Source organism: Duganella sp. BJB1802, assembly GCF_013369445.1.
In the GTDB taxonomy this organism is placed as follows: Bacteria; Pseudomonadota; Gammaproteobacteria; order Burkholderiales; family Burkholderiaceae_D; genus Rugamonas; species Rugamonas vulcania_A.
The window spans coordinates 166,429-224,099 of the sequence record NZ_JABWEF010000005.1 but is presented as its reverse complement, the minus strand read 5'-3'; the positions used below and the strand labels follow the sequence as shown (position 1 = coordinate 224,099).

The 57,671-nt window shown below is 65.8% G+C and carries 45 protein-coding genes, 2 tRNA genes and 1 pseudogene (2 of these 48 only partly in view); 17 read left to right on the top strand and 31 right to left on the bottom strand.

All coding sequences use genetic code 11. From position 1 onward, the window contains the following. Window positions 1-458: the 5' portion of an SIMPL domain-containing protein gene (locus tag HUX88_RS10615; protein ID WP_117009764.1), read on the bottom strand. It extends 271 nt beyond the left edge of the window; the window shows 458 of its 729 coding nt (coding positions 1-458); the start codon lies at window positions 456-458; its stop codon lies beyond the left edge, outside the window. A gap of 116 nt (window positions 459-574) precedes the next feature. Here HUX88_RS10615 and HUX88_RS10610 point away from each other — a divergent pair, with 116 nt between their 5' ends. Then, on the top strand, window positions 575-724 hold the full coding sequence (locus tag HUX88_RS10610) for a hypothetical protein (RefSeq protein ID WP_176361748.1): 150 nt from the start codon (window positions 575-577) through the stop codon (window positions 722-724). Window position 725: 1 nt separating this feature from the next. Here the strand turns inward: HUX88_RS10610 and HUX88_RS10605 are convergent, their stop codons facing one another. Continuing rightward, a complete protein-coding gene (locus HUX88_RS10605; RefSeq protein WP_176361747.1) occupies window positions 726-1,241 on the bottom strand; it encodes a hypothetical protein in 516 nt (171 codons plus the stop codon). Between the two features lie 115 nt (window positions 1,242-1,356). On the opposite strand from HUX88_RS10605, the gene HUX88_RS10600 reads away from it, so the two are divergent. Beyond that, window positions 1,357-1,869: a UPF0149 family protein gene (locus tag HUX88_RS10600; RefSeq protein ID WP_176361746.1), complete on the top strand. Its 513-nt coding sequence runs from the start codon at window positions 1,357-1,359 to the stop codon at window positions 1,867-1,869. Here HUX88_RS10600 and HUX88_RS10595 read toward each other — a convergent pair. From HUX88_RS10595 to HUX88_RS10585, 3 genes are all read right to left on the bottom strand, one after another. Continuing rightward, window positions 1,866-2,195, bottom strand: coding sequence for a hypothetical protein (locus tag HUX88_RS10595; RefSeq protein WP_217916285.1), 330 nt, complete (start codon window positions 2,193-2,195; stop codon window positions 1,866-1,868). The genes HUX88_RS10600 and HUX88_RS10595 overlap by 4 nt on opposite strands. Window positions 2,196-2,241: 46 nt before the next feature. Further along, on the bottom strand, window positions 2,242-2,508 hold the full coding sequence (locus tag HUX88_RS10590) for a PAAR domain-containing protein (RefSeq protein WP_117009760.1): 267 nt from the start codon (window positions 2,506-2,508) through the stop codon (window positions 2,242-2,244). Between the two features lie 196 nt (window positions 2,509-2,704). Further along, window positions 2,705-4,186 (bottom strand): PLP-dependent aminotransferase family protein, encoded by a 1,482-nt coding sequence (locus HUX88_RS10585; protein ID WP_176361745.1) that lies wholly within the window; start codon window positions 4,184-4,186, stop codon window positions 2,705-2,707. Between the two features lie 231 nt (window positions 4,187-4,417). On the opposite strand from HUX88_RS10585, the gene HUX88_RS10580 reads away from it, so the two are divergent. The 5 genes from HUX88_RS10580 to HUX88_RS10560 all read left to right on the top strand — a co-directional run bounded on the left by HUX88_RS10580 (window position 4,418) and on the right by HUX88_RS10560 (window position 12,706). Then, window positions 4,418-6,721, top strand: coding sequence for a TonB-dependent siderophore receptor (locus tag HUX88_RS10580; RefSeq protein ID WP_176361744.1), 2,304 nt, complete (start codon window positions 4,418-4,420; stop codon window positions 6,719-6,721). Between the two features lie 18 nt (window positions 6,722-6,739). Next, complete coding sequence (locus HUX88_RS10575; RefSeq protein ID WP_176361743.1) at window positions 6,740-8,458, top strand: ABC transporter ATP-binding protein/permease; 1,719 nt, start codon at window positions 6,740-6,742, stop codon at window positions 8,456-8,458. A gap of 138 nt (window positions 8,459-8,596) precedes the next feature. Then, window positions 8,597-8,926 carry a thioredoxin gene (gene trxA, locus HUX88_RS10570; RefSeq protein ID WP_176361742.1) on the top strand — a complete coding sequence of 110 codons (330 nt, stop codon included), beginning with the start codon at window positions 8,597-8,599 and terminating at the stop codon, window positions 8,924-8,926. Then, window positions 8,927-9,805: a hypothetical protein gene (locus HUX88_RS10565; protein WP_176361741.1), complete on the top strand. Its 879-nt coding sequence runs from the start codon at window positions 8,927-8,929 to the stop codon at window positions 9,803-9,805. A gap of 3 nt (window positions 9,806-9,808) precedes the next feature. After that, on the top strand, window positions 9,809-12,706 hold the full coding sequence (locus HUX88_RS10560) for an insulinase family protein (protein WP_176361740.1): 2,898 nt from the start codon (window positions 9,809-9,811) through the stop codon (window positions 12,704-12,706). A gap of 55 nt (window positions 12,707-12,761) precedes the next feature. Here the strand turns inward: HUX88_RS10560 and HUX88_RS10555 are convergent, their stop codons facing one another. The 7 genes from HUX88_RS10555 to HUX88_RS10525 all read right to left on the bottom strand — a co-directional run bounded on the left by HUX88_RS10555 (window position 12,762) and on the right by HUX88_RS10525 (window position 25,778). After that, entirely contained in the window at window positions 12,762-14,597 is a 1,836-nt protein-coding gene (locus HUX88_RS10555; RefSeq protein WP_176361739.1) for an aminopeptidase P family protein, read from the bottom strand. 120 nt (window positions 14,598-14,717) lie between these two features. Continuing rightward, on the bottom strand, window positions 14,718-15,677 hold the full coding sequence (trxB, locus tag HUX88_RS10550; RefSeq protein WP_176361738.1) for a thioredoxin-disulfide reductase: 960 nt from the start codon (window positions 15,675-15,677) through the stop codon (window positions 14,718-14,720). Between the two features lie 30 nt (window positions 15,678-15,707). Continuing rightward, window positions 15,708-17,201 (bottom strand): leucyl aminopeptidase, encoded by a 1,494-nt coding sequence (locus tag HUX88_RS10545; RefSeq protein WP_176361737.1) that lies wholly within the window; start codon window positions 17,199-17,201, stop codon window positions 15,708-15,710. Window positions 17,202-17,301: 100 nt separating this feature from the next. Beyond that, window positions 17,302-18,255 (bottom strand): MBL fold metallo-hydrolase, encoded by a 954-nt coding sequence (locus HUX88_RS10540; RefSeq protein WP_176361736.1) that lies wholly within the window; start codon window positions 18,253-18,255, stop codon window positions 17,302-17,304. Between the two features lie 87 nt (window positions 18,256-18,342). Further along, a complete protein-coding gene (locus HUX88_RS10535) occupies window positions 18,343-21,339 on the bottom strand; it encodes an insulinase family protein (protein WP_229219281.1) in 2,997 nt (998 codons plus the stop codon). Window positions 21,340-21,409: 70 nt separating this feature from the next. Further along, a complete protein-coding gene (locus tag HUX88_RS10530) occupies window positions 21,410-23,266 on the bottom strand; it encodes an ABC transporter ATP-binding protein/permease (protein ID WP_176361734.1) in 1,857 nt (618 codons plus the stop codon). A 133-nt stretch (window positions 23,267-23,399) separates the two neighbouring features. Next, entirely contained in the window at window positions 23,400-25,778 is a 2,379-nt protein-coding gene (locus HUX88_RS10525) for a TonB-dependent siderophore receptor (protein WP_176361733.1), read from the bottom strand. 192 nt (window positions 25,779-25,970) lie between these two features. On the opposite strand from HUX88_RS10525, the gene HUX88_RS10520 reads away from it, so the two are divergent. Continuing rightward, window positions 25,971-27,419 carry a PLP-dependent aminotransferase family protein gene (locus tag HUX88_RS10520; protein ID WP_176361732.1) on the top strand — a complete coding sequence of 483 codons (1,449 nt, stop codon included), beginning with the start codon at window positions 25,971-25,973 and terminating at the stop codon, window positions 27,417-27,419. Window positions 27,420-27,553: 134 nt separating this feature from the next. On the opposite strand, the pseudogene HUX88_RS10515 reads toward HUX88_RS10520, so the two are convergent. From HUX88_RS10515 to HUX88_RS10490, 6 genes and pseudogenes are all read right to left on the bottom strand, one after another. Further along, a pseudogene (locus HUX88_RS10515) lies at window positions 27,554-28,822 on the bottom strand (thioredoxin family protein); the annotation flags it as partial. Window positions 28,823-29,474: 652 nt separating this feature from the next. After that, window positions 29,475-29,564 (bottom strand) — tRNA-Ser (locus HUX88_RS10510). A 31-nt stretch (window positions 29,565-29,595) separates the two neighbouring features. After that, window positions 29,596-29,685: transfer RNA gene (locus HUX88_RS10505), tRNA-Ser, on the bottom strand. 66 nt (window positions 29,686-29,751) lie between these two features. Further along, on the bottom strand, window positions 29,752-31,041 hold the full coding sequence (gene serS, locus HUX88_RS10500; RefSeq protein WP_117009759.1) for a serine--tRNA ligase: 1,290 nt from the start codon (window positions 31,039-31,041) through the stop codon (window positions 29,752-29,754). A gap of 90 nt (window positions 31,042-31,131) precedes the next feature. Continuing rightward, window positions 31,132-31,317 carry a hypothetical protein gene (locus tag HUX88_RS10495; protein WP_176361730.1) on the bottom strand — a complete coding sequence of 62 codons (186 nt, stop codon included), beginning with the start codon at window positions 31,315-31,317 and terminating at the stop codon, window positions 31,132-31,134. A gap of 131 nt (window positions 31,318-31,448) precedes the next feature. Further along, a complete protein-coding gene (locus HUX88_RS10490; protein WP_176361729.1) occupies window positions 31,449-32,873 on the bottom strand; it encodes a PLP-dependent aminotransferase family protein in 1,425 nt (474 codons plus the stop codon). 176 nt (window positions 32,874-33,049) lie between these two features. Between HUX88_RS10490 and HUX88_RS10485 the strand changes: the two genes are divergently transcribed. Both HUX88_RS10485 and HUX88_RS10480 read left to right on the top strand, forming a co-directional pair. Next, window positions 33,050-33,385: a DUF2917 domain-containing protein gene (locus HUX88_RS10485; protein WP_176361728.1), complete on the top strand. Its 336-nt coding sequence runs from the start codon at window positions 33,050-33,052 to the stop codon at window positions 33,383-33,385. A 67-nt stretch (window positions 33,386-33,452) separates the two neighbouring features. Next, window positions 33,453-33,872, top strand: coding sequence for a hypothetical protein (locus HUX88_RS10480; protein WP_176361727.1), 420 nt, complete (start codon window positions 33,453-33,455; stop codon window positions 33,870-33,872). A gap of 4 nt (window positions 33,873-33,876) precedes the next feature. Here HUX88_RS10480 and HUX88_RS10475 read toward each other — a convergent pair whose 3' ends face one another. The 6 genes from HUX88_RS10475 to HUX88_RS10450 all read right to left on the bottom strand — a co-directional run bounded on the left by HUX88_RS10475 (window position 33,877) and on the right by HUX88_RS10450 (window position 42,298). After that, complete coding sequence (locus HUX88_RS10475; protein ID WP_117009754.1) at window positions 33,877-34,707, bottom strand: alpha/beta fold hydrolase; 831 nt, start codon at window positions 34,705-34,707, stop codon at window positions 33,877-33,879. A gap of 61 nt (window positions 34,708-34,768) precedes the next feature. Then, window positions 34,769-36,349 (bottom strand): diguanylate cyclase domain-containing protein, encoded by a 1,581-nt coding sequence (locus HUX88_RS10470; protein WP_373886774.1) that lies wholly within the window; start codon window positions 36,347-36,349, stop codon window positions 34,769-34,771. A gap of 196 nt (window positions 36,350-36,545) precedes the next feature. Continuing rightward, window positions 36,546-37,844, bottom strand: a complete 1,299-nt coding sequence (locus HUX88_RS10465) for an NRAMP family divalent metal transporter (RefSeq protein WP_176361725.1) — start codon at window positions 37,842-37,844, stop codon at window positions 36,546-36,548. A 76-nt stretch (window positions 37,845-37,920) separates the two neighbouring features. Beyond that, on the bottom strand, window positions 37,921-39,225 hold the full coding sequence (locus HUX88_RS10460) for a replication-associated recombination protein A (protein ID WP_176361724.1): 1,305 nt from the start codon (window positions 39,223-39,225) through the stop codon (window positions 37,921-37,923). A 64-nt stretch (window positions 39,226-39,289) separates the two neighbouring features. Beyond that, window positions 39,290-39,925 (bottom strand): outer membrane lipoprotein chaperone LolA, encoded by a 636-nt coding sequence (gene lolA / locus HUX88_RS10455; protein WP_176361723.1) that lies wholly within the window; start codon window positions 39,923-39,925, stop codon window positions 39,290-39,292. A 15-nt stretch (window positions 39,926-39,940) separates the two neighbouring features. After that, window positions 39,941-42,298: a DNA translocase FtsK gene (locus tag HUX88_RS10450; protein ID WP_117009749.1), complete on the bottom strand. Its 2,358-nt coding sequence runs from the start codon at window positions 42,296-42,298 to the stop codon at window positions 39,941-39,943. A 247-nt stretch (window positions 42,299-42,545) separates the two neighbouring features. On the opposite strand from HUX88_RS10450, the gene trxB (HUX88_RS10445) reads away from it, so the two are divergent. Continuing rightward, window positions 42,546-43,499, top strand: coding sequence for a thioredoxin-disulfide reductase (gene trxB, locus HUX88_RS10445; RefSeq protein WP_117009748.1), 954 nt, complete (start codon window positions 42,546-42,548; stop codon window positions 43,497-43,499). Between the two features lie 3 nt (window positions 43,500-43,502). Next, complete coding sequence (locus tag HUX88_RS10440; protein ID WP_176361722.1) at window positions 43,503-44,171, top strand: Smr/MutS family protein; 669 nt, start codon at window positions 43,503-43,505, stop codon at window positions 44,169-44,171. A 4-nt stretch (window positions 44,172-44,175) separates the two neighbouring features. On the opposite strand, the gene HUX88_RS10435 is transcribed toward HUX88_RS10440, so the two are convergent. Further along, on the bottom strand, window positions 44,176-45,069 hold the full coding sequence (locus HUX88_RS10435) for a LysR substrate-binding domain-containing protein (protein ID WP_176361721.1): 894 nt from the start codon (window positions 45,067-45,069) through the stop codon (window positions 44,176-44,178). 111 nt (window positions 45,070-45,180) lie between these two features. Between HUX88_RS10435 and HUX88_RS10430 the strand changes: the two genes are divergently transcribed. From HUX88_RS10430 to HUX88_RS10420, 3 genes are read left to right on the top strand one after another with little or no spacing between them, the layout of a single operon-like run. Further along, window positions 45,181-45,873 (top strand): FMN-dependent NADH-azoreductase, encoded by a 693-nt coding sequence (locus HUX88_RS10430; protein WP_176361720.1) that lies wholly within the window; start codon window positions 45,181-45,183, stop codon window positions 45,871-45,873. A 57-nt stretch (window positions 45,874-45,930) separates the two neighbouring features. Then, window positions 45,931-46,569, top strand: a complete 639-nt coding sequence (locus HUX88_RS10425) for a trimeric intracellular cation channel family protein (protein WP_117009744.1) — start codon at window positions 45,931-45,933, stop codon at window positions 46,567-46,569. Between the two features lie 24 nt (window positions 46,570-46,593). Beyond that, window positions 46,594-47,043 (top strand): GNAT family N-acetyltransferase, encoded by a 450-nt coding sequence (locus HUX88_RS10420; RefSeq protein ID WP_176361719.1) that lies wholly within the window; start codon window positions 46,594-46,596, stop codon window positions 47,041-47,043. 44 nt (window positions 47,044-47,087) lie between these two features. Here HUX88_RS10420 and HUX88_RS10415 read toward each other — a convergent pair whose 3' ends face one another. The 5 genes from HUX88_RS10415 to HUX88_RS10395 all read right to left on the bottom strand — a co-directional run bounded on the left by HUX88_RS10415 (window position 47,088) and on the right by HUX88_RS10395 (window position 55,135). Beyond that, window positions 47,088-48,503 (bottom strand): sulfatase, encoded by a 1,416-nt coding sequence (locus tag HUX88_RS10415; RefSeq protein ID WP_229219280.1) that lies wholly within the window; start codon window positions 48,501-48,503, stop codon window positions 47,088-47,090. Between the two features lie 13 nt (window positions 48,504-48,516). Then, the gene (locus HUX88_RS10410; RefSeq protein WP_176361718.1) at window positions 48,517-50,955 is read right to left on the bottom strand and encodes a TonB-dependent receptor; all 2,439 of its coding nucleotides are present in this window, start codon (window positions 50,953-50,955) and stop codon (window positions 48,517-48,519) included. Between the two features lie 126 nt (window positions 50,956-51,081). Beyond that, window positions 51,082-52,491, bottom strand: a complete 1,410-nt coding sequence (locus HUX88_RS10405; RefSeq protein ID WP_176361717.1) for an aryl-sulfate sulfotransferase — start codon at window positions 52,489-52,491, stop codon at window positions 51,082-51,084. Window positions 52,492-52,628: 137 nt separating this feature from the next. Next, on the bottom strand, window positions 52,629-52,967 hold the full coding sequence (locus HUX88_RS10400; RefSeq protein WP_020705920.1) for a P-II family nitrogen regulator: 339 nt from the start codon (window positions 52,965-52,967) through the stop codon (window positions 52,629-52,631). A 104-nt stretch (window positions 52,968-53,071) separates the two neighbouring features. Further along, a complete protein-coding gene (locus HUX88_RS10395) occupies window positions 53,072-55,135 on the bottom strand; it encodes an NAD(+) synthase (protein ID WP_176361716.1) in 2,064 nt (687 codons plus the stop codon). Window positions 55,136-55,262: 127 nt separating this feature from the next. Between HUX88_RS10395 and HUX88_RS10390 the strand changes: the two genes are divergently transcribed. After that, window positions 55,263-56,390: a GNAT family N-acetyltransferase gene (locus tag HUX88_RS10390; RefSeq protein ID WP_176361715.1), complete on the top strand. Its 1,128-nt coding sequence runs from the start codon at window positions 55,263-55,265 to the stop codon at window positions 56,388-56,390. Between the two features lie 2 nt (window positions 56,391-56,392). Here HUX88_RS10390 and HUX88_RS10385 read toward each other — a convergent pair whose 3' ends face one another. Then, complete coding sequence (locus HUX88_RS10385; protein WP_176361714.1) at window positions 56,393-57,025, bottom strand: HdeD family acid-resistance protein; 633 nt, start codon at window positions 57,023-57,025, stop codon at window positions 56,393-56,395. A gap of 244 nt (window positions 57,026-57,269) precedes the next feature. On the opposite strand from HUX88_RS10385, the gene HUX88_RS10380 reads away from it, so the two are divergent. Then, a protein-coding gene (locus HUX88_RS10380; protein ID WP_176361713.1) for a Crp/Fnr family transcriptional regulator crosses the window boundary here: on the top strand, window positions 57,270-57,671 show its 5' portion. Its footprint extends 189 nt past the window's final position; 402 of the gene's 591 nt are visible here — the first part of the coding sequence; its start codon is at window positions 57,270-57,272; its stop codon lies beyond the right edge, outside the window.

The following is a 57,671-nucleotide window of genomic DNA, read 5'->3' as shown; positions in this document are numbered from 1 at the left end:
AGGCGGTCGCTCTTGCCGAAGCCCGTGCTCATGTGGTCGATGTTCGGCTTGCCCAGCAGGCCCGTCATGATGGCGCGCCACTTGGTCAGGTCTCGCACGACGATGTGCACGGCGCTGCGGATCTCGTATTCCGGCGCGGCGTTCGGATCGGGATTGGCGGACTTGCGCATTTCCTTGCGCATGTCGCGGAAGGACGCCTCGGCTTCGGTATCCTTGCCGGGATCGCCGCCCTGCTCGGCCAGCAAGGCCTGCACCTCCGCCACGCGCGCCTGCACCACGGCCACGGCGGCGTTGGTGTCGGCGTCGAAGGCGCTGATGTCGAAGTCGATCTCGCCCATGTCGGGCATCACCCGCAGGAAGCCTTCGCCGCCGACGTGGATGAAGGGGTAGTCCGGCAGATTGGAGGCCTGCACGGCCATCGGCAACAGGGCTGCGGCAAGAGCGAGTTTCTTCAGCATCGGACTTCCTTGTGGAGTGAAAGCTGGAGTATCCAATACTTTTTACTATTTAACAACTTGCAAAAGCCGCCGCCGTGCCCATGTGCGACTTCAACAACAATCATTCGGGGAAGAAGATGCTGTTTCCAAGACATCCACGGTCGGTGCACGACAACCGCCCGGTCGCCGTGCTGGTGGTCAGGCAGGAAAAGTCGGGCGCCGTCGACAAGCATGTGCTGGTTGTCCAGACGCCCAAAATCCAGCCGGCGCCACCGAAGGCGAAATAGCTTACTTGCCCTTGTTGATCTCGCCGATCAGCAGGAAGGCTTCATGGTGGATGGCCTGCTCGGCGGCCTTGAACTCCTGGTTGGCCTTGACGAAGGCGGGCTTCTTCAACTCGACCTTTTCCTTGGCGGTCGGGGTCGGGTCGGCGGGATACAGGCGCGGCGGGCCGTTGTAGGTCTGGGTCAGCACCTTCTGGCCGTAGCTGGACTGGTAGTACTGGGTCATCTCGACCGCCGTCTCGGTGCTGATCAGGCGCGCCACCGGCAGCGCCAGGCGGCTGTAGACGGTCTCGTTGGGCAGCTTGTCGAGCTTGGCCATCATCAGCTCGCGCTGGGCCGGACTGGGGTACTTGCTCATGCCGGCGGTGGTACGCACCATCTTCTCGGCCTGCATCGACGCCAGCAGGTCGTGCGCGGCCTTGACCTGGGCCGCGTCCGGCGCGGCGGCGGGGGCCGATGCCTGGGCCCACATGGCGCTCATCAGCAAACTGGCTGCGGCCAGTGTTTTAATCGGGTTCATGGTTGCTCCTTGAATGTTGGTATTGTGTGGCACGCATCATATTGCCAAACTCGCAAACATCGCCACATGATTGGTGCGTAGAATGTCGGCTCACACAGTCAACGAGGCCTCCCCCATGCAGCACACCCCACTGAACGACGACGAATACGATGCGCTGGACGCCCTGCAGGACGTGTCCTGGCTGGAAGGCTTCCTGACCGCCGTGGTCATCGGCCCGGGCTCGCCGGCGCCGGAAAGCTGGCTGCCCGCGGCCCTGAAGAATCCGGCCGCCGAGCCGCTGCTGCTGCGCCACTACCACTACATGCGCACGTGGATGAGCAAGGATCCGTCCAGCTTCGAGCCGATTTACGAATGCGGCGGCAGCTGGGGGCCGGAACAATGGTGCGAGGGATTCGTGGCCGGCATGCAGGCCGACGCTGCGGCGTGGGCGCCGCTGCGGGCGGCCCATCCGGAGTGGCTGGCGCCGTTCCAGCGCGAAGGCGACGCATGGGCCGACGCGGTGACGCCATCGGTCATCCAGATCAACGCCCACTGGCATCCGCCCAAAGGCCCGAAAGTCGGCCGCAACGATCCCTGCCCTTGCGGCAGCGGCAAGAAGTACAAGAAGTGCTGCGGCGACGCGGCCTAGACGTGCAGTTCGATGAACTCGCGCCAGTCGTCCGAGGCTAGCGCGAGCCATTGTTCGCGTTCGTCCGGCGTGGCGCTATTCCAGTACGGCATCCAGAGCCAGTTCCACCAATAGTCCAGGCTGCCCTGCAGGCTGCCGGTTCCGCCGGCATCGATGTCGGGAAAGGCCAGCCATGGCGCGGGTGGACGCAAACGCATGGCGTCCAGCGCCTGGATCACAGCCACGGAATCGGTCGCCAGTTCGACGACATGGCCGCCAAATTCCCGGCGTTCGCTATAACGTGTAAAACTGTTTATATCGTTCGCATGTGCGGCCAGCAGGCTCAACACGCGTGGCGCGTCGGCCTCCGTTACCGCGAACAGGCGCCGCCGCTCAGCCAATGGTGTCGGTCTGCTGAGAGGCGATGAGGACGGCGCCGCAGGAAGTCTTCATCCCCTCCACCGCGGTGCTGATGCCCATGATGGTGTGCGTGACCGCGCCTTCGACGATGGTGTGCGTGCCCCGGCATTTGGGGCAACTCACCTTGTGGCCCACGCCGGCCACCGGCTTGCCCATGACGATCACGTCCTGATGACCTTCCAGTACCGTGCCGTGGTGCGACGTCTTGTCGCCCAGTCTGATGATCGCTTTCCCGCCCATATAGCCTCGCATTGGTTCAATGCGGCGATCATAGCATTGCCATTTTCGCCACGTCGCACGACAGCGAAAACGGGCACGGGAAAAACCTCCCCGCGGTATCCTTTTTCCTCCACCGTTATTCATGGCGGAGAGGGTGGGATACATCTCAGCGCCAGAAAGTCGCGTGGACGGCGCCGATAGCCGGTCCCATGGCGCGCTAAGCCTTTGTGGCCCGCTCCTCGATCAAGCGCCGCAGCGCTGGCAACGCCGGCGTATCCAGCGTCCGGCTGACGTTGAAGCGCATATTCGAAGCGGCGGTCGGCGCCGACGAAAAGAGGTCGCCGGGCGCCAGCAGGTGCCCCTGCTTGAACAGCTCGTCGCTCAGCGAAACGGCATTCAGTCCATACGGCAAACTCGCCCACACATACATCCCCGCGTGGGGCTCACGCTCGACGCCGCAACCCAGCCCCCTCAATGCCTCAATGACCGGCTGGCGATATTCGTCGAGCCGGCCCCGCAATTGCGCGCAATGGTGGCGGTAGCTGCCCTGCGACAGCAACTGGTACACGATGCGCTCGCTCACCGAAGTGCCGGCGATTTCGCTGACGGTCCGATAAACCATCAACCACTCGATAAATTTCGGAGCGGCGCACAGGTAGCCGACGCGCAGCCCTGGCGAAATCGTCTTCGAAAAACTGCCGATGTAGACCACGCGCTGCAACTGGTCCAGGCTGGCAAGCCGGGTTGCGGGCGAGGACGCGCCCGGTGACAGCAAGTCGCTGTAAGTATCGTCCTCGACAATGGTCAAGTCGAATTCTTCGGCCAGCCGCAGGATCTGGAAGGCCTTGTGCGGCGAAATGTGGCTTGAGGTAGGATTGTGCAGCACCGAACTGCAGAAGAAGAAGCGTGGGCGGTGCCTGACGCAGTGCTCTCGCAGGACCTCGAGGTTGGGACCGTCGGCCTCGCGCGGCACGGTCAAGAGCGCAAGCCCGCACGCCATCAGACGGTCCCGCAGCAGGAACGAGGTCGGATCCTCGATGAGCACGGGCTCACCGGACTCACGCAGCTTGGCCAGCACAATCAAGTGAATCGCCTGCGTGGCTCCGGCCGTAATCATAATGCGTGCCGCCGGCGCATCGATATGGACGTCACGCAGCTTGGCCTGCAGCTGCTGGCGCAGTGGCAAATAGCCCATCGCGTCGCCATAGCCGCTTAAGCTGCGCACGCTGCCCCGGGCAACCGCCCGCATGGCCTTGGACAACCCGGTCTCGTCCAGCCAGTCCGGCGGAAGCAGGCCGAGTCCCGGAGTACTGGCAAGGTTGCCCACCGGCTGCACCAGCAGGAAGCGCCACCATTCAGGCAGGAACTGCGAGGCCGCGGCATCGATCCCGGTCCATGTCGCCCGCCCATGCTGCCTGACGAAGAATCCTGAACCAGCGCGCGATTCCAGATGCCCGTGGGCGACCAGCTTGTCGTAGGCGCGCGCCACGGTATCCCGGCTCACCTCGCACTCGTCGGCCAGCTGGCGCACGGAATGCACACGCTTGCCCGCCGCAAGCCGGCCAGCCTGGATCTCGACGACGATCCGGTTGAAGATCCGGTCCACCAGCGATAGCCGCTCGGCGCCGACGGATGGTTTCGCAAGCGTTTCTTTGCTAAATGTGAGCGCAGGGCGATGAACCGGACGTCCTCGTGGCATGAATGCTCCTGAAAATGTGATCTGGAATTCCAACCTGCCCGACCTTTCAGTACGAAAAGGAGGAAATGGCGCTTAACTGTACTGTTGTTACACTAGTATGACAGAAACTAATAAATTATATTACGTATCACCATTTTCCAAAAACAAAGGGTGTCCACCATGCATCGCAACGGTTCACGTTTCGCCCCCCGCAAGCTGATTCTTCCCGCCGCACTCGCCAGTCTTTTTGCGTTGAACGCACTGCCCGGCGCCTGGGCGCAGCAAATCCCTGCCGCCACGGGGGCGGCCGCGATGCACGATTACGACCTGAAACCCGGTCCGCTGGCGCGGACGCTGGACGAGATCGCCAGGATCAGCGGCCGCCCGATTGTGTTCGACGGCGCCGATCTGGCCGGCGCCAGCGCAGTGAACGGCAAGCTCGACGCCGAAGCGGCCATCCGCCAGGCCCTGGCCGGCACCAAGCACGAGTTGATCGTGGATGGCATGGGCACCTTGGTCGTCACCCGGTCGACCAGGGTCGAGATCGTCGCCAAACGCGACCAGGCCGAGACGGAATTCAAGGCGGACCGCTCAGACACCTCGACGCGCAGCGGCACCAGCCTGCACCTGGTGCCGGGCTCGGTGACGCTCATCACCAGCAAGGTGCTCGAATCGCAGCAGGCAACCGACCTGACCGAGGCGCTGCGCAACGTCAGCGGCATGTCCTTCAATAAAACGCCGCAAAGCACCACCACTTTCGGCATCCGCGGTTTTTCCGCAAGTTCGGATTCAAATGGCATTACCGACAACAGCGCGACCTCGCGCAGCGTGTTCGCGGTCGAACGCGTCGAAGTGCTGAAAGGTCCGCAAGCCATCCTGTCCGGCGGCGACTCCCTGGGCGGCGCCGTGAACGTCGTAGTCAAGAAGCCGCAGGCGGAAACCATTCGCGACCTCACCCTGCAATACGGCTCCTTCGACGACAAGACTGTCGCTGGCGACTTGTCGGGCGCGATCAGCGAGGACAAGCGCTTCACCTACCGCACGGTTGCCAGCGTCCAGGACGCCCGCCGCAACGAAGTGGGCATGAACGGCAAGAACGCCAAGTCGTTCATGCAGGCCCTGCGCTGGAAGGACAACGCCACCGACTTCATCATCAGCGCCGAGTACAACAACGACAAGGTCCCGCTGGAGCGCTACACCTTGGCCCGCCGCGACGGAGTAATCCTGCCGACACCCCAGCGGCTGCTGGCCAATCCCTCGGATGGGGTCGACACCAGGGTCCGCCGCTTTGGTTATCAACTGGAGCGGAAAATCGGCGACAACATCGTCCTGATCAGCCGCGTGCAGGACACGCATCAGGACCTGGACCTGCGCATCCCTTCCCCCAGCGGCTTGCTGTATGCGAAAGGCGCCGCGCCGGACTCGCCGCGGCCGGACATCGAGCTCTACGGTGAGCGCATGATGCGGACCGAGGATACGCTGAGCGGCGACCACTACCTGCGATTCAACGTGCCAACTGGCGAACTGCGCCACAAGCTCTCCGTCGGCTTCAATCACACCAATTTCGACCAGACCCAAACACAGTACGGGTCCGATGCCCTGACCATACAGCTATATCCGCTGACACCGCCGCCCGAGATTCCAAGCGTGCGCGACCGCACAACCGGAAAGTCTTCCGGCTTCGTCAATGGCCAGCGCCAGCGCGCCATCTACGTGCAGGACTTGATTTCCTACGAAAAGTGGAATCTGCTGCTCAACCTGCGGCGCAACCGCTACGCCACCCCCGAGGGCACGACGACCTATTACGCCACGCCCGACAACTTCCTCTACCACGATCCGGAATCGACCACCTATCACACCACCCCCGGCGTCGGCCTCGTCTACCAATTGAACGACCAGACTTCCCTGTACGGCAGCTTTGCGCAAGGCTTCCAGCCGAGCACGGCCCTCGCCTGCGGCGGCGGCGGCTTTGTGCCCCCGAACCTCACCACGAACCGCGAGGTCGGCGCCAAGTTCGACCTGCTCGACAGCCGCTTCACACTCACCACCAGCGCTTTCTCCCTGCAACAGTCGAACAGGCTGCAGTATGACCTGATCAACGATTGCTACAACGTGCGCAAGGCGCAACGCACCGAAGGTGTGGAAGTCGACGCCCAGGGCCGTTTGCTGCCGGGACTGGAAGCCATCTTCAACTATACATACACCAAGATCAAAGACACCGGCGATGCGACGACGCTGTTCCCCGGCCAGCCCAAGCACAAGGCCAATCTGTGGGCCGTCTACAAGTTCCAGCGCGCAGACCTCAAGGGTCTCGGCGTCGGCGTGGGCGTGTCGGCGAACAGCAGCAGCCTGGGCTCCCCCTACCTGCCGTTCATGGTGCCGGGCGGCGCCCAGGTCGACGCCAGCCTGTATTACACGAGCGGTCGCTGGAACGCGACGCTGGGTGTCAAGAACGTGCTTGACCGCACCCTCTACGGCACCACGAGCGCCGAAACCTTCGTTCCCGTACTGCCTGGACGCGTGTACGCGCTGACGGTCAAGCGCAGCTTCCAATAACCTGAGGTAAGTCGAACAATGCTCAAGACACCGCAAGAACCGGCCAGGCCGCGCCTGCTTCCCTTCGTATTCAGCTACTGGCGCCAGGTCGGGAGCTGGAAGGTGTACGCCATGCTCGCCATTATGCTGGCCAATATATTCGGCGGTGCATCGCTGTACTTATGGGTCAACCGGTTGACAGGCGATGTGACCGATTCCCTGCTGACCATGAAGTGGGAAAAAATCTGGCCCGTACTGGCCGCGAGCGTCGTCGCCGGCGTGTGCATCGGGCTGGTGAGTGTGATGAGCACCTCCGTGCAGAACTTCCTCGAACTCAGGTGGCGAACCTGGATGACCGAAAATCTCCAGCGCGAGTGGCTGGCTGCGCATGCCTTCTACGACATCGAGCGTGAAGGTGCGCTGAGCAACGCCGACCAACGGATCGCCGAAGACGTCAAACTGTTCACCACCGAGTCGCTGAACCTGTTCTTCAGCTTCCTGGGCGTGATTGTCAGCATGGTGACCTACACCTTCCTGCTGTGGGAATTGTCGGGCGTGGTGCGCTTCGCGATCGGCGGCGTGGACTTCGCCATCCATGGCATGCTCGTGTTCATCGCCTATGCCTACAACATCGGCAGCCTTGCCCTGATGCACTGGGTCGGGAAGCGGCTCGTCGGCCTCAACATGGAAAAGCAGACCGTCGAAGCGGACTTCCGCTTCGGCGCCATGCAGATCCGGGAAAACGCGGAGCAGATCGCGTTTTACGGCGGCGCGGCCAACGAGGATCGGCGCCTGCGCGGGCTGTTCGTCCGGGTGCGCCACAACACGGCCGCCCTGATCATCCGGCGCGCCAAGGTGATGCTGACCTCGTTCACCTACAGTCATTTGTTCACTGCCCTGCCGACCATCGCCGCCCTGCCCCTGTACCTGAGCGGCCAGATCACGCTGGGCGGCGTGACCCGCGTCGCCGGCGCCTACAGCATGCTCAGCGGCTCACTGAACTTCTTCAGCCAGGCCTACCAGTCGTTCACCGACTGGATCGCCCTCGCCAACCGCTTGCGCGATCTGGAGTGGGCGATCCACAAGGCGCGGCTGCGCCAGAGCGGCTTTGCCGTCGCACAGCGGCCGGCGGCGGCGCTCGAGACCGGACCGCTGGCTCTCCTCGACCCGCTGCAGCGCCCCCTGGCACGGATCCAGCCCCTGCGCATCGCGCCGGGCCAGCGCTGGCTTGTGCGCGGTCCGTCGGGAGTCGGCAAGAGCACATTGCTGCGCGTGCTCGCCGGACTATGGCCCTACGGCGCCGGCGAGGTGGCGCTGCCGCAAGGGGCGAAGATCATGTTCGTCCCCCAGCGCAGCTACCTGCCGACCGGCCCGTTCAAGGACGCGCTGTGCTACCCGCATGCGCCGGACGACTTCGACGACGGGCACTGCCGCCAAGTGCTCGCGATATGCGGACTCGACCAGCGGATCACGAACATCGCCGCCTACGACAATTGGCGCCAGCAGCTCTCCGGGGGCGAACAACAGCGCGTCGCCTTCGCCCGCGTTCTCTTGCATGCCCCGGACTTCGTGTTTCTCGACGAGGCGACCAGCGCGCTCGATCCGGAACTGGAGACGCGCCTGTATACGGCGCTGGTCCAGTCCCTGCCGAACGCGGCGATCATCAGCGTGGCGCACCGGCCGGAACTGGCCCGCTTCCACGACCACGTGCTCGAGATCGGCGCCGCGGCCCCGCTTGCGACCGGCAAGATCGCATAGGCGAGCGCCCCGCCAAACTGTACTGAAACTGTATGCAATACCGTCAGAACAAAACCGCCAATTCCTTCAGGACACAACGGCGGGCACGACTGATACCCTGATTGCCCTGACCTTTTTCAATTTTACATAGGAAACAACATGACATCGTCCATCCTCAACGCGACCGACGCCTCCTTCGAGACCGAGGTCCTCAAGGCCCCGGGCCTGGTACTGGTCGACTTCTGGGCCGACTGGTGCGGCCCATGCAAGGCGCTGGCGCCGATCCTGGCCGACCTCGCCGACGAATATCCGGAAGTGCGCATCGTCAAGGTGAACGCCGACGAAAACCGCCAGGTGATGGAACAGCACGCGGTGCGCGGCTTGCCGACCCTGCTGCTGTTCTCGGAAGGCAAAGAATGCGGACGCCTGCTCGGCACCCAGTCCAAAACCCGCCTGGCGGCCCTGATCGATGAAAAGCTGGAGGCCTGAATGACGCTGCACGCCTATCAATCCATGCCGGCAATCCGCGACAGCGCCATCGAACGCCTGCGCCGCCATGCCGCCAGCGAAGAACTCGCGCCCGGTCCGCTCGCGTGGGACGGCAGCAAGGGCAGCCTGGTCGGATGCATTCTGGAAAGCGAAGACCTGGCTGGCTGGGAAAGCGAACTCGGCCTGCCTCAGTGGCTCGCCACGGCGGCGGACGGCATCGCCGCTCAGCAGGAGTCCATCGACGCCGCGCTGGCGTTCGGCGTCGCGGTGCTGGACGCCATCCGCCCCGGTGCGGACGTGTCCACAGCAGCCAGCGGCGTCATCCTGGATGCGCTCGGTGACGCCGGCGGCTTCGTCGCCGCACTGGCGGACGTGCCGGCCGAACTGCGGCAAGCCCTGGCCGAGGTCGAAGGCTTGCACCGACGGGTGCAAGCGGGCGAGCGCCCGGCCCCGGCCGAATGGCGTGCCGCGCGGCGCACCGCGACGGCGCTGACCGATGCCCAGCCGTCGGAACTGCTGCAGGCGCTGTCCACATGCGCCGAAACCGCCGCCTGGGATCCGGCGACCTCGAAGGCAGTCGTGTTCGACACGCTGCGCGTCTACAGCCGCGCAGCGATCCAAAAGGCCGACGCCGAATCCGGCTACACCAAGGAAGACGATGACCGGATCCGTGTCCACCTCGAACTCATGTGGAATACCTATCTGGCCGACCAGCCGGAATTGCAGGAGCAGGGAATAACCGTCTTTTCGCTGCTCGAAGAGCATCATCCCGAGATAGCGGCTACGCTACGCAACAAGAATCGGATGGACCAGGCCGCCTACGTGGCCGCCAACCGCCGCGCGGCCGAAGTGCTGGTCGCACAACTCAAGCGGGTGTGACCCATGATCGCCTTTGAAAAAATTCGCAGCCACGCCATTCCCGCCCTGCATACGACGGTCGAGGAATACCTCGAGCCCTCGTCGGGCGCGCGCCACATTCACCTGGTCACGGAGCGCGCCGACCTGACCTTCCTGGTCGCGTTCCCGACGGTCCCCGAGTCCAGCGACGGCCGCGCCCACATCCTCGAGCACCTGGCTTTGTGCGGTTCGCGGCGCTATCCGGTGCGCGCCCCCTTCTTTTCGATGCTGCGCCGCTCGACCGCCAGCTTCATGAACGCGATGACCTATGCCGACCGCACGGTGTATCCCTTCGCCAGCACCGACCGCAATGACTTCTTCAACCTGCTCGACGTCTACCTGGACGCCACCTTCTTCCCCAAGCTCGACTATCTGAGTTTCCGACAGGAGGGCTGGCGCTACACCTTGGAGGACGGCAAGCTGAACTACCAGGGCGTCGTCTTCAACGAGATGAAGGGCGCCTTCACCGATCCGATGCGGGCGCTGCACGGCGGCCTCACCGAGCATTTGCTCGAGGGCACCACCTACGCGGTGGAGTCGGGCGGCGATCCCCTCGCGATTCCGGAACTGAGCCACGAAATGCTCAAGCAATTCCATGCCAGCCACTACCACCCGTCGCAGGCGGTATTCATGTCGTCGGGTCCGATCGCGGCGGCCGAGGTCCAGCAGCGCATCGCCGAGCGCGTGCTGGCCGAACTGCCGGGCAAGGCGCCGCGCCGCCTGCCGCAACTGGCCAGCGTGACGGCGCCGCGCACGGCGACCATTGCCATCCCCGCCCGGGGCGGCGGCGCGGCAGACCATGGCGTGCAACTGTCCTGGGTGCTCGGCGAAGCGGCCGACCCGCTTGCCTACCACCACGCCGAGCTGCTCCAAGCCGGGCTCCTGGGTGACGCATCGGCGCCGCTGCGCCAGGCCATGGAGTCGGCCGGCTATGGGCGCCCCGCCGCAATCAACGGCTTCGATGCCGGCGCGCGACAGATCCTGTTCCACCTCGGCATGGAGGGCCTGACCGAAGCGCAAACGGCAAGCGCGCGCAGCCTGCTGTGGCGCACGCTGGAGCGGGTCGCCGAGACGGGCGTCCCCGCCGCCACCCTGCAGGCCTCCCTGCGCGACAGCACCTTCGATCAGCGCGATACCTCCGGCGGGCGCATGCCGAACGTGCTGTCGCGGATGCTGAACGCGTTGCCCGTGGTGATGCGCGGCGGCGATGCGATCGCCGCCTTCGACAACGCCGGCGTGCTCGAGCGCCTGCGCAGCGACGTCGCCGATCCGGACTTCTTCCCGCGCATGGTGCGCAACAAGCTGCTCGACAATCCGGCGCGGCTGGACGCCCGGGTGCGACCGGATGCCGCGTACTTCGCCGACCGCGCCGCCATTGAGCGCGGCAGGCTCGACGCGATCCAGGCGACGCTCTCGCCCGCCGACCTGGATCGCATCGCGGCCGAAGGCGACGCGCTCGATGCACTGCAGCGCGCGCCGGTCGACTCGTCCGTGTTGCCGCGCATCCGGCCCGCCGACGTCAGCCCGCAACCACTCGCGCTGCCGGCGGTGGTCGGGAACGGCGCCGGCAAGTACGTCTTCAGCATTCCATCGAACGGCATTTCCTACGCCCGCGTCCAGTTCGACGCGAGCGCCCTGGCCGAGGAAGACTGGCCCTGGCTCTCGCTCTACGCCAGCCTGCGCGAAGACCTCGGTGTCGCCGGCATGGATTTCGAGCAGGCCGGCGCCTGGCGCGGCGCCCAGGTGTCGCGCTATGCCATTGGCGCGAACGCCGCACAGGGCGCCGACGGCGCCTTGCATGTCTCGGTGAATTTCTTCGCCGGCGCGCTGCGCGAGGAACATGTGCAGATCGCCGCCGTACTTGACGCCTGGATCTACCGCCCGCGCTTCGACGAGGAAGCGCGGATCCGCTTCCTGATCGACCAGATGGCGCACCAGCGCCTGGACAGCCTGGCCCAGGACGGCGACCGCTACGCGCGCATCATCGCGAGCGCGCCGCTGTCGCCGCTGCGTGCGTATGAACATGCGACCGATGGCGCGGCCTTCGTGCCCTTCCTTGCCGGACTCCAGGCACTGCTGGCGACGCCGCGGGGCTTGCAGCAGATCAGCGAGCGCCTGGCGCGCCTGCACGAACGGGTGACGAATTGCCCGCGCACGATCCTGTTGGCCGGCTCCGGGGACGATGGACAGGCACTGAGCGAACTGTTCCCGGCGCACACGGCGCAGGCGGATGCGGCGGCGGCACCGCCGCCGGCCATCCAGCAAGCGCCGGCCAACGTGGCGTTGTACGCGTCCAGCCAGATCAACCATTGCCACATCGCCTGGGCCACGCCCGACCTGCGCCATCGCGACGCGCCGGCGCTGGCCGTCGCAGCCCAGCTGCTGTCGCACCAGCTGCTGCACCAGGCGCTGCGCGAACGCGGCGGCGCCTACGGTGGCTACGCCGGCTATGTGGAGAGCGCCGGCACGTTTACGATGAGTTCCTACCGCGACCCGCGCCTGGCCGGAACCTATGCCGACTTCGCGACCGCGCTCGAGCGCGTGATGGACACGGCGTTCTCCAGCGAACAGCTGGAGGAAGCCATCATCTGCGTGATCCAGAAGCTGGACCATCCGGCGTCGCCGTTCGAGACGGTGACCGCGGCCTGGACCCTGCACCAGCGCGGCATCGATCTTGCCGCACGCCGGCAGTTCCGCACCGGCGTGCTGGCCTGCAAACTCGAGGAGGTCAGGGCCGCGGTCGACCGCTGGCTGCGCGCCGAAACGCCGAGCCGCGCGGCATCGGCCGGCAACATCGAGCAGGACCTGGCCGGGCTGCAGGTGCTGGACTTGATGGCCTTCGGCAAGGGTGAAACGGCACTCGCATCCGCAACGCCAGCCTGACCTCGCCTCGCCACCGCATCCCACGGCCTCTTCGGAGGCCGTTTTTTTGAGGACGCTAGACCGCCTCGGTCCGGGCGAGCAGCCAAGCCAGCGCTTCGCCGGCGAGCAGCGGCAGCAGCTTGCGCCGCACCGTGTCGTGGTAGGCGTTGAGCCAGGCCCGTTCGTCGTCCCTGAGCATCGACACGTCGAGGCAGCGGGTATCGATCGGGCACAAGGTCAGCGTCTCGAAACGCAGGTAGTGGCCGAATTCGCCGCTGTCGCCAGGCTGGTTCAGCACCAGGTTCTCGATCCGCACGCCCCAGCGTCCGGGACGATATATGCCCGGCTCGACCGAGGTGACCATGCCCGGCTCCATGGCGGTGGCCGGTTCCGGCGCGGACGAACACGAGATAGACTGCGGCCCCTCGTGGACGTTGAGGAAATAGCCGACGCCATGGCCGGTGCCATGCGCATAGTCGATGCCGGCCGCCCAGATCGGCGCGCGGGCGATCGCATCGAGCATCGGAGATTTCACCCCGAGCGGAAACTGCGCCGAGGACAGGGCGATGAGCGCCCTGAGCACCAGCGTGCAGTCGCGCCGCTGCTCGGCGCCGACCGATCCGATCGGCACCATGCGCGTGACGTCCGTGGTGCCACCGAGGTACTGGCCACCTGAATCGATCAGCAGCAATCCATCCCCCACGATCTGCCGATGGTGCGCGGCCGTGGCGCGGTAGTGCATGATGGCGCCATTGCTGTTGAAACCGGCGATGGTGCCAAAGCTGGGGCTCACAAACCCCGGGCGCTGCGCCCGCGCCGCTTGCAACCGGGCCTCGAGATCGAGCTCTGTCAGCGGCGCCGCGCCACCTGCGGCACCATAGCCGGGCGCGGTCACCGCTTGTTCCAGCCACGCAAAAAAATCGCACAGCGCCGCGCCATCCTCGAGCATCGTCATGCGGATGTGGTCCGCTTCCGCCGCGGTCTTGATCGCCTTGTCCAGCGTGGTGGGATTGACTCCCTCCACCACGCCAACGTCGTTGCCGATGGCCTGCCGGATGCCGAGCGTGACCTTGCGCGGATCGAGCAACACGACGGTCGACGCCGCCGGCAGCGCGGCCAGCGCCCCCTGCAGCGCCGCGTACGGCGCGAGGTCCACGCCGTCCTCAGCCAGGATGTCGCGCAGCGCCGGCGGCACCTTGCCGTCCGCCACGAACAGGATGGCGTGTTGCGGTCCGACGAGCGCGTGGGCCACGAACACCGGATTGAACTCGACGTCCGCACCGCGCAGGTTGAACAGGTAGGCGATGTCGTCCAGCGCCGAAATCAGGTGCAGGTTGGCGCCGGCCCGGCCGATGGCCGCGCGCAACCGCTTCAGCTTTTCGCGGCGACCGGTGGTGGCGTAGGGCGCCGCATGCGCCACGACAGGCAAGGTAGGCAATGCAGGCCGGTCTTCCCATACCGTTGCCAGCGGATCGAGGTGTGCCGCCAGCGCGATGCCGCGCGCGGCCAGCGCCTGCCGCAGCGGCATGGCAAGGGACAAGCCCAGCACATCGCCGTCGACGGCCACGCTCTGCCCGGCAGACAAGTTTTGCGCCAGCCAGGCGATGTACACCGGCCCCGCACCCGGCAGGATTTTCATGACTTCAACGCCGGTGCCGGCCAGCTCGGCCTCGGCCTGTTGCCAGTATCGGCCGTCGGTCCACACGCCGGCAAAATCGGCGGTGACCACCAGCGTTCCCGCCGATCCCGTGAACCCCGAGAGCCACCGGCGCCCCTGCCAGCGGTCCGGCAGATACTCGGACAGATGCGGATCGGAGGATGGCACCAGCACCGCATCGACGCCGCTGGCCACCATGTGCCGCCGCAAACGGGTCAATCGCGAGGCGACGACGCCGGAAGAAAAAGTACTCATGAGCGGCCTGAAAAAAAATTGAAGGCGACGGACAAGCAAGCGATGCCGTCAAGCCGTTGTGGCCGCGCCGGCCGCCGGGCAACGGCCAGCGCCGCCGATCTGCCTCCCTGTTCCATTGGCCTACCCCTGCGCTTCCAGGTAGCGCTGCGCATCGAGCGCCGCCATGCAGCCGCTGCCGGCGCTGGTGATGGCCTGGCGATAGACGTGATCCTGCACGTCGCCGGCGGCGAACACGCCCGGCACGCTGGTGGCCGTCGCCATGCCCTCGCTGCCGGCGGTGGTCTTCAGGTAGCCGTTGTGCATGGCCAATTGGCCTTCGAAGATGCCGGTGTTGGGTTTGTGACCGATGGCGATGAAGACACCGTGTAGCGCGATGCGCTGCTCGGCGCCGTCCCGCGCCGACTTGATCGCGATGCCCGTTACGCCGGAGGCATCGCCCAGCACCTCCGCCATCGTATGGTTGTATTTCAGCACCACCTTGCCCTCCGCCACTTTCGCCAGCAAGCGGTCGATCAGGATCGGCTCGGCCCGGAACTTGTCGCGGCGATGGATCAGGGTGACCTTGCTGGCGATGTTGGACAAGTACAGCGCCTCTTCCACGGCCGTGTTGCCGCCGCCGACCACGGCCACCTCCCTGCCGCGATAGAAAAATCCGTCGCAGGTGGCGCAGGCGGAGACCCCCATGCCCATATAGGCCTGCTCCGACGGCAAGCCCAGATACTGGGCCGAGGCGCCGGTGGCGATGATCAGCGTGTCGCACGTGTACTGCGTGTTGTCGCCGAGCAGGCGAATCGGTTTCTCGTTCAGGAAGCTCGTGTGGATATGGTCGAACACGATCTGCGTATTGAAGCGCTCGGCGTGCTCCATTAGCCGCCCCATCAGGTCCGGGCCTTGCACGCCCAGGGGATCGCCGGGCCAGTTCTCCACATCGGTGGTGGTCATCAGTTGCCCGCCCCGGTCGGAGCCGGTGACCAGCACCGGATGGAGGTTGGCGCGCGCGGCATAGACGGCGGCGCTATAGCCGGCCGGGCCCGAGCCCAGGATCAGCACGCGTGCATGTTTGGAATGAGATGGCGACATAGTGGTCCTTGGTGAGTGAGCGGAGGCTGTTCAGGAGCGGTTGAGCAGGAATTGCACCAGCAACGGCACGGGGCGGCCGGTCGCCCCCTTGTCGGCGCCGGTCTTCCAGGCGGTGCCGGCGGTGTCGAGGTGCGCCCAGACGTAGTTTTTCGTAAAATTTTCCAGGAAGGCGGCCGCGACGCTTGCGCCGCCACCGGGCGAGCCGATATTGGCAAGATCGGCAAAATTCGATTTCAGCTGCTCCGCATACGCGGCCTCGACCGGCAAACGCCACACGCCGTCGCTTGCCTGACGCCCCGCATCGAGCAACTCCTGCGCCAGCTCGTCATGTTCCGCATCGGCGCGCGTGAACAGCCCGCTGTTGTGATGGCCGAGGGCCACGACACACGCGCCGGTCAGCGTGGCGATATCGACCACGGCCGCCGGTTTGTACCGTTCCACATAGGTGAGCGCGTCGCACAGGATAAGACGTCCTTCGGCGTCGCTATTGAGGACCTCGATCGTGAGCCCGCTCATCGACGTGACGATGTCCCCGGGCTTGGTGGCACGGCCCGACGGCATGTTCTCGCAACAGGCGATTACTCCGATAACATTTTGTTTCGGCCGCAGCTCGCCCAGCGCTCGAAATACGCCAAGCACGGCGGCGGCGCCGCCCATGTCATATTTCATTTCGTCCATTCCGGCGGCTGGCTTGAGCGAAATGCCGCCGCTGTCGAAGGTGACGCCTTTCCCCACCAGAACCACCGGTGCATCTTTGAGCCTGCCCGCCATGTGCTTGAGAACGATGAACTTGGGCGGTTCGTCGCTGCCGTTGGCGACCGCCAGGAAACAGTTCATATTCAAGTCGGCCAGCTGTCCGCGCTCCAGCACCTCCACCTCGAAGCCATGCGCCTTGCCCAGGCGCTGCGCGACCTGGGCGAGGTAGGCAGGGGTGCACAGGTTCGGCGCCCGATCGGCCAGCGTACGCGCCAATTCGACGCCGTCCGCCACGGCACTGGCTTGTGTCAACGCCGCCCGGTTGGCCTTGACGTTCGGCGCCAGAATGGCGATTTCCTGCACCCCGGCCGGCGACGGATCACGCTTGCTCTTGTGCGTGTCGCGCCGATAGCGCAACCGCCGCGCCAGCTCCACCGTCCGCGCCACCGCCCACGCCGCGGTGCGCCCCTTGACCTGATCGCACGGCAAGGCCACCACCCCATCGGCGCAACCAAGGGTGCCGAACGCCGCCAGGGTCGCGGCCAGCGCCAGGTCGAAGCCGGCCTCGGTGACCTCGCCCACCGGCCCCAGTCCGACCAGCAACACCCTGTGCGCACCGACACCGGCCACACCACGCAGCAGCAACGTGCTGCCGGCTTTGCCGCCGATGTCGCCCGATGCGAGCGCCGCGCTGATTCCGCCGCCGGCATCGAGCACCGACGCCGCCTGCGACAACGTTTTATCCTCGTACACGCCGACGGCGATACAGCCGGACTTCGCTGTCAACAGCGATGGGATGCTCTCGAATGATTTGATGCTAAATTCCAAAATCTACTCCAGGGTTAGTGTGGTCCGGGCGGTCGCCCCGGAAAGGGGGATCGCGCGGACGAGTTGATGAAGTTCACTGGGTTGCGAGGATGGTTCACGCTCACAGCGTGTCGACCGGCACCTTCAGGTAGCGCGTGCCATTGGCCTCCGGTTCCGGCAGGCGGCCGCCCCGCATATTGACCTGCACCGCCGGCAGCATCAGCGCAGGCATGGACAGGGTCGCGTCGCGCGCCGTGCGCATCGCGACGAAGCTCGCTTCGCTGATCCCGCCGCCGACGTGGATATTGAGGTAACGCTGCTGACGGACGGTGGATTCGAACGCCACGGCTCGTTTGCCCGGCTGATAGTCATGGCCCGTATACATGCGGGTGGACGGCGGCAGCGCCAGCAGGCGCCGGATCGAGCGGTACAGTTGTCGCGCATCGCCGCCCGGAAAATCGCACCGGGCCGTCCCGAAATCCGGCATGAACAAGGTATCGCCGACAAACACCGCGGCGTCCCCCCCTTGCCCGTCGCTCACCAGGTAACTGACACACGCCGGCGTATGCCCGGGCGTGTGAATCACGGTGACCTCCAGGGCACCGACCGCGAAGGTCTCGCCGTCGCAAAACACACGGTCGAATTGGCTGCCGTCGGCGCGGAAGTCGGCGCCGGCATGAAACAGCGCGCCGAACACCCTCTGAACCGTTGTGATACGGGCCCCCACCCCGGTGCTTCCACCCAGCATGGCCTGCAGGTATGGCGCCGCCGACAGGTGGTCGGCATGCAGGTGGGTCTCCAGTATCCAGTCGACCTGGGCGCCGAGCTCGCGCACACGGTCAAGCAGCTTGTCCGCGCTCGCATGGCTGATGCGCCCCGACGATGCGTCATAGTCGAGCACCGTGTCGATCAGCGCGCAGCGGCCGGTGGCCGGGTTCAGCACGATGTAGCTGACGGTGCAGGTACCGGGATCGAAGCAACCTTCCACGTGGAGGTTGCTTCGGCCATAGACAGGAAGGGGCGGCGCGCTGAAATCGCGCGGCGCGTCGGGAGCGGGCTTTTTGTCGGAATGCATCGTCAGAGTCAAGAAATAGTGTGGAAATGCGCAATGGCGCGCAGGCCGGTCCGACCTGCGCCTGTCAACCTCGCGGACGGACCCGGCCTATGGCTGCTGCGCCAATCCCATCAAATCGACGAGATCGAGACCGGCCAGGTCCTGCGCGGCGTTGCCGACGAACGCGGCACGGCTTGCGGTCCCGGGCGGCAGCCAGGTCTGCACCGCGCGGCGAATGTCGCTCAATGTGCAGCCCAGTACGCCGGAGCGGAATTGCTGGCGCAGCGCCGTATCGATGCCGCGCTGCTGCAATCGCCATGCGTGCAGCGCGCTCGCATACGGCGACAACGGCTTGTCGCTCGCCTTGATCACACTGATGATGGCCTCCTCGAGCTGCTCCTCGTCAAACGGCAAGTGGACCACCGCTTCCAGCGCGGCGGCAAAGTCGGCGTAGGTGTCGGCCAGCCGGGGATCGCGATAGGAACTCAGGGAGAACACGCCGACCTCGCTGCCGTACCGCGCATAGCCACCGTACGCGCCGCCTTTTTCGCGCAGCGATTGATGCAGCAGGTTCGCGCCGATCAGCTCGGCCGCCACCGCCAGCGCGGCGCCGTCCGGGTGCCCTGTACCCGGCACCCGCCAGGCCATCACGCAATGGTTGACCTGGCCCACGGCGTGCAAGGCCAGGTTCGCCGCGGGCGTGCCGGGGACGCTCACGCTGCCGATACCGCCCTGAGCGCCAGCGCCGCCGGCGGCCAGCAGACCCGCCAGATCGATGGCGTCGGCGCCGGCGCCGGCACACAGCCGGGTTGGCGCCGAGGCGGTGATCGCGGCGTGCAGTGCCGCCAGCCGCGCAGCCACCTGCGCCAGCCCCTGCTCTGTCCGGACCAGCACTTTCAGCGCGCCGTAGAACGCCAGGGCCGGCGCGCCGTCCAGCACGTTCTGGAAGTGGCGCAGCGCCGACAGCGGCGCGCTGGCGGCCAGCATCGCGTACTCGCTGCCGGCATTGGCGAGTCCGTTCAGCTTGTTCTGCACCAGGCGCTCGATCAGGAACGCCAGTCGCGCCGTCTCGTCGAAGCGCGCGCCGGAAATGCTGGCCGACAGCACGTCGGCGATGGCCGCGTGTTCTTCCCGCAGCGCGCTCGCGAAGAAGCACATGCCGAGGGCCAGGCTGCCGTCCGGCCGCTGGGTCGCATCGAGATCGACGCCAAAAGCCGGCACCAGCGCCTGGCGCCAGGCGCCGGCGGCGGCGTATCCGCGCGCGCCCCCGCCGAGCTCGGGCAGCAGGTCGGCATACAGGCGCAGCCATTGCCAATCCTCCATCCCGAGGCCAGACACGTCGTATCGCACCCTGGCGTAGCTGATGCCATTGCCGGCCACGTCGAAGCATGCGGCACCCTGCCGCGGCGGGGCGACGGCCGGCAGCGGGGGCGCCGTGGGACTGACATCGGCCGGACGAATGCGCGGCAGCGCCGTCTTGTCGGTTGGTACCGCCTGATAGGCTGCGAGCGCGGCGTTGTCGCGCACGATGCGGTCGCGGTCCGCGTCCGACAAGGCCGCCTGCCGCGCCGCCAGGCGCGCCTGTTCCGCCGCCGAACGCGCCACGAAATACTGCGCGTCCGGCACCACCGTCGTCGTCAGCCTGGTCGGATTGTCCAGCAACGACCGCACCAGCCCCTTGAAGAAGCCCGGGTCCTGGATCCGCTCCTCCAACGCCGCGAGCGCCGGCTCGTTGTCGAACGCGCCCACGATATCGCCGCCGTACAGCGCCAAGGGAAGGGCCTGCAACATGCGCCGCAGCGCGAACGGGGTGGCGCCGCTTTCGGTGTTGCGCTGCTGGTAGCGCATGATGCGCAGTGCGGAACGCAGCGCGCCCAACGATACGCCGTCGGCGGCGACCCGTTCGAGCGTGCTCCAGATCAGGCCGTACGCGGCGCCGAGCTGCGCCTCGGTGAGTCCTTCCATGCCGACATGGAACACCATCTGCCGCATATTGGTATCCGGCCCCATCATGCGCGATGGGCGGCCGAAGCCGGCCGACTCGAGCGCCGCGCGCAGCGGCGCCGCCGCGTCGCCCAGCAGGCCGAACCACAGAAGCTGGGCGTCGTAGTAGGCCGTCGGATCGGCCATTTCACCAATCAACCAGGCGATTTGCATTCCGTGCTCGTCGGCGCGTCCCCGTTGCGATGGAATACGCAACTGCTGCTCGCGGGGACCGGTCCACGCCGGCGCCAGCGCCGGTTGGCGACGTCCCGCAGCGCCAGGGCGGCGGGTCAGCACCGCGCTGGCGATACGTTGCTGGATGTCCACCGCGGCGATCGGCCCGGCGCTCATGAACAACGCCTGCGACGGATGGTAGTGGCTGGCGTGGAATTCACGCAGCATGTCGTGGCTCAGGTCCGGGATGGCCAGCGGATCGCCACCCGATTCCACCTCGTAGGTGGTGCCGCGGAACAGCGGCGCAACAATCCCCTGGTGCAGAGCGTGCATCGGATCCGCGATGGCTCCCTTCATTTCATTCAAGACCACGCCCTGATAGGCAAGCTTGTCGCCTTCGAACACGTGGCGCCATCCCTCCTGCAGAAAATCGAGGTAGTCGAGCTTGGGGAAGAAGCTTGCGTCGAGGTAGACATCGAGCAGGTTGAAGAAGTCCTGGCGATCGGTCGTGGCAAACGGATAGGCTGTGCGGTCCGCATACGTCATGGCATTCATGAAGGTCGCCGTGGAACGACGCAGCATCGCAAAGAATGGCGCCCGCACCGGGAACCGTTCGGAACCACTGAGCGCCATGTGCTCGAGGATATGGGCGCGGCCGTCGCTGGCGTCCGGAACGGTGGGGAACGCCACCAGGAATGCCATCTCGGCGGCATCGGTTCCGATGTGGATGTGCCTGGCTCCCGACTCCGGGTGCACGTATTGATCGATCGTGGCCTGCAAGGCGGCGACGGGATGGCTGCTGGTATGGATGAACATGGGCCTCAAAGGTCGTGATTGGTTGAAGGTGGAAGCGGCACGACGCGCCGCCGGCGAGGTGCGCGCAGGCTGTCCGTCCAACGCGGCGGCACCGACGGCATGGCGGTCCGCTTCACGGCGATGCATGCTCATGAGGGACCTGCGCTCGAAGCACAAGTGCGAAGTGAACGACCTCGACACTATACGGCGGGATGCCCCATCGTCATCGGTACGGTTGCAAGCAAATCCCGCCACGCGTCATGAACGGCATCCCGGTACAGTTGCAGCCGGAGGACGCGGCCCCCCCCCCCCACGCCCGCCCCGGCGGGGGGCGGGTCCACGACCCCCCCCCCCCCCCGCGGCCCGGCCCGGCCCCCCCCCCGGCCCGCCCCCCCCCGGGGAGCAGGTCCAGAACACGGCCGTGAAAGCGTTCCAACGTCGCCTTGTGGGCCACGCTCACTACACCGCAGCGGGGCATCTCCGCGAGCAACGCCTGGTACAGCATGGCCTCGGTGGCTTCGTCGAGCGCGCTGGTGGCTTCGTCGAGGAACACGAAGTCCGGCCGATGCAACAAGACGCGGGCAAACGCCAGGCGCTGCTGTTCGCCGCCGGACAGCGTCTGCTGCCACGTATCGCTTTCCGTGAGCGACTGGGTACGCTGCCCGAGCCCGCACAACAGCAGCACGCGCCGGCACGCCTCGTCGCCGAACTGCTCGGGCTCGCTCGGGAAACACAGGGCCGCCTTCATGCTCCCGGCGGGAATGTAGCTGCGCTGCGGCAGGAACATCAAGGCGGCCCCGGCGGGTATCGCCACCTCGCCCGCGCCATGCGGCCACAGTCCGGCCAACACCCGCAACAGCGTGCTCTTGCCCGTCCCGGACGGCCCGCGCACGAGCCAGCGCTCGCCGGGAGCAAAGCGCAGCGGCGCCACATCCGCCATCACGCCGTCCATTGGCGTCCGCAGCTGCAGCGGGCCGCTCGACACGTCCGGCTGGTTCGCCCGCTGGATGGTGAAGCCGCTGGCCCGGTTCTGCGCCTTGTCGACGGCCCACGCCAGGTCACGCAGACGATTCGCCAGCGCCAGCAGCGTGGTGAAGTCGTCGTACACCTGCGTGAAGTAGTTGAGGTTGTTGGTCACGCCATGGAAACCGCCAACGATGCGGGTAACGCTGCCGAAGGTGATCTCGCCGGCGAGGTAGCGCGGCAGCGCCCCCACCGTCGGCAGCGCGTTGAGCAGCACGCCGTAGAGATTGATGCTCAGCCTGAGCTTGAAGCTGCGCAGAATGATGGCGCGCGTATTTTCGCGTATCGCCTCGAACCGCCACATGAGCCGCTGCCGCTCGCGCTGGCCGCCGCCGTAAAATGCGATCTGCTCCGCATTTTCCCGCAGTTGCATGGCGCCATAACGGAAATCGGCTTCGACGCCCTGCCGTCTATTGTTCAGTCCAATCAACGCCTTGCCGACCCAATGGGCCAGCAGGAAGCTCACCAGCGAGTACAAAAACGCCAGGTACACCATGTAGCCAGGGATGGAGACGTGCGTGCCGCCGATCGCAAACGACAAGGCGCCGGACAAGGTCCACAGCAGGACCGAATAGGTAATGGTGCTCACGACCACGTTGACCAGGTTGAGCGCCATGGTCAACACGGCGTGCACGAACAGCTTCACGTCCTCGGCGATGCGCTGGTCCGCATTGCTCAGGACGCCATCGCGCTCGATGTCGTAAAACACGTGCCGCGCGCTCCATTGCCCCAGCAGGCGGGCGGTCATCCACGTGCGCCACCGCAGTTCAAGCAAGCCCTGCAGCGCCTCCCTGCCAAAGGAGTTGACGGCCGCCAGCGTACCGGCGGCGGCGCTCATCACCAGGGCGGCCCACAAGGCATCCCAATCGCGACCGACGAGCGCATCCGTGACTTCGCCGAGCAGGCGGTTGGCCCACAACGACAGGTAGGCCGAATAGAACGTGCCGCCCAGCAGGATGGCCAGCGGCAACCAGGCTCGCCAGCGCGGCGCGGCAAACCAGAACGGCGTGATCAATTGAAAAATGGTGGGACGTCCCGGCGCGTCGACCTTGGTCATAACTATCCTGTCTGCTAGTTGCTGTTGCACTGTCTAAAATCTGCCAGCGGGGCTTGCCGTACGCTGGAGAACACAAATAGAACGCAGCCCGGCCCCGCAAGGCATGGGCCCCGGGTCCGACGCGCGCCGCGCGCTATTCGAAACTGCGGCGCACGGTCAACATATAGGCGCGCCCCTCAAACAACGGGATATAGGAGTTGGCCGTCGACACGCCATACAACACACGGTCCGCCAGATTCTTCACGCCGAGCGTGACGTCCCATTTGCCGCGGCGGTAGAACAGGCTGGCATCGATCTGCGCCTGGCCCGGGAGCATGAATTGGCTGGAGGCCGAACTGGACCCGATGGTGTGGGCGGTCGCGCTGATGCCCAAGCCAAAGCCGAAACCTTTGAGCGCGGCATTCTGGAAGTCATACGTCGACCAGGCGCTCATTTTATGCTTCGGCAAGCCGGGGAACAGCCGGCCGGTCATGCCCGTGTCCCGGTAGGTGTTGTAAGTGTAGTTCATCACGGCGTTCCAGCCGGCCGCCAGTTGGCCCTGCATGTCGAGCTCGGCACCCCGGGTCTGCTGCGCGTCGCGCAACGCATAGCAGCGCGACACGCTCTGATACTGCAACAGGTTCGTCTGGTTGAGTTCGAACACGCTGGTGGTGAGCGAGAGCTTGTCTTCGAGGAAGCCAAACTTGGCGCCGGCCTCCTTGTTGCGCGTGCTCGTCGGCGGCGCCACGCCGCCACCGCACAGGTTCGAATTCTGCAGCGCGAAGCCCTGCGCCATGCTCGCGTACACCGATGCGTTCCGCGACACGTCGTAGACCAGGCCGACCCCCGGCGTCGTTTTGCTTTGCGCGTTGGGCGCGTACGCCACGTCGTAGTGGCTGGACGGGATCGCGGTGCGCCCGCCGTTGACGACCTTCGTGTGGCGCGCATTCAGTTGCAAGTTCCAGTCGCCCCACTTCATCAAATCCTGCAGATAGAACGCCTTCTGCGTTTGGTCGGTGCTGTAAATCCCCTGCACCACCGTCGCCGCGGCAACGGCGTCGGCAAACGCGTAGCCACTGGGCGGATACAGGCGCACCACGACGGGAGTGCCGCTGCGCTGCGTCTGCACCGAATCGGTGTCGGTATGCGCGTATCCAACCGCCAGCCGATGCTCCACCTCGCCGGTGTCGAAATTGGCATTGAAAAAGTGGTCGCCCGCGGTGGTGCGGCTGACGGTATCGCTGGCGCCCGGACCGAATGGACTGGTGCCCAACTCGGCGGCGTTGACGCCAGTCCCCGCATACATCAAGCCGTATGGCGTGTACAGATGCAGCAGGGTCTTGCCCAGCGACCGCTGCACGCGGCTTTCGAAAGTGAGCCACGGAGCGAACCGGTGCTGGAACTGGTAGAACAGCTTTTTATTGGTCGAATCAAAGCCGTCGTTCGGGTTGCTCAACAACATGTCCGGGCGGGCGATAATCGCGCCACGCCGTGTGGCGAAGGTGTACGCCGGGACCGGCAGATCCTGCTTGCCATACGACAGGCCAGCCGTCACATCGGTGGCGGCGTCTTTCCAGCGCAACTCTGGCATCAGAAATTGGTCGCGGCGACCGTCGTATCCCACCGTGGTACCCGACGCCCGCGCATCCGAGCCAATCAGCCGGAACGTGAGGCGTTTGTCGGCCGTCAGCGCGCCCGACAGGTCGGCCGCCAGGGTGACGTCGTCGTGGCTGCCATATTGGACGGTCAGGTCACGGACAGTCGTGGCTTGGGGTTTTTTCATGACCACGTTGACACCGCCCCCGAGCGATCCGGCGCCGGCCAGAATCGCTTGGGGGCCCTTCAACACCTCCAGCCGCTCGACCCCGTATACATTGGTTTGCGTCGAGCCCCGGTCCGCGACGCCATTGGTGGTGGTGCTGGTCTCCGTGAAGCCGCGCACGGAAAATGTCGGCAACCCTTGTGGCGACTGGCTAAACGCCACGCCGCTGACGTTGCGCAGGGCATCTTGCAGCGACGTGACCTGTTGGGTCTCAAGCACCTTGGCGGTGATGATGGTGACCGACTGCGGCACTTCACGCAGCGTGGCGCCGCTGCGTGTGGTGGTTTTCGAATAATCGGCCTGGAACGAGGTCTCGGCCTGGTCGCGCTGCGCAATCACCAGCACGGTCTGGGGAGGTGCGCCGGCCGCGACGATCAGCGCACCGTCGGCGCTGCCGGCCACCGTCAGGCCGCTGCCGGCCAGCGCCGCGTTGACGGCCTCCAATTCGGTCAACTGTCCGGACACCGGCGCGGAAATCAAACGGGCGGCGTCCGCGTCGGAAAACAACACCGCGCGCCCGCCAATGGCCGCGATCTGTTGTAGCGCGGCCCCCAACGGACCCGCTGGCAACGCGTAGGACTGGGTAGGCGCCGACGGCGTGCCGGAAGCGGGTTGAGCCAAGGCTGCCACCGGCAGGGACAGCGCCAGGCTGCTTAGCATGACACACAGTCGCAGCTTGCGCGGGAGGGGGCGGATGGTGGCACGACGCATATGTTTTAGCCTTTATGAGTGAACAACAGTGAGCGGGTATGCTGTAATATAGTTGAAACAATTCACGCCGGAACGGGACAGTTGGCAAGCTGATTACCGGCCGCACTGATCGGATGAGCAGGACGGTTGACTGCCCCCCCTCCACCACACATTATTCTCATGACTCAAAGTCGCAGCCGCACCCCGTCCCCGATGACGTTGACAGAGAGCGACCTGCAAGCGCTTGGCAAGCAAGGCAAGGCGTCGCTGGTCGACCAGATATTCATGTTGGTATTGCGTCAAGTCCAAGCGCGCGATGTGGCGCCAGGCAGTCGAATGCCCTCGGTCCGGGAATTGTCGGATAGTTGCAACATCAGCCGCGACACGGTCAGCCGCGCATACGATAAGCTGGTCGCGCGCGGGCACCTGGAGTCGCGCCCGGGCTCCGGGTTTTACGTGAAGACCGCCGGCAAACCGCAACGACCAGTCCCGGCCGCGACGAGCGCGAGCGAAAAAAACAAGCTGATCAGGTCGTCGTGGCGGCACCGCATATTACAGACGAACAAACCGTACATCAGCCAGACCGGGAGCGGTTTGTTACCCGACGCGTGGCTCGGTGAAGCCGAGTTGAGCGCGACCTTGCGCGCGCTCGGTCGCGGAAACCAGCGTGGCCTGATGGGTTATGGCGACCCGCAGGGATATCTGCCGCTGCGACAGCAACTGCAACTGACGCTGCGTGAACTGAGCATCGAAGCGTCGCCGTCCAATATCGTCCTGACCAACGGCGCTACCGAAGCGCTGCACTTGGTCGTGATGTCGTACCTTCGCACGCCGGGCCATTTTGCAATGACCGAAGACCCTGGTCCGTTTCTGCTATCTGAGCGGCTGCTGGCATCCGGCCTCAATCTCGCACCGGTACCACGCGAGCACGACGGGCCCAATATCGAGGCCATGCGGGCCATGTGCGAACGACACCGCCCAAGCATACTGTTCTGCTCGTCGGTGTTGCACAATCCGACCTCGAGCATGATGTCGGCGCACAAGGCATTTCAGATTCTGCGGTTGGCGGACGAATTCGACTTCACCATTGTCGAGGATGACACCTATTCCGACCTAATGCCGACCACGGTGCCGAGCCAGGTGACGCGCATGGCCACCATGGACCAACTACGCCGGGTCATCTACATCGGCAGCTTCGGCAAGACGCTCGCGGCGGGACTGCGGGTGGGCTATCTGGTGGCCAGCGCGGACCGGATCGAATGGCTGCTGGCGCACAAAATCGCCAGCAATATCACCACGGCCACCCTGAGCGAACGGGTGGTGTACCGACTGTTGTCCCAGGGTGGCTACCGACATCATTGCGCCCAGCTGCGCAATCGCCTTGATGAGCTGCGCCTGCCGCTTGTGGAGCAGCTACAAAAGTATGGTTTCGAAATCGATCCGGTACCCCAAGGGGGCATGTTTGTTTGCGCGCACTTGCCCGGCCAGGCGAACGCTACCGAGGTGGCCGACCGCATGCTCGAACTGGGCCATTTGATGGCGCCGGGGATGTTGTTCTCGTACGAGGACCGCTGGAGATCATCCATACGTTTCAATGTCGGCAACAGCCTCAATAGTCCGGCATTTCCGGCGCTAATGAAACTGCTCGGCCGGCGCGGGTGAGTGCCCGCGCCGCGCGCCTGTCCGGGCCACAGCGTGTGCTGCGCTCCCGGCGTTGGTGAGCTTGGCCCGCGACGAATGGGGCCGCGGCAGGGAAATCAATCTACGCCGGCCGTTTCGCCAAATCAAACAGATGCTCAGGCAAGGCGGCGGGTAGTCAGGATCTCGATCAACCGATCGAGGAAACGTCGATTGACCGGCTCGCACAGTTCAGAAAACCGCGCCATGGATTCGTCGCGCTTGGCGTCGGCGGCGGCATCGTTATACGGGTTCTCGCGAAGCGCCCGTGCGAGACTTTCAGGTTCCGGGTTGCCGTCCACCAATGTGACGTTGTCCTGGACCCAGCGCATTTTCAGCAACGGCAGCGCAATCTCGTGGCGACTCCACCCCTGAGCGAATTCGAGCAGGCGCGCGCGGCTGAAAGTGGCACGCGCCGTGATGATGTGCATCCAGCGACTGTCGCCGGGCGGCGGCGGCGGCGACAACAGGGCCAGCATGGTCGCCACGTCGTCGTCAAGCTGCAAGGTCGGGTCCTTGTCGCTGGTCAGCGCTTCGGCTGTCGAACGCAACAAGGACCACGACTCGTCGCCGCCAGGGTCGCCGGCGAGCCAGCGCCCGCTGGCAGCCAACCAGTCGCGCCGCAGCTGATCCAGCCCCGGCGCGACCAGCAGGTCCGACCACGGCTGCTCCGGCGCCTCCAGCCAGGCGCGGACAAAGCGCAACGGCACGCCGGCCAGGTCGCTGCTCGGGCCGATGGCGGCGAACAGGCGCTCGGCATCGGCACGATTGCGAATATCGAGGAAGTCCATCACGCAGGACATGCCGAACGAGAGATTGGTCAGGCGTGTGAACACTTCGGCATCGGCACTCTCAACCAGGGCGGCCGAAAACGTGCCAGCGCCATCCACCCAATACGGACGGAACGCATAGCGCACTTGATTGCCATCGAGGTGATCGCCGAGGCGGGCCAGCAAGAAGGCGCGCAGCCCGGCATCGCCGTAAAACGCCTGCAGGCGCGGCGACACCGCTTCGGGCGCCGCAGTGGCTTCGGCGGCGGCACCAGTGGCGAGCTGCACCCCCTCCCCGGCCAGCCAGGCACGCATGTCGGCCATCGACTTCGCGCCGATCACGCGCTCCCGCGCGGCGCCCTGCTTCAACAGCAAGGTAGCAGGGATGCCGCGCACGCCGAAGCGCGCCGCCACCTCCGGATACTTGTCGATATTGATCTTGTATAGGGGCAGCGCGCTGCCGCCGGCCTGCGCCAGCTGTTCGATCACGGGCGCGAACACGCCACAGGGCTGGCACCACGGCGCCGTGAAATACGCTATCGCCGCAGGGGTCGCGGCGTCATCCAGGGCGGCAAGCAGGTCTTGCGCACTCATATCCGCGTTCGCGTTCTTCATACCGCCTCCGCTGGGACGTCAACGATGAAAGTGGTGCAATGGAGATTCGTCATGGAGTGCTTTCAGTCCGCTGCGGGACATGGTGAATAGTGGTTCGCAGTATAGGTGCGGCCAGGCCCCATCGGTCGGTACGGTTTTCAGTAATGGCCACCATGCGTCCTGCATCGATCAGCAATACGGTTTCCCATGGAAGCCGTGGACTTGAGACGTTTTGACGGAACACGCAGGTCAACTGTCCTGCATGCTGCCGTAGACGGCGGGCGGCAGATTGCCCAATGCCGAATTGACGCGCGTGCAGTTGTGGTAGTTGGTGATGTCCACCTTGGCCTCGCCGCAATTCGCATGAGATAACCTGACATGAAGGCGCGACCAGGGAGTCGCGGCCCGGTACGCGTTCACGACGTCGGTGCGACTTGAGTATCCGCTTGGCTTGTTGTGCCGTGTCTTCGATGTGTCGCGCAGCGGCTTCTACGCGGTGCCTGAACGCGCGCCGTCGCAGCGGGCGCTGGACGACGATGCCTGAAACGGACGTGCCCGCAATTGACAGGGCAATCCGGCCAGCAAACGAACACTCGCGTGTGTATGGGCAGAAAATGGACAAGCTGCTCGGAAAAACAAAAAGCCCTTGAAAATCAAGGGCTTTTTGAAAAAACGTTGGCGGAGAGGGTGGGATTCGAACCCACGGTAGGGTCGCCCCTACGCTTGATTTCGAGTCAAGTACATTCGACCACTCTGCCACCTCTCCTGGTGGTACATTTTCCTACAGCAGCGTTGTGTGGCGGAGAGGGTGGGATTCGAACCCACGGTAGGGTCGCCCCTACGCTTGATTTCGAGTCAAGTACATTCGACCACTCTGCCACCTCTCCGTTTTCCCACCTGCTGCTGCGAGAAGGCAAGATTATAGCAGGCCGTTGGGAAAAGGGAAGGAGTATTTACGCCTTCAGGTGAGTTAATCCACCCATGTACGGACGCAGCACCGCCGGGATCTCCACCGAGCCGTCCGCCTGCTGGTAGTTTTCCAGCACGGCGACCAGCGTGCGGCCCACCGCCAGGCCCGATCCGTTGAGCGTGTGCAGCAGTTCCGGCTTGCCCTGGGCGTTGCGGAAGCGCGCCTGCATGCGGCGCGCCTGGAAGGCTTCGCAGTTCGACAGCGACGAGATTTCACGGTAGGTGTTCTGCGCCGGCAGCCATACTTCCAGGTCGTAGGTCTTGGTGGCGCCGAAGCCCATGTCGCCGGTGCACAGCGACATCACGCGGTACGGCAGGCCCAGGCGCTGCAGGATGGTTTCGGCATGGCCGACCATTTCGTCCAGCACGGCGTACGAGGTGTCCGGATGCACCACCTGCACCATCTCGACCTTGTCGAACTGGTGCTGGCGGATCATGCCGCGCGTGTCGCGGCCGTAGCTGCCCGCTTCCGAGCGGAAGCACGGCGTGTGCGCGGTCATCTTCAACGGCAGCGTGTCGGCCGCCACGATCTCGTCGCGCACGATGTTGGTCAGCGTGACTTCCGAGGTCGGGATCAGGTAGAAGTTCTCGCCCTCGCCTTCCACGCCGCCCTTCTTCACCGAGAACAGGTCGGCTTCGAACTTCGGCAGCTGGCCGGTGCCGCGCAGCGAATCGGCGTTGACCATGTACGGGGTGTAGCACTCGGTGTAGCCGTGCTCGTCGGTGTGGGTGTTCAGCATGAACTGCGCCAGCGCGCGGTGCAGGCGGGCGATGCCGCCTTTCATGACCGAGAAGCGCGAGCCGGTCAGCTTGGTCGCCACGTCGAAATCCAGGCCCAGCGGGGAGCCGACATCGACGTGATCCTTGACTTCGAATTCAAACGTGCGCGGCGTGCCGACCTTGCGCACTTCGACGTTGCCGCTTTCATCCGTGCCGACCGGGACCGATTCGTGCGGCAGGTTGGGGATCGCCTGCATGAAATCGCTCAGCTTGGCCTGCACCGCCGACAGCGCCGTTTCGTTCGCCTTGAGCTCGTCGCCCAGGCCGGCCACTTCCGCCATCAGGGCGGTGGTGTCCTCGCCCTTGCCCTTCATCATGCCGATCAGCTTGGACTGCGAGTTGCGCTTGCCCTGCAGCTCTTCGGTGCGCGTCTGGATCGCTTTGCGTTCGGCTTCGAGGGCGTTGAACCCGTCCACGTCGAGCTGGAACTTGCGGGTCGCCAGGCGCGCGGCGACGTTGGCGATGTCTTTACGGAGAAGTTGGATGTCAATCATGGGAACAAGTGCCGTTGTATCGAAAACGTCAATTGTACCAAGAGGATGCCACTTCCCTGCGAGTTTTGAGCAGCCCGCCGGCTGCGGCGATTACAGCACGGCTTTTTCGGCGGCGGTCAGGCGCTTGGCGGTCACGGTCACCACCTGCATCTTGGCGCTGGAAACGGCCACTTTGGCGGCCGGGGCCGCCGGTGCGGCGGCGGTGGCGAAGCTGGTGGCGGCGGCCAACACGGTGGCGGCAACGAAGATGATTTCCATGTTTTTAGCGATGTTCATGATGTGCTCCTTCAGGTAGTTGGTTCGGTATGGTTGTACTGTACCTAAAGGCCGTATGCGCCGCCATCGGGATGCGACGAAGCGCTGGAAACGGCCCCTGAAGTGCAAAAAACAGGTGGAAAATGAAAGATTCAGCCGGCGTGGCGGTGCACCAGCTCGCCCAGCGTGGCGATGGCGGCCTCGGTGCGCGGCCCCCAGGGGTTGCCGCAGTTGAGGCGCAGATAGTTGCGGTACTTGCCGGACGCGGAGAACAGCTGCCCCGGCATGAAGGCCACGCCCTGGCCGATGGCGTCCGCGTGCAGGGCCAGCGCGTCGACCTGCTCAGGCAGGCTGACCCACACCACGAAACCGCCCTGCGGCTCGGACACCGTGCATTGCTGCGGGAACGCCCCGCAGATCGCGTCCGACATGCGGGCGATGCGCTGCGACAGCGCGCGCCGCATCTTGCGCAACTGCTGCTCGTAGGCGCTGCCGGCCAGGAAGTCGGCCAGCACGGCCTGGAAGAAGTGGCTGGTGGCGCCGCTGGAGACCATCTTCAACACCGCGATGTCCTGGGCGTAGCGCCCCGCCACCACGTAGCCGACCCGCGAGCCGGGGCTGACGGCCTTGGAGAACGAGGCGCACAGCATCACATGGCCACTGCTGTCGTAGGCCTTGACCGGCCACGGCCGCTGCGGCGTGAAGCACAGGTCGCCGTAGACGTCGTCCTCGATCAGCGGGATATCGTGGCGCGTCAGCAGCTGCGCCAGGCGCTGCTTGTTCGCGTCCGGCATGATGCAGCCGAGCGGATTGTTGGCGTTCGGGATCAGCAGCACCGCCTGCACCAGGCCGGCGTTCATGGCCAGCTCCAGCGCGTCGATCGACGGCCCGGTGGCCGGATGGGTGGGGATCTCCAGCGCCTTCATGCCCAGCGACTCGATCAGTTGCAGCAGCACGAAATAGGTGGCCGATTCGATCGCGATGGTGTCGCCGGGCTTGGCCACGGCGCGCAGGCACAGGCTGATCGCCTCGGTGCAGGAACCGGTGACGACGATTTCGTTCAAGTCCAGGCGGCCCCACTCCAGCGCGCGGCGGGCGATCTGGCGGGCGAACTCCGGATGATTGGTCTCGTAGCAGCTCACCGTGCTCAGCAGGCTTGAATCGCGCCGGGCCACCGCCGCCACGGTCTTCTGCATGCGCTTCATCGGCAGCAGCTCGTGCAGCGGCCAGGCCGAGCCCATCTGCACCAGCCCGCTGGCCTCGTTGGCCTTCAGCACCCGCATCAGCAGGTTGTTGATGCCGACGTAGGCCGGCTCCGGCAACTGCCCGGCGTCGGCCATCGCCGCCATCGTGCGCGCGCGGTGGCGCACGTAATAGCCCGCCTGCGGCTTGGCGTCGACCAGACCGCGGTCCTCCATCAGCCGCAGCGCCTGCATCACGGTGCTGACGGACAGGCGCTTCTGCTGCGCCAGGTGGCGGATCGACGGCAGCCGGTCGCCCGGCGCGAACACGCGGCTGGCGATCAGCCCGCCCAGTTCGTTGGCCAGGTGCTCGTACAGATTGAGTTGATTGGACATCCGTGTATTGTGGCCCCGCCCCACCCGCCCGCGACAGGTACAGCCGGCGCAAATTTCGACCAGCACAGTTTAGTGCAGGCGGCCGTGTGACGGTCACAATTTCGATTTGCTGCATCTGTCATGGCCGCGCGCCGCTGGCTATGCTGGTGGCACGATAGACCACCGCAGGAGCCGCCATGAAACCGGAACTACTCGCACTGACACAGGGACAGGCCGAATACCGCCTGTCGGAAAACCATCCGCTGCGCATCGCCGGCGCGGCCGGCCGCCAGATCGAATGCCTGGCCGGCACCGCCTGGATCACCGTCTACGGCGAACGGACCGACTTCATGCTGCGCCAGGGCCGACGCTTCGAGGTGCCCAACAACGGCCTGATGCTGATCGACGCGCTCGGCTGCGGCACGGTGCGCGTGCGCGTGCCGGCCAACGCCGAAGTGCCCGGCGGCTGGCTCGGCTTCCAGCGCAGATTCGCCGGCGCGCTGCACGATGTAGGATTTCTCCTACGCAACTAATCGTGCGCCACGTACTTGTCGGACTATGTACGATACGTCAACAATATTGACACCGAGGAGTACGATTTTGAACACACCATTCCTGAAAACCATCGCCGCCGGCGCCACCCTGCTGCTGGCCGCCGGCTGCTCGACCATGGGCGGCCAGGGTCCGGCCGCGGACGAGGCGCCGCCGCCGGCCAACCCGGCCTTCGCCACCGAAATGGCCAAGTTCAACGCCCAGTTCCCGAATCCCAAGGCCAGCAAGTATGAGGACGTGTCGATCAACTTCAACAACACGAACAAGCTGGACGAGCGCGGCAACTGCCACGACAAGTCCAGGTATCCGGTGGTGATCGTGCTGACGCTGGACGCCAACGGCCGCGTCACCCGCAGCACCACCGACGTGGAGAACAGCAAGGCCGCCTGCTTCCGCGAGGCCTACGCCTCGGCCCAGCTGCCGCCACCGCCGTTCGCGCCCTACCTGAAGCCGATCAAGCTGCGTTGACGGTTCAGGCCGCCGCGTCCTGCGCGGGGGCCTCGTCGTTGTCGGCCGGCTTCTCCAGCCAGGCCATCACCACCTGGTTGAAGCGCTCGGGCTGGCGCAGCATGGGCCAGTGGTCGGTGTTGAAGCCCACCACCTTGCAGCCCTCCTTCGTCTCCAGCTTGTCGGCCCACTCGTCCGAATGGAACATGAAGGGCTTGCGCGCGCCGTAGATGAACAGCATCGGCACCTTGGGCACGAACGGCACCAGCGAACGGTAGGAACCGGCCTCGCCGGCCGCCAGGATGTAGTACGGGAAGTTCATCTTGACGCTGATGTATTCCATCGGCGACGGCGCGTGCAGCTTGCGCGCCATGTAGCGCGTCATCATGTTGCCGATCGGCCCGCCGATCGCCCAGGCCAGCGCCAGCGTGCCCTGGTAGCCCTTGACCATCATCTTCTGCGACAGCGTGCGCGAGCGCTCGACCGCCTTCGACTGGGCGTCGCCGATGTCGACGCCGATGATCGCCGACACCGCCTGCTTGTTGCGCATGTAGTACTCGTAGCCGAACACGCAGCCCCAGTCGTGCAGCATCAGGATCACCTTCTGCTTCTGGTTCACGCTGTTGACGATGTAGGAGATCAGGCGGATGGTGGCGTCGAGCGAATAGGCGCGGCGCGGCTTGGCGATGTCGAAGCCCGGCAGGGTGAAGCGCACGCAGCGGTAACGCTGCTTGAGTTCGGCGACCTGGGCGTCCCACACGCGGTAGGTGTCCGGCCAGCCGTGGATCATCACGATGGTCTCGGTGCCCTCCCCTTCGATATGGACTTCGATGCCATCGACCTTGGTTACCTGCATTTCTTTCCTCTGCGCCGCCCCGTCAATCCTTCATCTTACAACATTTGAGACCGCACCCAGGCTAGGTCTTGATCCGCGCCCGCAACACGCGCTCGGCGCCGACAAGGTTCACCGCGAAGCCGTTGCGCCCGGCGGCCTTGACGCCATACAGCGCCTGGTCCGCCGCCCGCATGACCTCGTCGACCGAGACGTTCGAGCTGGTGGTCAGCGCGATGCCGATGCTGGCCGTCACCTTCAGGCGCGCGGTCCCGCCCAGGAAGGGCGGCTGCATGGCGTCGAGGATCTTGCGCCCCAGCAGATCGATTTCCGTGTTGGAGTCCAGCTGCTCGAACACGATCACGAACTCGTCGCCGGCCAGGCGGGCCACCGTGTCCGTGGTGCGCACCGCGGCCGTCAGCCGCCGGGCGAATTCCACCAGCACCTCGTCGCCGGCGGCGTGGCCCAGCGTGTCGTTGATGTCCTTGAAATGGTCGATGTCCAGGAAGGCCAGCCCCACCTGCTGGCCGGCGCGCGCCGCGCGGGCCAGCGCCTTGGGCAGGAAGTCGTCGAACATGCGCCGGTTGTGAATGCCGGTCAGGACGTCGGTGGTGGCGATGCGGTGCAGCTCGGCCTCGGCCCGCTCGCGCCGCTGCGACAAGGCGTAGAAGGCCCGGCTCAGATGGCCGAACTCGTCGCCCCGGTCCACGTCGAACACCGCGATGCCGGCGCGGCCGGCGCTGATGTCCTCCACGTGGTCATGCAGGCGCTTCAGCGGCCGCAGCAGTTTCTTGGTGATGCCCCAGCCGAATATGCCCGCCAGGCCGGTCAGCATGGCCGCGCCCAGGAACGCCCGCCAGCGCACGCTGCGCATCGGCGCGAACGCGCTTTCCATCGGATACGACAGGGCGATGTTCCAGGCGGCCTCGCGCAGGTGCTTGTGCACCAGCAGCACCGGCACGTCGTTGTCGAGGAGGCCGTCCTGCCAGCCCTCGCCCCCTTGCAGCGCCGCCTCCAGCACGCTGCCGGGCTCGGGATCGGTCTTCTCCAGCAGGCGGCTGCGGTCGGGGTGGTGGATGATCACGCCGTCGTCGGTGATGATGAACAGGTAGCCATCGGAACTGGAGCGCAGCGAGTCGATCTGCGCGGAAAACGAAGGCCGCAGCAAATCGATGGCGCCCAGCAGGATGCAGACGATCCTGCCGTCGGCGTCGCGCAGGGGCTGGGTCAGCACCACCACCGGGCGCCCGGACAGCACGCTCTTGAACGGCGCCGACACCACGCCCTCCCTCAGCCGCATGGTCTCCTGGAAGTACTTGCGGTCGGCGATATTGATGCGCTTGGCGTTGCGGTCGCGCAAGCTGGCGATCAGCGCGCCCGAGGCGTCGAAGGCGGAGACGTTGAAGAATTCCTCGCGCAGGGTCTCATGGGTTTCCAGCTCTTCCTGGACTTGAGCCAGCGTCAGTTGATGGGCCTGGAACTGCTCGGCCAGCAAGCGCAGTAGTTGGCGCTTGTCCTGCAGATCGCTGTCGATCAACGCGGCCGCGCTGTTCAGCAGCGACAGCTCCTGGCGCGCGATCACCTGGCGCAGCTCGGACTCGGCGATCAGCAGCGAGATGCCGCCGCTGCCGATGCCGGCGATCAGCACCAGCGCGATCACGAGCACGCTGATCTTGAATTTAAAACTTAAGAAGAATCCAAAAGAAGGCCGCATGAGCACCCCTGTATAGCAAGTCCGTCAGGACACTGCGGGTCGAATGGACTAGCCATTTGTGGACGCGGGGGTTCGGCGGCGCTAGATGTTACAAGTATATTACGCCGGTTTACGATTCGCTCAGTTCCGTTGCCATTCAACAACGTAATTATTGTTTCATTGTCCAGAACATGGCCAGCACCGCCAGCGCCATGGCCCCGGTGGCGCCCCAGCCCAGCACGCGCAGGCGGCGGCCGATCACGAAGCGGCCCATGATGGACGAACGGCCGGCCATCAGCATCATCACGGCCATGATGGGCAGGGAGATCACGCCGTTGATCACGGCGCTCCAGTACAGCGCCTTGATCGGGTCGATGGGCGTGAAGCCCAGCCCGATGCCGACGATGGTGGCCACGGCGATGATGCCGTAGAAGCCCTTGGCCTGCGAGGGCGTCTTCTCCAGCCCCTTCGCCCATTGGAAGGCGCCCGCCACCGCGTACGCCGCCGAGCCGGCCAGCACCGGCACCGCCAGCATGCCGGTGCCGATGATGCCGGCGCTGAACAGGGCGAAGGCGAAGTCGCCCGCCAGCGGACGCAGGGCTGTGGCCGCCTGGGCCGAGGTCTCGATCGACACGATGCCGTGCTGATGCAGCGTGACCGCCGTGGTCAGCATGATGAAGAAGGCCACCAGGTTGGAGAAGCCCATGCCGATCACCGTGTCGGTCTTGATGCGCAGGAAGCTGGCGCCCGCCTGGTCCGGCGCGTCGACCAGCGGCTGCGATTGCGGATCGGCTTGCATGTCCTCCACTTCCTGCGAGGCCTGCCAGAAGAACAGGTAGGGGCTGATGGTGGTGCCGAACACCGCCACCATGGTGGTGATGTATTCCGGCGACCATTCAAGATGCGGCAGCGCGGTGTCGGCCGCCACCTTCAGCCATGGCACGTGGACGGTGAACATGGTCGCCACGTAGGCCAGCAGGGCCAGCGTCAGCCACTTCAGGATGCGGACGTAGCGGTGATAGGGAATGAAGACTTGCAACAGCAAGGAGACCACGCCGAACAGCGCCGCATACCAGCGCGACGATCCGCCGGCGATCAGGGTCATCGCCTCCCCCATGGCCGAGACGTCGGCCGCGATGTTGATGGTGTTTGCGGCCAACAGCAACGCGACGATGGCGCGCACCAGCCACGCGGGAAAATGTTCGCGGATATTGGCGGCCAAGCCCTTGCCGCTGACGCGCCCGATCCGCGCGCTCACCACCTGGATACCCACCATCAGCGGATAGGTCAGGAAGACCGTCCACAGCATCTGGAAGCCGAACTGGGCACCGGCCTGCGAATAGGTGGCGATGCCGCTCGGATCGTCGTCGGCGGCGCCCGTGATCAGGCCGGGGCCGAGTTTCCCCAGCCAGGTGGTGGCGCCATCGCCGGCGGCGGGCTCAGCGACGGGATATTCGGCATTCGGCATAATTTACTCGGCAACAGGGGCAGCCCGGCATTGGGCACGACTAACGCAGGCCGCATTGTAGCTTGTCCGAGGCACATCAGCGCTTGCCGGCATCCTCATCGAGCTTGCGCAGGAAAGCCATCTTATCGGAAATTTTGCTTTCCAGGCCGCGCGGTACGGGCTGATACCAGCCGGGCTCGCGCATGTCGTCGGGGAGGTAGGTTTCGCCGGCGGCGTAGGCGTGCGGCTCGTCGTGGGCGTAGCGGTACTCGTGGCCGTAGCCGAGTTCCTTCATCAGCTTGGTCGGCGCGTTGCGCAGGTGGACCGGCACTTCGCGCGACTTGTCCTTCTTGACGAAGGCCATCGCCTGGTTGAAGGCGTTGTAGCCGGCGTTGCTCTTGGCGGCGATGGCCAGGTAGATCACGGCCTGCCCCAGCGCCAGCTCGCCCTCCGGCGAGCCGAGCCGCTCGTACGTGGCGGCCGCGTCGTTGGCCAGCTGCATCGCGCGCGGGTCGGCCAGGCCGATGTCCTCCCACGCCATGCGGACGATGCGGCGCGACAGGTACTTGGCGTCGGCCCCGCCGTCCAGCATGCGGCACAGCCAGTACAGGGCGGCGTCGGGATTGGAACCGCGCACCGACTTGTGCAGCGCCGAGATCTGGTCGTAGAAATTGTCGCCGCCCTTGTCGAAGCGGCGGGCGTTCAAGGTCAGCGCGTTCTGGATGAACTCGAGCGTGATCTTGTTGGTCTTGGCGGCGTTGGCGGCGGTGCTGGTCTGCTCAAGCAGGTTCAGCAGGCGGCGGCCGTCGCCGTCGGCGTAGCCGATCAGCGTGTCGATGGCGGGCTCGTCGAACTCCAGATGCGTGAGCACCTTGGCCCGGGCCTTGTCGACCAGCTGGCGCAGCTCGGCCTCGTCGAAGGAATGCAGCACGTAGACCTGCGAGCGCGACAGCAGCGCCGAGTTGACTTCGAACGAAGGGTTCTCGGTGGTGGCGCCGATCAGCGTCACCAGGCCGGACTCGGCGTACGGCAGCAAGGCGTCCTGCTGCGATTTGTTGAAGCGGTGGATCTCGTCGACGAACAGGATGGTGTGCTTGCCCATGTCCAGGTTGTGCTGGGCCTGCTCCATCGCGGCGCGGATGTCCTTCACGCCGGAGAACACGGCCGACAAGGCGATGAACTCGCACTCGTAGGCGTTGGCGGTCAGGCGCGCCAGCGTGGTCTTGCCCACGCCCGGCGGGCCCCACAAGATCATCGAGTGCGGCTGGCCCGACTCGAACGCCAGGCGCAGCGGCTTGCCCGGCCCCAGCAGGTGGTGCTGGCCGATGACGTCGTCCAGCGTCTTGGGCCGCAGGGCCTCGGCCAGCGGCTGGCGCGGTTCGGTGGAAAATAAGTCTGCCATGATCTTTAAATGGAAAAACGCCGCAGCGTCGCGGCTGCGGCGTCGTCACCCGCGACGGCAGGTGTTAGTTATTATTGAATACGTCGGCGCCCTTCGGCATGACGAATTTAAAACTCGTCGCAGTCAGCGCCGGATTTTTTTCGATCTTGCGGAACGACAGCACCGAGGTCTGGCCGAACGAATCCTTCAACTCCATCGCCTCCGGCAAGCCGTTGCGCAGGCCGATGGTGATTTGCTCGAAGCTGGTGTCCTTGGCTTTGGGCACCGCCTTCAGCCATTCCAGGCCATCCTTCGTGCCGGCCTCGGACAAGGTGAAATTCTTTTCCAGGTCGTTGCTGCCGAACAGGATGGCGGCCGGCGACGAGCCCAGCGCGTCGCCCAGCTTCTTCACCGTGACCTGGTTCAGGTCCTTGTCGAAGATGAACAGCTGGTCGCCGTCGGCCTGCAGCACCTGGTCGTAGGGCTTCACGTAGGTCCAGATGAACTTGCCGGGACGGGCGAACACGAAGGTACCGGTGGCGGTGTTGGACGCCTTGGGCGTTTCGCCGTTGGTGTTCTTCACCTGCTTCTGCGTGAACTCGCCCTTGGCGGCCTTGGTCGAGGCGACGAAGGTCTTGAACTGCTCCAGCGCGCTGGCCTGGGCCAGGGTGGCGGCCAGCAGGCCGGCGGTCAACACCGCGATATGTTTGAAACGCATCATACTGTTTATCCTATTTTATTCCGCACTGGCGGCCGGCACCAGGATGTCGCGGTTGCCGTTCGATTGCATGGCGGAGACGACTCCGCTGTTTTCCATTTGCTCCAGCAGGCGCGCCGCGCGGTTGTAGCCGATGCGCAGATGGCGCTGCACCAGCGAGATCGACGCGCGGCGGTTCTTCAGCACCACCTGCACCGCCTGGTCGTACATCGGATCGGCCTCGCCGCCGCCCTCGCCCGCCTCGCCGCCCGCGCCGCCGCCGTCACCCTCCAGCGTGCCGCCTTCGAGGATGCCGTCGATGTAGTTCGGCTCGCCTGTGGTCTTCAAGTGCTTGACCACGCGGTGCACCTCCTCATCCGACACGAAGGCGCCGTGCACCCGCACCGGCAGGCCCGTGCCCGGCGGCATGTACAGCATGTCGCCCATGCCGAGCAGGGTTTCCGCGCCCATCTGGTCCAGGATGGTGCGCGAGTCGATCTTCGACGACACCTGGAACGCGATACGGGTCGGGATGTTGGCCTTGATCAGGCCCGTAATCACGTCCACAGATGGGCGCTGCGTCGCCAGAATCAAGTGCAGGCCGGCCGCGCGGGCCTTTTGCGCGATACGGGCGATCAGCTCTTCCACCTTTTTGCCGACCACCATCATCAGGTCGGCCAGCTCGTCGATGATGATGACGATGGTCGGCAGTTTTTCTAGCGGCTCCGGCGAATCCGGCGTCAGGCTGAACGGATTCGGGATGTGCTCTTCCTTCTTCTTGGCTTCGGCGATCTTGGCGTTGTAGCCCGCCAGGTTGCGCACGCCCAGCTTGGACATCAGCTTGTAGCGGCGCTCCATCTCGTTGACCGCCCAGTTCAGCGCGTGGCCGGCCTGGCGCATGTCGGTCACCACCGGCGCCAGCAGGTGCGGGATGCCTTCGTACACCGACATCTCCAGCATCTTCGGATCGATCAGGATCATACGCACGTCGGCCGGGTCGGACTTGTACAGCAGCGACAAGATGGTGGCGTTGATGCCCACCGACTTGCCCGAGCCGGTGGTGCCCGCCACCAGCAGGTGCGGCATCTTGGCCAGGTCGGCCACCACGGCCTTGCCGGCGATGTCCTTGCCCAGCGCCACGGTCAGCGGCGACGGATTGTCGTTGTAGACCTTGGAGCCGACGATCTCGCTCAGGCGCACGATCTGGCGCTTGGGGTTCGGCAGCTCCAGCGCCATGTAGTTCTTGCCCGGAATGGTCTCGACCACGCGGATCGAGGTCAGCGACAGCGAACGCGCCAGGTCGCGCGCCAGGCCGACGATCTGGCTGCCCTTGACGCCGGTGGCCGGTTCGATCTCGTAGCGCGTGACCACCGGGCCCGGATAGGCCGCCACCACCTTGGCTTCGACGCCGAAGTCGGACAGCTTCTTCTCGATCAGGCGGCTGGTGAATTCCAGCGTCTCGATCGGCACGGTTTCCTGCACCTCGGCCGCCTCGTCCAGCAGGGACAGGGCCGGCAAGGCGCTGTCGCCGCTCAGGTCCTGGAACAGGTTGGCCTGGCGCTCCTTCTCCACGCGCTCGGACTTGACCACCGTGACCACCTGCGGCTCGATCTTGACCGGCGGCGCCGCCACGGGATGCTTCTCCACGTGCTTGGCGCGCTCGATGACCACCACCTCCTCGCGCTTGACCGCCGCGACCTCGCCCTGGCGGCGGTCCTCGCGGTACTGGTAGCGCTGGATGAACCAGTCGATCATCATCTCGATGCCGCCGCCGATGCGCTCGGCCAAGGTCAGCCACGAGACATGGAAGAACAGGCTCAGGCCCAGGCCGAACAGCAGCAGCAACAGCAGGGTCGCGCCGGTGAAGCCGAATGCGACGTGGGCCGAATGGCCGATCAACTGGCCCAGCACGCCGCCCGGCGCGCGCGGCAGCTGCACGTGCAGGGTGTACATGCGCAGGTATTCCAGGCCGACGCTGCCGATGAACAGCAGCACGAAGCCGATCGCGCGGATCAGCGGCTCCTGGGCGTGTTCTGGATCAGGTTCGCGGGACAGCACATATTTCTGCGTCAGCCGGCGGTAGCCCAGCCAGACGATGCGCAGCAGGCAGAACGCCCACCACCAGGCCGAAAAGCCGAAGATGTACAGCAGCAGGTCGGACAGCCAGGCGCCCGCCCGCCCGCCGAGATTGTGCACCTTGGGCACCAGCGTTTCGTGGGACCAGCCGGGGTCCATCTTGTCGTAGCTGACGAGGATCAGCACGAAATACAGGCCCAGCACAGCCAGCGCCAGCCAGCGCGCCTCCGACAGCAGCCGCACCAGCCGGTTGGGCAGGGGCTGGCGCTCGGTCGGGGTGCGGGTATAGGCGGAAGAACCGGAGGAAGTGGCTTTTGGCATGCGTTCCTGAACTTTTTTACTGCTCATAGGTATAAAGGTGTTGCAATCTTGTCGGTCAGGAAATTCAGATATGGCTATTCTAAGGCATAAGGGCCCCAACAGGCCCGACGATTCATCCTGATCGGCTGCTTGCACTATAATCTTGTATTGCCTGCGTGAATGCAATAGCGGCGGCCCTGCCGCCGCCCTTGCCGTCACTAAAATTGCCCCCAAATTCGGATTAATCCAACATATTAAGAAGCCTCCCATGACCACACCTAAACACGCCCGTGTACTGATTCTTGGCTCCGGCCCAGCCGGCTACAGCGCCGCCATCTACGCCGCGCGCGCCAATCTGAAGCCGATGCTGGTCACCGGCGTCGAGCAAGGCGGCCAGCTGATGACCACCACCGACGTGGAAAACTGGCCGGCCGACCCGATGGGCGTGCAAGGTCCGGACCTGATGCAGCGCTTCCTGCAGCACGCCGAGCGTTTCAATACCGACATCGTGTTCGACCATATCCACACGGTCAAGTTGCAGGAAAAGCCGATCCGCCTGATCGGCGACAGCCATGAGTACACCTGCGACACGCTGATCATCGCCACCGGCGCCTCGGCACAGTACCTGGGCCTGCCGTCGGAACAGGCGTTCATGGGCAAGGGCGTGTCGGCCTGCGCCACCTGCGACGGCTTCTTCTACCGTGGCCAGGAAGTGGCCGTGGTCGGCGGCGGCAACACCGCCGTCGAGGAAGCGCTGTACCTGTCCAACATCGCCACCAAGGTCACGCTGATCCACCGCCGCGACAAGTTCCGCGCCGAAGCCATCCTGATCGACCGCCTGAACGCCAAGGTCGCCGAAGGCAAGATCGTCATCAAGTACAACCACACGCTGCAGGAAGTGGTGGGCAACGACAGCGGCGTGACCGGCATCAAGATCGCCTCGACCGACACCGGCGCCGTCACCGACGTGACCGTGCACGGCCTGTTCATCGCCATCGGCCACAAGCCGAACACCGGCATCTTCGAAGGCCAGCTGGACATGCACAACGGTTACATCAAGACCAAGACCGGCACCGAGGGCATGGCCACCGCGACCAGCGTGCCGGGCGTGTTCGCCGCCGGCGACGTGCAGGACCACATCTACCGCCAGGCCATCACCAGCGCCGGCACCGGCTGCATGGCCGCGCTGGACGCCCAGCGCTACCTCGAAGGCCAGGAGTAAGTCGTGGGCTTGAAAGACTTCGCCGACCTGAAATCCCTGGCCAAGCAGCTCAAGGAACAGGCCGACGCGCGCGCCGCCGCCGAGGCGGAGCGCGTCAAGCAGGAGAAAACGCGGGCGGTGGAGGCGAATATCTTCCAGTCCAGCGTGGGCGGCGTCAAGCGCATGCCGGTGTCGGACCGCTACGTGCCGTCGCTGCCCAAGTCGGCCGCCACGGCCGCCGCGCCGGCCCGCAAGCTGACCCAGGCCGAGGACGATGCGGCGGTGCTGCGCGAGTCCCTGTCCGACCTGTTCGAAGTCGATCATTACCTGGAGGACGACCCGGCGCTGAACTACGCCGCGCCCGGCGTCGGCCCGGACGTGGTGAAGAAGATGCGCAAGGGCCACTGGCCGGTGCAGGATGAGCTGGACCTGCACGGCCTGCGCCGCGACGACGCGCGCGACGCCATCGGCGATTCCCTGCGCAAGTCGGCCATGCGCAATCACCGCTGCGTGTGCGTGATCCATGGGCGCGGCTTCGGTTCCAAGGGACAGGAGCCGGTGCTCCGGTCCATGGTGCACAGCTGGCTGGTGCAGAAGGAGGAAGTGGTGGCCTTCTGCCAGGCGCGCTCGTCCGAAGGCGGCGAAGGCGCGCTGATCGTGCTGCTGCGCGCCGCGCTCAAGCCGGTGCGCTAAAGCCTCACGGCGCGGCGGTGTTCCACTCGCTGCGCAACCAGTCGAAGAAAGCCTGCACCGGCGCATGCCGTTCCCGGCCCGGCACGCACAACACTGTGTAAGTGCCGCCGGGGATTCGTATGTCCGGCCGCGCCGCTTTCAACAATCCCCTCTGCTCCGTGTCGGCGACCAGGATGGAACTGGCCATCACCAGGCCCTGCCCGGCGATCGCCGCCTGCAGCGCGTACATTTCCTCCGCATATTCCCTCAGCGCCAGCGTCGGCAGCCAGTCCTTGCCGGCCGCTTCGCACCACGCGCGCCAGCTGTCGCGGTACAGCGTGGACTTGTTCCAGTGGACCGAAATCAGCGACGGCGCCGCATGCGCCATCCACTCGTCCACCCTGCCCGGCGCGCCGTAGACGCCGAACGTTTCAACCATGCCGCCCGGGCTGTACAGGTCCGGATAGGGACCGCCGCCGTAGCGGATCGCGACGTCGACGCTGGCGTCCTGTTGCAGGTCGATGGTCGCGGTCGAGGTGTCCAGCCGGAGGTTGACTTCCGGGTGCCTGGCGTAGAAGCGATCCAGGCGCGGCACCAGCCACAGCGCCGCGAACGACGAGGGGGTGGTCACCGTCAGGCGGCCGGCCACCGGCACCTCGCGCAGGCTGCTGGTCACCTGGGCCAGGTCGGCCAGCGCCGAGTGCAGCGAGTGGAACAGCTTCTCGCCCTTGGGCGTCAGGCGGACGCCGCGCGGCAGGCGGTCGAACAGCGCCACGCCCAGCCACTCCTCCAGTGTCCGCACCTGATGCGAGACCGCGCCCGGCGTCACCGCCAGCTCCTCGGCGGCAAGCTTGAAGCTCAGGTGGCGCGCCGAGGATTCGAAGGTGCGCAGCGCGATAACCGGTAAAGCACGAAACATGGAGTGTCCTCGGGTGAATCCAATTCATCTGGCATCAATTCAGCTGGTTTGCCGGGCCTGGTGGCGCGGCCTATAGTCCTCGCACGACAACTCGCGAGCATACCTCAAACCATGACCACTCTCCTGCACCTCGATTCCAGCGCCCGCCCAGGCACCTCCGCCAACCAGCCGTTCGGCTCGCACACCCGGCGCCTGACGGCGCGCTTCGTCGCCGGCTGGCGCGCCGCGCATCCGGGCGCCACCGTGATCCACCGCGACCTGGGCGCCGAGCCGCCGCAGCACGTCACCGGCGAATGGATCCATGCGGCCTTCACCAAGCCCGAGCAGCGCCTGCCGTGGATGGACGCGGTGCTGCGGGAAAGCGACCAGCTGATCGACGAACTGTGCGCTGCCGACGTCATCGTCGCGGGCGTGCCGATGTATAACTTCAACGTGCCGGCGCAGTTCAAGGCCTACATCGACAACATCGTGCGCGTGGGCCGGACCTTCGGCTTCGACCGCGCCCGCGCCGGCGCCCCCTACTGGCCGCTGCTGGACCAGGACCGCAAATCGTTCGTCATCCTCAGCTCGCGCGGCGACCACGGCTACAGCCAGGGGCAGCGCATCGCCCACATGAACCATGTGGAACCGTCGATCACCACGGCGCTGCGCTACATCGGCATCACCGACGTGCATGGCGCGGCCGTCGAGTTCGACGAGTTCGGCGACGGCCGGTTGCGGGCGTCGATTGTGGCGGCGGAGTCACAGGTCGACGAACTGGTGGCGCAGTTGGGCGCGCAACGGCGTCCGGCCTCAGATTCATGACACGTGGTCGGTTTGTCATGTTAACCTATGGCATCGTCAATTTGCACATCGGCTTACATGAAGCACGTCCCTGTTCCGCACGTTTCCCTGATCACAGTCATTGAGGTAGTCGCGATACTGGTGGGTGCGTTTTCCGGCTTTGTTGAAGCGCGGCGCAAACGCATGGACGTGGTGGGCGTGTTCACGGTGGCCTTCATCACCGCGTTCGGCGGCGGCACGCTGCGCGACATCCTGCTCGACCGCAGGCCGTTGTTCTGGGTGCTGCACCAGGAATACGCGATCCTGATCTTCATCCTGGCGCTGGTGGCAGCGCCGCTGATGCGTACGCTGCGCCAGATCCTGTCCGAACGCCTGATCGTGATCGCCGACGCCATCGGCCTGGGGCTGTTCGCCGTGGCCGGCGTGTCGCAGGCGCAGGCCGCGCACATGCCGCTGTTCATCGCCTCGATGATGGGCGTGATCACCGGCATCTTCGGCGGCGTGCTGCGCGACATCGTCTGCAACGAGGTGCCGATGGTCTTCCGCGACGGCAAGCCCTACGCCATCTGCGCCTTCTTCGGCTGCTGGATGTACATCGGCCTGCAGTACACCGACGTCTCCGACGACTTCGCGCTGTGGGCCAGCGCGGCCTGCATCACCTTGCTGCGGCTGGTCACCTGGAAGTTCGAACTACACCTCCACTATCACAAGAACTGATTCAACAACCGCAAAGAGCGCCATATGAGCACCATCAGCATCCGCCAGGCCGTGTTGGCCGACATCGAAGCCCTGTCCGTTTTATTTGACGGCTACCGCCAGTTCTATGGCCGGCAGAGCGATGTGGCGGCGGCCACACAATTCCTTCTGGACCGTTTCGAGCATGGCGAATCGGTGCTGTTCATCGCCCACGACGGCGCCGACCCGATCGGCTTCACCCAGCTGTATCCGAGTTTTTCGAGCGTCTCGCTGGGGCGGATCTTCGTGCTGAACGACCTGTTCGTCAACGAGCGCGGACGCCGCAAGGGCGTGGCCACCGGGCTGCTGTCGGCATCGATCGACTTCGCGCGCGCTGTCGGCGCGATCCGGCTCGGACTATCCACCGCGCTCACCAACACCACCGCGCAGGCGCTGTACGAAGGCGAAGGCTGGGAGCGCGACGACGATTTCTTCTACACCTACTCCCTTCGCTGACGCGAACCGCCCATCTCGGCCGCCGCGCCGTCAGCCGTCAGTCGTCAGTCGGCAACGCTGCCCGACGCCGGGACGCCGTAGCGGTCCGCCTGCACCTTGCCGCTGACGCCGTGCGTGCGCACGTCGGCGGTGATCGGCAGCATCTCCTTGTTCCACTGCTCCCACTGCCCCTTCAGCTTCGCGAACACTTCGGGGTGGCGCTGCGCCAGGTTGGCGCGCTCGTGCTGGTCCTTGACGACGTCGAACAGGAATTCGTTGCCGCCGATTTTGAGGTACTTCCAATTGCCGGAGCGGATGGCCCGCTGCGCGTTGGCCTTGTAGCGCCACAGCAGCGTGCGGTCCTGCGGCCGCGCCTGGCCCAGCAACAGCGGCAGCAGGTTCTGGCCGTCGCTCGGATAGGCCGGATCGGGCGCGCCGCCGGCCGCGGCCAGCAGGGTCGGCAGCCAGTCCATGCTGATCGCCACCTGCTCCGACACCTGCCCCGCCGCGATCCGCCCCGGCCAGCGCACGATGGCCGGCACGCGGATGCCGCCTTCCAGCAGCTCGGTCTTCTGCCCGGTCAGCGGCCAGGTCCTGGAGAAGCGCTCGCCGCCGTTGTCGCTGGTGAAGATGACGATGGTGTTCTCCGCGAGCCCCTGGTCCTCGAGCGCCGTCAGCACGCGGCCGATCGACGCGTCCAGCGACTCGACCATGCGGCCGTAGGTGGCCAGGTCGCCGCCGTCGTAGTGGAAGATGTTGTCGATGTCGCGCGAGACCGCCTCGTCGCCCGGCCCTTCCCACGGCCAGTGCGGCGCCGTGTAGTGCAGCGACAGCAGGAAGGGCTTGCCGGCCTGCTGCTTGCGCACGAAGTCCACCGCGCGCGCGCCCAGCAGGTCGGTGTAGTAGCCGATCTGGTGCACCGGCACCTCGCCCTCGTACAAATCCTCCTTCACCTGCGGGCCGACGCCGGGTTTGTGGGTGAAGTAGTCGATGGCGCCGCCGTAGTTGCCGAAGAAGCTGTCGTAGCCGCTCTTGAGCGGGCCGAAGGTCGGCAGGTAGCCCAGGTGCCATTTGCCGATCAGCGCGGTCCCGTAGCCCTGCTTCTTGAGCAGCGACGGCAGGGTCGGATGCGTGCGCGGCAGGCCGATGGTGTCGGAGGCGCCGGCGATCGGCTCCTCCAGCCCGCCGCGCAGCCGGTACTGGTAGCGGCCGGTGATCAGCGCGAAGCGCGTGGCCGAGCACACGGCCGAGTTGGCATACGCCTGCGTGAAGCGGATGCCCTGCCCGGCCAACTTGTCCAGGTTGGGCGTGCGGAAGTCGGTCTGGCCGTAGACGCCGAGGTCGGCGTGGCCCAGGTCGTCGGCCAGGATGAAGAGGATGTTGGGCTGCTCCTTGCCGGCGGCCAGGCCGCGCGGCAGATAGCCGGCCAGCGCCAGCGCGGGCAGGGATTTCAGGATACGGCGGCGGTTAGTGTTCGTCATGCATGGTCTCCAATCAGAAATCCGCGCGGGCGGTCACGCCAACCTGGCGGGGCGTTCCGATCACGGCGTTGTAGGCAGCCGGGCTGGTGTTCCAGGTGCTGGTGTAATAGGTCTTGTCGAACACGTTCTTGGCCCAGACCGAAATATCCCAGCGGGTCGGGCCGTTCTTCACTTTCACGCCGGCCGACAGGTTGGTCAGGCTGTAGGCCGGAATGCGCGAGTACTCGGAAGCGTCAAGGGTACCGTAAGTGCCGCTGCGGTAGGCGTAGTTGATGTTGCCGTAGCCTTCGACATTGGCCTCCAGCGCGGCCGCGTACTGCGCGCTGAGGTTGCCGATCCAGCGCGGCGCGTTGACCAGCGCGGCCCGGCCCGACAGGTCGCAGAAGGCGCCGGGGCGCTCGGACGGGCACGGCGCGTTTTTATATTCCTTGTACTTGACGTCGTTGAACGAGCCGTTCGCGCCCAGCGTGAAGCCGCGCGCGACGACGAAGCTGGTGTCGAGCTCCAGGCCCCGGCTGCGCACGTTGCCGGCGTTGGTCAGGTAGGAGGTGGCGCTGACCGGGTCGTAGGCGTTGCTCTGGTAGCCCTTGACTTCGTTCCAGAACAGGCTGGCGTTGACCTGCGCGCGGCGCTCCAGCAGGTTGCTCTTGATGCCCAGCTCCAGGTTGTTGGCCTTCTCGTTGTTGACCTTGAGCGAAGACACGCCCGCCGCGCCCGGCACAGACAGGTTGATGCCGCCCGACTTCTCGCCGTGCGAAATGCTGCCGAACGCCAGCACTTCGGCATCGACCTTGTAGGCCAGCGTGAGCAGCGCCGACGGGCTCAGGTTGTCGAGGTGAAGGTCGCCCGAGTTGTAGGCGCCGTAGCGGGCGTTGCGCGAGGCCAGCGCGGGGCCGCCGACGGCCGGGCCGATGGGCGCGTCGCGCGTGACCTGGGCGAGCTTGTCTTCGTAGGTGGCGCGCAGGCCGCCGGTCAGGTCCCACCGCGGATCGATGTGCCAGATCGACTGGCCGAACAAGGCGTAGCTGTTGACGCGCAGGTGGCCGTTGCCGATGCTGGTGACGTTGCTCCAGGCCCCGGCCGGCGTGGCGTTGAACTTGTCGGCCAGCGGGCCGTTGTAGGTGAAGTTGACGTTGTCGAGGTTCTGGTAATAGTAGTACGCGCCGATCACCGATTCCACCGGCCGTCCCAGCGGCATGGCCAGGCGCAGCTCCTGCGTGAACTGGCGGTGGCGCGCCGAGGCGCCGACGTTCAGCGTGACCGGCACGTCGAGGCCGTCGTCGTTGTGCGGGGTGAAGTTCCAGAAGCGGTAGGCGCTGATGGAGGTGAATTTGTAGTCGTTGTCCAGCTTCCAGTTGACCTCGCCGGAGAGGCCGCCCTGGTGCACGTCCACGTGCGAGCCGCTGTCCAGGTTGACCTGGCGCCGCGCCGGGTCTGTGACCGGGTGGCCGCCGACGGCGGCGGCCTGCGTCAGGAACTTGCCGCCCGGGCCGGCGCTGTAGAAGATCAGCGTGCCGTTGTTGGAGTCCTCGACGTTGTAGTCGGCGATCAGGCGCGCGCTGAGCTTGTTGTCCGGCTCCAGCAGCAGCTGGGCGCGCACGCCCTCGCGGTCGCCGCCCTGCACCTTGCTGCCGTTGTAGATGTTGGTGATGTAGCCGCCTTCATGCGTCTTGTAGGCGGCGATGCGGCCGGCGGCCGTGTCCGAGAACGCGCCCGACAGCACGGCCTTGGCCTGCACGTAGTCCTGCTGGCCGAGCGACAGCTGGGCGCTGTTCTCGCTGCGGAAGGTCGGCTGTTTGGTGGTGATGTTGAGCACGCCGGCGGTGGTGTTCTTGCCGAACAGCGTGCCCTGCGGGCCGCGCAGCAGTTCCAGTTGCTGGATGTCCAGCGCGTCGAAGGCGGCCATGCCGGGGCGGGCCAGGTACACGTTGTCGAGGTAGACGCCGACGCTGCCCTCCAAGCCGTCGCTGGCCGGGTTGTTGCCGAGGCCGCGCACGGCAAAGCTCATCTGGCGCGCGTGGACGTAGTTGACGGTGGTGCTGGGCAGCAGCTGCTGCAAGTCCTGCACGCGGTAGACGCGGTTGCCTTCCAGCGCGCCGCTATCGAGCACGCTCATCGAGGTGGGCACGCTCTGCGAGGTCTCGTTGCGGCGGCGCGTGGAGACGGTGACGCGGGCCACCACTTCCAGCGACGCATCGGCGGCTGTGGCGACGGCCGATGGGGCGGCGCTCTCCGCGTTCGCCGTATCGGCGCCAGGCGTGGCGGCGGCAGACGGGGCGGCGCCATCCGCGCTTGCTGCATCGGCGCCGGTCGCGGCGGCGGTGACGTCCGCAGTAACGCCGGCGGTGGCCGAGCGTTCCGGCGTCGCGCCGTCCCGCGCCTGCACCGGCGCGGCGGCCAGCAGGAGTCCATATGCCGCAGCGACGGCGGCGGTCAGTTTATTCGGTTGCATAGAAGTCTTCCGTTCAAAGATGCGGGCGTGAGCCGCCCCGCGCGCCGGCCCTGCGGCCTGCGCGTCCTGTTGTTGTGGGTAGGTGATGGCGCCGCCGGGATCGGCGGCGCGAAGGCCTGTTCGCGCTTAGTTCGTGGCTACGCGGAACTTGCCCGGCTCCGGCGGCGTGACCGCTTTTTCGGAACGTGGAGTGCCTTCCGGCACCCAGTCGTACGGCACCGGTTGGGCGCGGTACAACCAATTGCTCAACACCGGCTTGCCCGCGCCGGCCACCGGCGTCGGCGCGAAGTACGGGCTGACGTATTCCCACGCGATGTCCCCCTTGACCGTGACCTGGAAGATGCGCCCGTTCATGCCCTCGTCGATCAGCGTGTTCCCGTTCGGCAGGCGGCGTGCGCTGCTGATGAAGGAACTGTAGAAGCCCCAGTCCGGCCCGTTCGAATCGCCGCCGGTGTATTCCCACACGATCTGCCTGGTGACCGGATCGATCTCCAGCACCCGCGAGCGCGGCTGCACGCCGACGCCGACGCGCGGATAGCCGGCCTCGCCCTGGTTGTCGAACACCAGCAGGTTGCCCGCGCCCGGCAGGCCCGGCTCGATCAGGTGCGCGTCGTGCTGGCCGACGATCTGGTCCACCGGACGCGGCAGCACACGCGGGCCGCGCGCCTGCGCGGGATAGTCCGGCCCCAGCGACCACACCACCTTGCCGCTCTGCTTGTCGATGATGACGATGAAGTTCGCCTCGCGCGAATCGATCAGGATGTTGTCGGGATTGAAGCGCCGGTCGCCGGCGTCGAACCAGCGGTTCGGCCCCAGCACCGACATGTTGTTGACGTGCAGGTAGTCGAACGGCGCGGCCTTGCCGCGCGGCGAGTAGCCGTTCTTCACCAGCTTCAGCGATTCGGGCTTGAAGCCGAATTCGTTCAGGTGATCGGAGGCCAGCCACTTCCAGACGACGTCGCCGCCCGGCGTGACCTCGTAGATCACGTCGTCGAGCACCTGCGGCGCGGCGAAGCCGGCCAGCGGATGGACCACGTTGGCCAGCACCAGCGTATTGCCGTTCGGCAGACGGCGCCAGTCGTGGTGCTGCTTGGCGCTGCCGCCGGGCACTTGCGGGGATGCCTTGCCTTCCACCGGCGCGGCGTAGGCGTCCTGCGCGCCGCCGGCCGCGCCCCATTGCCAGACCACCTTGCTGTTCCAGTCCAACTCGCCGATGGCCTGGTTGCGCAGGCCGTTGCCCTCGTTCGAGGTGCCGGCGGCGCTGGCCAGCTGCACCAGCACGTGGCCGCGCCGGCCGCCGGTCAGCGCGGGGTCCAGCAACACAGGCGGGAAGCCCTCGGCGTTCCAGCGGTGCACCTCGTTGCCGTTCATGTCGATCAGATGGGTGTTCTTGTCCTGGCCGCTGAAGATCACGTAGCTGTTGTACGCGGTGGCGGTGTCGTAGCGGGTGACGCCGGTGGGATAGACGCTGGGCGCGGCGCCCAGGTTGGCTGCGGCGGCGAACAACGACAGTGCTGCGAGTGTGCGAGTGGTCATGACACGGGTTCCCGGTGGGTGGACAGTGTGTCTATATTACAAATCCACGCAGGGAACTCGAACTAATATAACCAAGCAACGATATACAAAAAATGCCGGATTAACCGGCATTCTTTGCTGTCAAAGCAAAAACGACCTTACACGGCCTCGGCGCCGGTCTCGCCGGTGCGGATGCGGATGACCTGCTCGACGTTCTGCACGAAGATCTTGCCGTCGCCGATCTTGCCGGTGCGGGCGGCCTTGATGATGGCGTCCACCACCTGCTCGGCCACGCCGTCGTCGACCACGACTTCGACTTTCACTTTCGGCAGGAAGTCGACCACGTACTCAGCGCCACGATACAGTTCGGTGTGGCCCTTCTGGCGGCCGAAGCCCTTCACTTCGGTCACCGTCAGGCCGGTGACGTTGACTTCGGCCAGCGCTTCGCGCACCTCGTCCAGTTTGAACGGCTTGATCACAGCGGTAATCTGTTTCATGACTTCTCCTTATTTTGTTGAACTCGAAAATCTGTAGCCGGGGGCGATTCCTCTGTATTGTAATCGACACGCACACGCTGTCCATCAACGTATGCGAATACCTGTCAATTCCCTGCTTCCTGCACCGGAATGGAGCGCAATTCCTCCAGCCATACAACGCTTTGCGCGTCGCTCGGCGCGCGCCAGTCGCCGCGCGGCGACAGCGAGCCGCCGCTGCCCACTTTCGGTGCGTTCGGCACGCAGCTGCGCTTGAACTGGCTGGTGCGGAAGAAGCGGTCCAGGAAGATGCCCAGGTTCTTCTTGATCGCGCCCAGCCCGTACTGGTTGCGCGTGACGTGGTCGCCGTCCGGCCAGCGGCCCTTTTCCTTGTCCTGCCACGCGGTCAGCGCCAGGAAGGCGACCTTGGACGGACGGAAGCCGAAGCGCAGCACGTAGTACAGGTTGAAGTCCTGCAGCTCGTACGGGCCGATGGTGCTCTCGGTGCGCTGCTCCGGCTGGCCGTCGGCCGTGCCCGGCACCAGCTCGGGGCTGATCTCGGTGGCGAGGATGTCGAGCAGCACCTGCGCGTCGTTGCGGCCGATCACGCCCGACTCGGCCACCCAGCGCACCAGGTGCGAGATCAGCGTCTTCGGCACGCTGGCGTTGACGTTGTAGTGCGACATGTGGTCGCCCACGCCGTAGGTGCACCAGCCCAGCGCCAGCTCGCTCAGGTCGCCCGTGCCGCAGACGATGGCGTGGTGGTGGTTGGCCAGGCGGAACAGGTGGTTGGTGCGCTCGCCGGCCTGCACGTTTTCGAACGTGATGTCGTACTGCGCCTGCCCTTCCGAATACGGATGGTTCAAGTCCTTCAGCATCTGGATGCAGCTCGGGCGGATGTCGATCTCCTGCGCCGAGCAGCCGACCAGCTTCATCAGCGCGTGCGCCTGCTTGAGGGTGCGCTCGCTGGTGGCGAAACCGGGCATGGTGTAGGCCAGGATGTTGGTGCGCGGCAGATTCAGCTTGTCCATCACGCGCGCGCACACCAGCAGCGCGTGGGTCGAGTCGAGGCCGCCGGAAATGCCGATGACGATCTTCTTGATGTTGCTGGAGGTCAGGCGCTGCGCCAGCGCCTGCACCTGGATGTTGTAGACCTCGTTGCAGCGCTCGTCGCGACGGCGGGCGTCGGCCGGCACGTAGGGGAAGCGTTCGACGCAGCGCTTGAGCGCCAGCGGCTCGTCGCGGCCGATCTCCAGTTCGAAGAACACGGTGCGGAACTTGTTCACCTCGGCCGCGTGGCGCTGCACCGATTGCGCGAAGGTGTTCATACGCATGCGCTCGCGCGACAGGCGCTCCAGGTCGATGTCGGCGAAGGTCAAGCTGGCCTCGTCGCTGAAGCGCTTGGACTCGGCCAGCAGCTCGCCGTTCTCGCAGATCACGCCCTGCCCGTCCCAGGCCAGGTCGGTGGTCGATTCGCCGCCGCCGGCCGAGGTGTACAGGTAGGCCGAGATGCAGCGCGCCGATTGCTGCGACACCAGCTGGTTGCGGTAGCCGGCCTTGCCCACCAGCGCGTTCGACGCCGACAGGTTGACCAGCACCGTGGCGCCGGCCAGCGCGGCGAACGACGACGGCGGAATCGGCACCCACACGTCCTCGCAGATCTCGACGTGGAATTTGAACAGCGGCATGTCGGCCACCTCGAACAGCAAGCCGGAGCCGAACTGCACGCGCTCGCCGAGCAGGTCGATCTCGGTGGCGACCGCGTAGTCGCCGCTGCTGAACTGGCGAGCGTCGTAGAACTCGCCGTAGTTGGGCAGGTAGCTCTTCGGCACCACGCCCTGGATCTGGCCGTTGGCGATGACCACCGCGCAGTTGTACAGCTGATGCTCGACCCGCAGCGGCACGCCGACCACCAGCGCCAGCTTCCATTGCTGCGAGGCGGCGACGATGCTGTCGAGCGCGTCGAGGCAGCCGTCCAGCAGGGCGCGCTGGTGGAACAGGTCATCGCAGGTGTAGGCCGACAGGCCCAGCTCGGGGAAGGCCACCAGCGCGGCGCCCTGTTCGGCGGCCTGTGCGGCCAGGGCGATGGTCTGGGCGGCGTTGTAGGCGGGATCGGCGATGCGGCACACCGGCGCGGCGATCGCGACACGGGCGAAATCGTGCGTGTACAGATTCAGGAAATTCGAGGTCATGTGTAGTCTTTCGCGAGCACAAGGGACATGCAAAATCGAATTATCGCACGGGCACAGCCGGGCCGCCGCCAACAAAGCCGCGCCAGATAGGCTAGACTTGCGCCAACATCAAAGGCCGGAGGCAGGCGTGTCAGAAGCAGTCTTGACCATCATCGATACACTGGAGGGCGTGGATCCCGCGCAATGGCAGGCGCTGGCCGGCGACAATCCGACGCTGTCCCACAGCTTCCTGCACGCGCTGCACGAGACCGGCTGCGCGTCGCCCGACACCGGCTGGACGCCGCGCTACCTGGTGCTGCACCGCGACGGCGCGCTGGCCGGCGCCATGCCGCTGTACCTGAAGGATCACAGCCGGGGCGAGTATGTGTTCGACCACGCCTGGGCCGACGCCTTCCACCGCAACGGCATCGAGTACTACCCCAAGCTGCTGTCGGCGGTGCCGTTCACGCCGGTGACGGGCAGCCGCCTGCTGGCCCGCACGCAGGACGACCGCCGGCTGCTGGCGCGCGCCGCGCTGCAGGTGGCGCGCCAGCTGGGCACGTCGTCGCTGCACATCCTGTTCCCCGACGCGCAGGACAAGCAGGCGCTGGCCGAGGCCGGCTACATGCTGCGCGAGGGCGTGCAGTTCCACTGGGATAATCCCGGCTATGCGGATTTCGACGCCTTCCTGTCCAGCATGAAGATGGACAAGCGCAAGAAGATCCGCCAGGACCGGCGCCGCGTGCAGGACGCCGGCATCGTCTTCGAGCACCTGGCCGGCGCGCGGATCGGCGCCGAGGTGCTGGACTTCTTCCACCGCTGCTACGTGTCGACCTACCACGCGCACTACTCCAAGCCCTACCTGTCGAAAGCCTTCTTCGAGCGCATCCTGCGCGAGACGCCGGACAGCATGATGATGGTGCTGGCCAGGCGCGGCGACGCGCCGGTGGCGGCCGCGCTGAACCTGGTGGGCGGCGGCATCATGTACGGGCGCTACTGGGGCACGCTGGAATTCGTCTCCGGCCTGCACTTCGAAACCTGCTACGTGCAATCGATCGAGTACTGCATCCGCCACGGCATCGCCCGCTTCGAGGGCGGCGCGCAGGGCGTGCACAAGATGTCGCGCGGGCTGGTGCCGACGCCGACCTGGTCCGCCCACTGGGTGGCCGATCCGCGCTTCGCCGGCGCCATCGCCGACTTCCTGCGCGAGGAAACGGCGGCGATGGACGACTACATCGACGAGCTGGCCGAGCACGTGCCGTTCAAGGCCGGCTGACGTCAATGCTGGCTGGCCGGCGCCGTGCGGCGCTCGCCCATGCGCCGCTCGTCGTGGCCCGGCTTGGCCGCGCGGCCCGGCGCGGGGGCGTAGGCGCGGTAGGCCAGCATCAGGTACAGCACGCCCGCCACGATGGCATACGCGCCGACCAGCCACGCCAGCGCCAGCACGCCCATGCCCGGCAGCGTCACCAGCACCGTGCCGACCACCAGCGACACCAGCCCGCCGGCCAGCAGCAGCCAGGCGCCGCCGCGCAGGTGGTTGCGCAGGCGCACGGCCAGTATGATGTCGAGCACGCCGCTGATCATGGCGTTGACGCCGATGACGATCACCAGCACAAGCGCCGCCAGCAAGGGCTGCATGACGGCCACCACGCCGGCGCCCACGCTCACCAGCCCCAGCAACAGCAGCAGCCACCAGTCGACCGCGTGGGTGCCGGTGGCGTGGCGCCGGTGGCGCCAGGTGCCGGCCAGGTAGATGACGCCGGCCAGCAGCGCATAGACGGCGAAGATCGCCACCGGGCCCAGCACGGTCGGCCCCGGCATCGCCAGCGCCAGCCCGCCCAACAGCAGCAACAACACGCCCCGCAGCGCCAGCATCCACCAGCTGCGCAATACCATCGGCCTCGCATCCATGCTCACCTCCCCGTCAACCGTCGCTCACCCATGTCAGACCGGCGTGGCGGGCAAAGGGTTCCGTAAAACGCGGGTAGAATGGAAGCGTTACCTAATATCTTCGCGGGGGATGAAACCAGTTTGCTTCACAGCAATTTCAATCGAGCCTATACTCTGGGCCCGTTGTAGGTTTTATCAGGAACGTGGCAAGCCAAGCATGAATGCAGATTTTATAAGACAACGTGAGCGCTTCAAAACCGCGACCATGAAGCGGATCGACGTCAGCGAAGAATCCTACAGCAACGTAACCGCGCTTTTGGCGCCCATCGCCAAGCCTTTCCACGTGCGCAAGGGCGAGTACCTGCAGCGCGCCGGCGTGCCGGCGACCCAGGTGCACTGGATCAGCAGCGGCGTGGTGCGCAGCGGCTTCTTCAACCGCGACGGCATCGAGGTGACGCTGCGGTTCTACCGCGAGGGCGAGTCGGCCACCACGCTGACGGACCTGATCAACGGCGAAGGCGGCCAGCCGGCGGTGCAGTTCCTGGTCGCGGAAACGCCGATCCACGGCTTCACGCTGGACTGGAAGCACTCCTGCGAACTGCGCGCCCAGCACGAGGTGATGCAGCACTACCATCTGAACATCGCCATGCACGGCCTGCGCACGCTG

What these genes read in the sequence shown, in the direction of transcription:
- HUX88_RS10610 (WP_176361748.1), top strand. Translation starts at nt 575, where the DNA reads ATGCTGTTTCCAAGACATCCACGGTCGGTGCACGACAACCGCCCGGTC.
- HUX88_RS10605 (WP_176361747.1), bottom strand. Translation starts at nt 1,241, where the DNA reads ATGAACCCGATTAAAACACTGGCCGCAGCCAGTTTGCTGATGAGCGCC.
- HUX88_RS10600 (WP_176361746.1), top strand. Translation starts at nt 1,357, where the DNA reads ATGCAGCACACCCCACTGAACGACGACGAATACGATGCGCTGGACGCC.
- HUX88_RS10590 (WP_117009760.1), bottom strand. Translation starts at nt 2,508, where the DNA reads ATGGGCGGGAAAGCGATCATCAGACTGGGCGACAAGACGTCGCACCAC.
- HUX88_RS10585 (WP_176361745.1), bottom strand. Translation starts at nt 4,186, where the DNA reads ATGCCACGAGGACGTCCGGTTCATCGCCCTGCGCTCACATTTAGCAAA.
- HUX88_RS10575 (WP_176361743.1), top strand. Translation starts at nt 6,740, where the DNA reads ATGCTCAAGACACCGCAAGAACCGGCCAGGCCGCGCCTGCTTCCCTTC.
- trxA (WP_176361742.1), top strand. Translation starts at nt 8,597, where the DNA reads ATGACATCGTCCATCCTCAACGCGACCGACGCCTCCTTCGAGACCGAG.
- HUX88_RS10565 (WP_176361741.1), top strand. Translation starts at nt 8,927, where the DNA reads ATGACGCTGCACGCCTATCAATCCATGCCGGCAATCCGCGACAGCGCC.
- HUX88_RS10560 (WP_176361740.1), top strand. Translation starts at nt 9,809, where the DNA reads ATGATCGCCTTTGAAAAAATTCGCAGCCACGCCATTCCCGCCCTGCAT.
- HUX88_RS10555 (WP_176361739.1), bottom strand. Translation starts at nt 14,597, where the DNA reads ATGAGTACTTTTTCTTCCGGCGTCGTCGCCTCGCGATTGACCCGTTTG.
- trxB (WP_176361738.1), bottom strand. Translation starts at nt 15,677, where the DNA reads ATGTCGCCATCTCATTCCAAACATGCACGCGTGCTGATCCTGGGCTCG.
- HUX88_RS10540 (WP_176361736.1), bottom strand. Translation starts at nt 18,255, where the DNA reads ATGCATTCCGACAAAAAGCCCGCTCCCGACGCGCCGCGCGATTTCAGC.
- HUX88_RS10535 (WP_229219281.1), bottom strand. Translation starts at nt 21,339, where the DNA reads ATGAGCATGCATCGCCGTGAAGCGGACCGCCATGCCGTCGGTGCCGCC.
- HUX88_RS10530 (WP_176361734.1), bottom strand. Translation starts at nt 23,266, where the DNA reads ATGACCAAGGTCGACGCGCCGGGACGTCCCACCATTTTTCAATTGATC.
- HUX88_RS10525 (WP_176361733.1), bottom strand. Translation starts at nt 25,778, where the DNA reads ATGCGTCGTGCCACCATCCGCCCCCTCCCGCGCAAGCTGCGACTGTGT.
- HUX88_RS10520 (WP_176361732.1), top strand. Translation starts at nt 25,971, where the DNA reads ATGACGTTGACAGAGAGCGACCTGCAAGCGCTTGGCAAGCAAGGCAAG.
- serS (WP_117009759.1), bottom strand. Translation starts at nt 31,041, where the DNA reads ATGATTGACATCCAACTTCTCCGTAAAGACATCGCCAACGTCGCCGCG.
- HUX88_RS10495 (WP_176361730.1), bottom strand. Translation starts at nt 31,317, where the DNA reads ATGAACATCGCTAAAAACATGGAAATCATCTTCGTTGCCGCCACCGTG.
- HUX88_RS10490 (WP_176361729.1), bottom strand. Translation starts at nt 32,873, where the DNA reads ATGTCCAATCAACTCAATCTGTACGAGCACCTGGCCAACGAACTGGGC.
- HUX88_RS10485 (WP_176361728.1), top strand. Translation starts at nt 33,050, where the DNA reads ATGAAACCGGAACTACTCGCACTGACACAGGGACAGGCCGAATACCGC.
- HUX88_RS10475 (WP_117009754.1), bottom strand. Translation starts at nt 34,707, where the DNA reads ATGCAGGTAACCAAGGTCGATGGCATCGAAGTCCATATCGAAGGGGAG.
- HUX88_RS10465 (WP_176361725.1), bottom strand. Translation starts at nt 37,844, where the DNA reads ATGCCGAATGCCGAATATCCCGTCGCTGAGCCCGCCGCCGGCGATGGC.
- HUX88_RS10460 (WP_176361724.1), bottom strand. Translation starts at nt 39,225, where the DNA reads ATGGCAGACTTATTTTCCACCGAACCGCGCCAGCCGCTGGCCGAGGCC.
- lolA (WP_176361723.1), bottom strand. Translation starts at nt 39,925, where the DNA reads ATGATGCGTTTCAAACATATCGCGGTGTTGACCGCCGGCCTGCTGGCC.
- HUX88_RS10450 (WP_117009749.1), bottom strand. Translation starts at nt 42,298, where the DNA reads ATGCCAAAAGCCACTTCCTCCGGTTCTTCCGCCTATACCCGCACCCCG.
- trxB (WP_117009748.1), top strand. Translation starts at nt 42,546, where the DNA reads ATGACCACACCTAAACACGCCCGTGTACTGATTCTTGGCTCCGGCCCA.
- HUX88_RS10435 (WP_176361721.1), bottom strand. Translation starts at nt 45,069, where the DNA reads ATGTTTCGTGCTTTACCGGTTATCGCGCTGCGCACCTTCGAATCCTCG.
- HUX88_RS10430 (WP_176361720.1), top strand. Translation starts at nt 45,181, where the DNA reads ATGACCACTCTCCTGCACCTCGATTCCAGCGCCCGCCCAGGCACCTCC.
- HUX88_RS10425 (WP_117009744.1), top strand. Translation starts at nt 45,931, where the DNA reads ATGAAGCACGTCCCTGTTCCGCACGTTTCCCTGATCACAGTCATTGAG.
- HUX88_RS10420 (WP_176361719.1), top strand. Translation starts at nt 46,594, where the DNA reads ATGAGCACCATCAGCATCCGCCAGGCCGTGTTGGCCGACATCGAAGCC.
- HUX88_RS10415 (WP_229219280.1), bottom strand. Translation starts at nt 48,503, where the DNA reads ATGACGAACACTAACCGCCGCCGTATCCTGAAATCCCTGCCCGCGCTG.
- HUX88_RS10410 (WP_176361718.1), bottom strand. Translation starts at nt 50,955, where the DNA reads ATGCAACCGAATAAACTGACCGCCGCCGTCGCTGCGGCATATGGACTC.
- HUX88_RS10405 (WP_176361717.1), bottom strand. Translation starts at nt 52,491, where the DNA reads ATGACCACTCGCACACTCGCAGCACTGTCGTTGTTCGCCGCCGCAGCC.
- HUX88_RS10400 (WP_020705920.1), bottom strand. Translation starts at nt 52,967, where the DNA reads ATGAAACAGATTACCGCTGTGATCAAGCCGTTCAAACTGGACGAGGTG.
- HUX88_RS10395 (WP_176361716.1), bottom strand. Translation starts at nt 55,135, where the DNA reads ATGACCTCGAATTTCCTGAATCTGTACACGCACGATTTCGCCCGTGTC.
- HUX88_RS10385 (WP_176361714.1), bottom strand. Translation starts at nt 57,025, where the DNA reads ATGGATGCGAGGCCGATGGTATTGCGCAGCTGGTGGATGCTGGCGCTG.